General features: G+C 32.9%; 44 protein-coding genes, 1 tRNA gene and 1 other RNA gene. 45 read left to right on the top strand and 1 reads right to left on the bottom strand.

The annotated features are described in order from the left end of the window. Window positions 1-177 precede the first annotated feature (177 nt). From yedF to holA, 6 genes are all read left to right on the top strand, one after another. The gene (yedF, locus tag DFR78_RS08385) at window positions 178-750 is read left to right on the top strand and encodes a sulfurtransferase-like selenium metabolism protein YedF (protein WP_114458387.1); all 573 of its coding nucleotides are present in this window, start codon (window positions 178-180) and stop codon (window positions 748-750) included. Window positions 751-815: 65 nt separating this feature from the next. Then, the gene (selD, locus tag DFR78_RS08380; protein WP_114458392.1) at window positions 816-1,853 is read left to right on the top strand and encodes a selenide, water dikinase SelD; all 1,038 of its coding nucleotides are present in this window, start codon (window positions 816-818) and stop codon (window positions 1,851-1,853) included. Further along, window positions 1,847-2,116, top strand: coding sequence for a DUF3343 domain-containing protein (locus DFR78_RS08375; protein WP_158531739.1), 270 nt, complete (start codon window positions 1,847-1,849; stop codon window positions 2,114-2,116). Before selD ends, DFR78_RS08375 begins: the two co-directional genes overlap by 7 nt. Before the next feature lie 306 nt (window positions 2,117-2,422). Beyond that, window positions 2,423-3,028: a helix-hairpin-helix domain-containing protein gene (locus DFR78_RS08370; protein WP_114458385.1), complete on the top strand. Its 606-nt coding sequence runs from the start codon at window positions 2,423-2,425 to the stop codon at window positions 3,026-3,028. After that, window positions 3,025-5,334 (top strand): DNA internalization-related competence protein ComEC/Rec2, encoded by a 2,310-nt coding sequence (locus DFR78_RS08365; RefSeq protein ID WP_114458384.1) that lies wholly within the window; start codon window positions 3,025-3,027, stop codon window positions 5,332-5,334. The genes DFR78_RS08370 and DFR78_RS08365 overlap by 4 nt, the downstream gene beginning before the upstream one ends. Before the next feature lie 153 nt (window positions 5,335-5,487). Next, the gene (holA, locus tag DFR78_RS08360) at window positions 5,488-6,495 is read left to right on the top strand and encodes a DNA polymerase III subunit delta (protein ID WP_114458383.1); all 1,008 of its coding nucleotides are present in this window, start codon (window positions 5,488-5,490) and stop codon (window positions 6,493-6,495) included. Window positions 6,496-6,564: 69 nt separating this feature from the next. On the opposite strand, the gene rpsT is transcribed toward holA, so the two are convergent. Further along, window positions 6,565-6,825 (bottom strand): 30S ribosomal protein S20, encoded by a 261-nt coding sequence (gene rpsT, locus DFR78_RS08355; protein WP_114458382.1) that lies wholly within the window; start codon window positions 6,823-6,825, stop codon window positions 6,565-6,567. A 254-nt stretch (window positions 6,826-7,079) separates the two neighbouring features. On the opposite strand from rpsT, the gene lepA reads away from it, so the two are divergent. The 39 genes from lepA (at window position 7,080) to DFR78_RS08160 (ending at window position 45,927) form a co-directional block, all read left to right on the top strand. Next, a complete protein-coding gene (gene lepA, locus DFR78_RS08350; protein ID WP_114458381.1) occupies window positions 7,080-8,867 on the top strand; it encodes a translation elongation factor 4 in 1,788 nt (595 codons plus the stop codon). After that, window positions 8,857-10,041, top strand: coding sequence for a radical SAM family heme chaperone HemW (gene hemW, locus DFR78_RS08345; protein ID WP_114458391.1), 1,185 nt, complete (start codon window positions 8,857-8,859; stop codon window positions 10,039-10,041). The genes lepA and hemW overlap by 11 nt, the downstream gene beginning before the upstream one ends. Window positions 10,042-10,140: 99 nt before the next feature. Next, entirely contained in the window at window positions 10,141-11,187 is a 1,047-nt protein-coding gene (gene hrcA, locus DFR78_RS08340; RefSeq protein WP_114458380.1) for a heat-inducible transcriptional repressor HrcA, read from the top strand. Window positions 11,188-11,192: 5 nt separating this feature from the next. Further along, window positions 11,193-11,822 (top strand): nucleotide exchange factor GrpE, encoded by a 630-nt coding sequence (grpE, locus tag DFR78_RS08335; RefSeq protein WP_114458379.1) that lies wholly within the window; start codon window positions 11,193-11,195, stop codon window positions 11,820-11,822. Window positions 11,823-11,861: 39 nt separating this feature from the next. Further along, the gene (gene dnaK / locus DFR78_RS08330; protein WP_114458378.1) at window positions 11,862-13,727 is read left to right on the top strand and encodes a molecular chaperone DnaK; all 1,866 of its coding nucleotides are present in this window, start codon (window positions 11,862-11,864) and stop codon (window positions 13,725-13,727) included. Between the two features lie 88 nt (window positions 13,728-13,815). Beyond that, window positions 13,816-14,955, top strand: coding sequence for a molecular chaperone DnaJ (dnaJ, locus tag DFR78_RS08325; protein WP_114458377.1), 1,140 nt, complete (start codon window positions 13,816-13,818; stop codon window positions 14,953-14,955). Between the two features lie 28 nt (window positions 14,956-14,983). Continuing rightward, entirely contained in the window at window positions 14,984-15,745 is a 762-nt protein-coding gene (locus DFR78_RS08320; protein ID WP_114458376.1) for a 16S rRNA (uracil(1498)-N(3))-methyltransferase, read from the top strand. Next, complete coding sequence (gene mtaB, locus DFR78_RS08315) at window positions 15,738-17,051, top strand: tRNA (N(6)-L-threonylcarbamoyladenosine(37)-C(2))-methylthiotransferase MtaB (protein ID WP_233487030.1); 1,314 nt, start codon at window positions 15,738-15,740, stop codon at window positions 17,049-17,051. Before DFR78_RS08320 ends, mtaB begins: the two co-directional genes overlap by 8 nt. Before the next feature lie 79 nt (window positions 17,052-17,130). After that, window positions 17,131-17,475: a histidine triad nucleotide-binding protein gene (locus DFR78_RS08310; protein ID WP_114458374.1), complete on the top strand. Its 345-nt coding sequence runs from the start codon at window positions 17,131-17,133 to the stop codon at window positions 17,473-17,475. A gap of 38 nt (window positions 17,476-17,513) precedes the next feature. Further along, window positions 17,514-17,963: a GatB/YqeY domain-containing protein gene (locus DFR78_RS08305; RefSeq protein WP_114458373.1), complete on the top strand. Its 450-nt coding sequence runs from the start codon at window positions 17,514-17,516 to the stop codon at window positions 17,961-17,963. 58 nt (window positions 17,964-18,021) lie between these two features. Further along, a complete protein-coding gene (locus DFR78_RS08300; protein ID WP_114458372.1) occupies window positions 18,022-19,320 on the top strand; it encodes a nodulation protein NfeD in 1,299 nt (432 codons plus the stop codon). A gap of 33 nt (window positions 19,321-19,353) precedes the next feature. After that, a complete protein-coding gene (gene floA / locus DFR78_RS08295; RefSeq protein WP_114458371.1) occupies window positions 19,354-20,346 on the top strand; it encodes a flotillin-like protein FloA in 993 nt (330 codons plus the stop codon). A 37-nt stretch (window positions 20,347-20,383) separates the two neighbouring features. Further along, the gene (locus tag DFR78_RS08290; protein WP_114458370.1) at window positions 20,384-20,848 is read left to right on the top strand and encodes a hypothetical protein; all 465 of its coding nucleotides are present in this window, start codon (window positions 20,384-20,386) and stop codon (window positions 20,846-20,848) included. Between the two features lie 205 nt (window positions 20,849-21,053). After that, the gene (locus tag DFR78_RS08285) at window positions 21,054-21,662 is read left to right on the top strand and encodes a CBS domain-containing protein (protein ID WP_114458369.1); all 609 of its coding nucleotides are present in this window, start codon (window positions 21,054-21,056) and stop codon (window positions 21,660-21,662) included. 14 nt (window positions 21,663-21,676) lie between these two features. Beyond that, window positions 21,677-22,675: a class II fructose-bisphosphatase gene (gene glpX / locus DFR78_RS08280; protein ID WP_114458368.1), complete on the top strand. Its 999-nt coding sequence runs from the start codon at window positions 21,677-21,679 to the stop codon at window positions 22,673-22,675. Between the two features lie 425 nt (window positions 22,676-23,100). Then, window positions 23,101-24,015, top strand: a complete 915-nt coding sequence (locus tag DFR78_RS08275) for a PhoH family protein (RefSeq protein WP_114458390.1) — start codon at window positions 23,101-23,103, stop codon at window positions 24,013-24,015. A gap of 2 nt (window positions 24,016-24,017) precedes the next feature. Further along, window positions 24,018-26,261: an HD family phosphohydrolase gene (locus DFR78_RS08270; protein WP_114458367.1), complete on the top strand. Its 2,244-nt coding sequence runs from the start codon at window positions 24,018-24,020 to the stop codon at window positions 26,259-26,261. Beyond that, window positions 26,254-26,685, top strand: coding sequence for an rRNA maturation RNase YbeY (gene ybeY, locus DFR78_RS08265; protein ID WP_199505587.1), 432 nt, complete (start codon window positions 26,254-26,256; stop codon window positions 26,683-26,685). The genes DFR78_RS08270 and ybeY overlap by 8 nt, the downstream gene beginning before the upstream one ends. A gap of 9 nt (window positions 26,686-26,694) precedes the next feature. Next, window positions 26,695-27,393 carry a diacylglycerol kinase gene (locus tag DFR78_RS08260; RefSeq protein ID WP_114458366.1) on the top strand — a complete coding sequence of 233 codons (699 nt, stop codon included), beginning with the start codon at window positions 26,695-26,697 and terminating at the stop codon, window positions 27,391-27,393. Between the two features lie 40 nt (window positions 27,394-27,433). Beyond that, on the top strand, window positions 27,434-28,696 hold the full coding sequence (locus tag DFR78_RS08255; protein ID WP_114458365.1) for a hemolysin family protein: 1,263 nt from the start codon (window positions 27,434-27,436) through the stop codon (window positions 28,694-28,696). A gap of 2 nt (window positions 28,697-28,698) precedes the next feature. After that, window positions 28,699-29,322 carry a DUF502 domain-containing protein gene (locus DFR78_RS08250; RefSeq protein WP_114458388.1) on the top strand — a complete coding sequence of 208 codons (624 nt, stop codon included), beginning with the start codon at window positions 28,699-28,701 and terminating at the stop codon, window positions 29,320-29,322. After that, window positions 29,312-30,313: a DUF881 domain-containing protein gene (locus tag DFR78_RS08245; protein ID WP_114458364.1), complete on the top strand. Its 1,002-nt coding sequence runs from the start codon at window positions 29,312-29,314 to the stop codon at window positions 30,311-30,313. The genes DFR78_RS08250 and DFR78_RS08245 overlap by 11 nt, the downstream gene beginning before the upstream one ends. Window positions 30,314-30,317: 4 nt before the next feature. Beyond that, the gene (locus DFR78_RS08240; RefSeq protein ID WP_114458363.1) at window positions 30,318-31,436 is read left to right on the top strand and encodes a DUF3048 domain-containing protein; all 1,119 of its coding nucleotides are present in this window, start codon (window positions 30,318-30,320) and stop codon (window positions 31,434-31,436) included. A 25-nt stretch (window positions 31,437-31,461) separates the two neighbouring features. Then, window positions 31,462-31,878 (top strand): cytidine deaminase, encoded by a 417-nt coding sequence (locus DFR78_RS08235; RefSeq protein WP_114458362.1) that lies wholly within the window; start codon window positions 31,462-31,464, stop codon window positions 31,876-31,878. Beyond that, window positions 31,868-32,752 carry a GTPase Era gene (era, locus tag DFR78_RS08230; RefSeq protein ID WP_114458361.1) on the top strand — a complete coding sequence of 295 codons (885 nt, stop codon included), beginning with the start codon at window positions 31,868-31,870 and terminating at the stop codon, window positions 32,750-32,752. The genes DFR78_RS08235 and era overlap by 11 nt, the downstream gene beginning before the upstream one ends. 6 nt (window positions 32,753-32,758) lie before the next feature. After that, window positions 32,759-34,093 carry a magnesium transporter gene (gene mgtE / locus DFR78_RS08225; protein WP_255416536.1) on the top strand — a complete coding sequence of 445 codons (1,335 nt, stop codon included), beginning with the start codon at window positions 32,759-32,761 and terminating at the stop codon, window positions 34,091-34,093. Between the two features lie 67 nt (window positions 34,094-34,160). After that, window positions 34,161-34,865, top strand: a complete 705-nt coding sequence (gene deoC, locus DFR78_RS08220; protein WP_114458359.1) for a deoxyribose-phosphate aldolase — start codon at window positions 34,161-34,163, stop codon at window positions 34,863-34,865. 3 nt (window positions 34,866-34,868) lie between these two features. Beyond that, window positions 34,869-35,645: a DNA repair protein RecO gene (recO, locus tag DFR78_RS08215; protein ID WP_114458358.1), complete on the top strand. Its 777-nt coding sequence runs from the start codon at window positions 34,869-34,871 to the stop codon at window positions 35,643-35,645. Window positions 35,646-35,757: 112 nt separating this feature from the next. Then, complete coding sequence (locus tag DFR78_RS08210) at window positions 35,758-36,591, top strand: glycine--tRNA ligase subunit alpha (protein ID WP_114458357.1); 834 nt, start codon at window positions 35,758-35,760, stop codon at window positions 36,589-36,591. A 21-nt stretch (window positions 36,592-36,612) separates the two neighbouring features. After that, window positions 36,613-38,679 (top strand): glycine--tRNA ligase subunit beta, encoded by a 2,067-nt coding sequence (glyS, locus tag DFR78_RS08205; RefSeq protein ID WP_114458356.1) that lies wholly within the window; start codon window positions 36,613-36,615, stop codon window positions 38,677-38,679. Window positions 38,680-38,707: 28 nt separating this feature from the next. Beyond that, entirely contained in the window at window positions 38,708-39,511 is an 804-nt protein-coding gene (locus DFR78_RS08200) for a pyruvate, water dikinase regulatory protein (protein ID WP_114458355.1), read from the top strand. A 12-nt stretch (window positions 39,512-39,523) separates the two neighbouring features. Further along, entirely contained in the window at window positions 39,524-40,558 is a 1,035-nt protein-coding gene (locus DFR78_RS08195) for a deoxyguanosinetriphosphate triphosphohydrolase (protein ID WP_114458354.1), read from the top strand. A gap of 149 nt (window positions 40,559-40,707) precedes the next feature. After that, window positions 40,708-42,495: a DNA primase gene (gene dnaG / locus DFR78_RS08190; protein WP_233487027.1), complete on the top strand. Its 1,788-nt coding sequence runs from the start codon at window positions 40,708-40,710 to the stop codon at window positions 42,493-42,495. A gap of 1 nt (window position 42,496) precedes the next feature. Continuing rightward, complete coding sequence (gene rpoD, locus DFR78_RS08185) at window positions 42,497-43,582, top strand: RNA polymerase sigma factor RpoD (protein WP_114458352.1); 1,086 nt, start codon at window positions 42,497-42,499, stop codon at window positions 43,580-43,582. Between the two features lie 149 nt (window positions 43,583-43,731). Then, window positions 43,732-43,808, top strand: a tRNA-Ile gene (locus DFR78_RS08180). 164 nt (window positions 43,809-43,972) lie between these two features. Beyond that, complete coding sequence (locus DFR78_RS08175) at window positions 43,973-45,091, top strand: Nif3-like dinuclear metal center hexameric protein (protein WP_114458351.1); 1,119 nt, start codon at window positions 43,973-43,975, stop codon at window positions 45,089-45,091. Window positions 45,092-45,156: 65 nt separating this feature from the next. Next, window positions 45,157-45,493: RNase P RNA component class A (gene rnpB / locus DFR78_RS08170), an RNA gene on the top strand. A gap of 28 nt (window positions 45,494-45,521) precedes the next feature. After that, the gene (locus tag DFR78_RS08165) at window positions 45,522-45,731 is read left to right on the top strand and encodes a hypothetical protein (RefSeq protein WP_114458350.1); all 210 of its coding nucleotides are present in this window, start codon (window positions 45,522-45,524) and stop codon (window positions 45,729-45,731) included. Then, window positions 45,724-45,927 carry a hypothetical protein gene (locus DFR78_RS08160; RefSeq protein WP_114458349.1) on the top strand — a complete coding sequence of 68 codons (204 nt, stop codon included), beginning with the start codon at window positions 45,724-45,726 and terminating at the stop codon, window positions 45,925-45,927. Before DFR78_RS08165 ends, DFR78_RS08160 begins: the two co-directional genes overlap by 8 nt. Window positions 45,928-46,057: the final 130 nt, after the last annotated feature.

Here is a 46,057-nt window from a genome sequence, read left to right as displayed (position 1 = left end):
CCTTCATTTCGTTAAGATTCATTGACTAAAAATTTCAATATTCCTGCATCTCCCCTTTTTGCAGCAGTATATAAAAAATGGGGAAAGTCCAGATAAATATGATATTGAGATAGTAATAAATATATGTTATAATTTTCATTAGTAAATATTATAAATTATTTGAAGGAGGTTTATAATTTGAAAGAAATTGATGCACGAGGAATGGACTGTCCAAAACCGGTAGTTTTAACAAAAAAGGCTCTTGATGATAATACTAAAATAACTACTATTGTTGATAATGAAATTGCCGCAGAGAATGTTGCCAAACTTGCCAAAAAGATGAACTGCAGTTATTCGACTGTAAAAGAGGGAGAAGACTTTTTTAAAATTTTAATAACAGCGCCAGAAGGGACTGTTACTAATGAGTCTCAAAATGATAATGCCAAAGTTTATTTAATTGGATCTGAGAATATGGGTGAAGGAGAAAAAGAACTGGGTAAAATTCTAATGAAGGGTTTTTTAAGTACCCTGCTAGATATTACTCCTCGGCCTAAAAAATTGCTATTTATAAATTCTGGAGTTAAATTAACTACTATTTATCCTGAAACTATTTCAGTGTTAAAGGAATTAGAAGAAAAGGGAACTGATATTTTAGTTTGTGGTACATGTTTAAATTATTATAATTTAACAGATAAAATTAAAGTTGGAAAAATAAGCAATATGTACGAAATTGCAGACAGCATTAATAATGGTAAAGCATTAATTTTGTAAGAATATAAAATCAAAGCAGTTTAAAACATATTTAATAGGTAAATTTAATGAAAGTTGGTGAATTTGTGGATAAAATTAAACTAACAGATTACAGTAAAACATCTGGCTGAGCAGCAAAAATGGGTCCTGATGCCCTGGCACAGGTTCTGTGTCAAGTGGATTTTCCAGCTGATAGAGAAAAATTAATTGTAGGTTTAGATAATGCAGATGATGCTGCTGTTTATAGCATTTCTGATGAATTGGCATTAATTCAATCTGTAGATTTTTTTACACCAGTTGTAGATGATCCTTATCTTTTTGGACAAATAGCGGCTGCAAATGCGCTAAGTGATATTTATGCCATGGGGGGAGAACCAATTTTAGCAATGAATATTGTTGGATTTCCATCCTGTCTAGAAAACGATATACTGGCACAAATTTTAAAAGGTGGAGCTGATAAAGTTCGAGAAGCTGGTGCCAGTTTGTGTGGTGGTCATACTGTAGTTGATGATGAACCTAAATACGGACTCTCTGTTTCCGGTACAGTTCATCCTAGTAATTTATTGACTAACTCAAAAGCTCAGAGTGGAGATCTTCTTGTTTTGACCAAAAAAATTGGTGTTGGAGTTATGATTTCAGCAATAAAAGCAGGGTTCATAAGTGGTGATCTGTCAAATCATGCTGTAAAGTCAATGACTGAATTGAATAATAAAGCTGTTAAATATTTTCCACAGTACAATATAAATGCCTGTACAGATATTACTGGGTTTGGTCTTATAGGGCATCTTCTTGAACTTTCAGAAGGTAGTAAAAGAACAATTGAAATTGAACCAGATTCTATTCCTGTTCTGGATAGAGCAGATGAATTTGCTGAAATGGGGTTATTACCAGCAGGTGCTTATACCAATAGAGATACATATAAAAAATTTGTAATGGAAAAAGGTGATAGAAAAGATATTATTTATGATCTCCTGTTTGATCCTCAAACTTCCGGGGGGCTTTTGATTTCCATTAGTGAAGAAGATGCTTCAAATTTTTTGATTGACCTCTATACTGAGGATATTGATGCTGCAGTAATTGGTAAAGTGGTTGATGGAGACAAAGGAGTTGTATTAAAGTGGTAGAAAAAAACAAATATTACCTTCTGGTATTTCAGTCTACACATCACTCCATAAAAGCAGAAAAGATTTTTTCTTCCGAAAATATTTCTTATAGAATTGTTCCTGTTCCACCTGAAATAACAGCGGATTGTGGTTCAGCAGTTAGATTTAATGAAAATTTAAAAGATGTTTTACAGCTGATGAAAAAAAATAATGTTGTAATTGAAGAAGTTTATGAGGTTACTGCCGAAAATGAAAATAAAAGATATAATAAAATATATATTTAAAGAGTTTTAGATATACAGGCATTTTGATTGGTACTGCAGAGGGAATAGCTTCAGGAAAAACTATTCTGGCTGAAATTATCAAAAACTATTTTTAGGATGATGTTATATATTAAAACATAATTATTATTTTTCACGGAGAATTAAATAAATAGCAAATGATTTAATAATAAAAAACAAAAGGTCATTTACTATCAAAATAATTAAATTTTATACCGGTTGAAAGCCGGTATTTTTTCAGCACTAAATTTACAAAATTTTACAGGAATTTTAAAATTTACCTCGAAGTATATAAGTGGAGGTGCTGATATGAAGAAAAAAATAAAATTTGTAGGAACATTTATTATGATATTATTTCTGGCTGTCTCATATTATTTTGATGGTGCCGGAAGTAATATCAGAGAAATTCAGGAAAAGGAAAATACTGATCTTATGTTAGAAAGCAGTAGTAAGGTTTTACGAGAAAAAGAAAATGAGAAAATAATAATTTATATTACTGGGGAAATAAAAAATCCCGGTGTTTATCAGGTAGCTTCAGATGATAGGCTTATTAACTTAGTTGAACTGGCAGGAGGATTTACTAAAAAGGCTGATAAAGAAAAAATTAATCTTGCATCACCATTGATTGATGGAGAAAAGATTGAAATTCCCAAAAAAAGAGCAGCAGACGAAATCAAGTTTATTGAACAGCCCGGGGAAAATGGCAGCAGTCTCCCTGATGACAAAATAAATGTTAATAGAGCGAATCGGAAAGAATTAGAAAAAATAACAGGTATTGGACCAGGGAAAGCAAAAAATATTATAGATTACAGAGATAACAATGGTTTTTTTACTTCTTTTGATCAGCTGCTTAATGTAAGTGGAATAGGAGAAAAAACTCTTGAAAAAATAAAGGGTGAAATTTCTTTAAGATGAAAAGGAGGCCCTGTTTTTATATTAGTGCTGCTCTGCTTGCTGGAATTTTACTCGCCAGAATATATTTAGAATTTTTTAATAGAGCAAAAATTTTATTTTTATTAATTTCATTAGTTTATTTAATATATTCCACGGTAGCTGATAAAAAACAATTAGGCAGAAAATATTTTAATATTATGCTTATATTTTTATTAATAGGTTTTACTTTTTTTATTTATGAAAATTATAAATACACCAGCAGCTTTTCAATTACAAATTATGCAGATAATAAAAGCCATTCTATTTTGGCATCTTTAAAAATACCTATTTCTAATCTGGAAGGAAAATACTATTATTTTAAACCGAAACTTATCGATGGTAGAAAAGTAAAATATGGCTTACTTAAAGTGCCAAAGAAAAAACTGATTAAATTTAAAGATAATGATTTAATTAAATTTAAGGCAGTGTTATCTCTGCTGGAAGAGCAAAAAAATCCAGGTGGTTTTTCTTACCGTAAATATATGAAGAAAAAGGGAGTTTTTGCGGAGACATGGCAGTTGAAAAACGTTAAGTTTATTGAAAATGGATTTTCTCTATTAAAACCTCTAATAAGGTTGAAGAAAAAATTAATAAATATTCTAAAAAAATTGTTTTCTAAAGATAAGCATTCATTTTTGCTGGCTGTTCTTTTAGGAGAAAAAGAACATTTGAGTTTTGAACAAAAAGAACTTTTACAGTCAACTGGTGCAGGACATCTACTTGCAATTTCAGGACTTCATATTGGTATTATTATATTGTTTTTATCCAAAATATGTTTTAAAATATTTTTCAGTAGAAGACTTTCATTATATTTTATAACTTTTTTTACAATTAATTATCTTGTTATAACAGGGGGAAGTGTTTCAGTAATCCGAGCTTCTGTACTGGCACTTTTATATTTGTGGTCAGACGAGTTTAATAGAGAAGGAGATTTTCTCAACCTGCTAGGAGTAACAATGATAATAAATTTACTTGTAAGTCCTGCTTCTCTTTTTACAGTTAGTTTACAGCTTTCTTATGTGCTGGTTACATCACTTGTTATTTTAAGTGAATTTTTGCGTGCTTTTAATACAGCAGCAGTTTTTAAGGCCTCTGCTGCTGCACAATTAGCTTCTTTTCCACTTACTGCATATTATTTTAATAAATATTGTTATATTGCTTTTTTGACTAATATATGGCTGATACCTTTTGTTGGTCTGCTGCTCCCACTGTCGTTCTTTTTAATGATAGTTTCCTTTTTTTCTTTAACAGCAGCGAATTTTTTAGTTCCACCTGTAAATTTGGGTATAGATTTTTTATTTTTTTTACTAAAAATAATGGATTTACTGCAGAAAAAAATATTAATAATTGCTACACCTAATTTGTTTATAGTATTGATATACTATGTAGTGCTGTTTTGTCTTCCATATATATATAAAAAAAGAATAATTCCTTTAAAAAGAAAGCAATTTGGCAGGGCAAAGATAATACTTCCACTTATATTTATAATGATATTAATTTCTTTTTTTGTTAATCCAGACTTTAATAAAAATTTAGAAGTAGTCTTTTTATCAGTGGGGCAGGGTGATGGTATATTTATAAAATTCCCTGATGGCAGAAACATGCTGGTTGATACAGGTCCACCTGGAGCTGATGGAAGAAATGCAAATTATAATATTATTCCTTTTTTGAATTATCGGGGTATAGATAAAATAGATTATCTTTTAATAACACATTTTGATTCTGATCATGCTGGTGGTGCAGAATTTATAATAGCTAGAAAAGAAGTTGAAGCTATTTTAATTCCCTCATCTCTAGAGAAAAACAAATATTATAATTCGATTAGCCAAAATCACAGCAAAATTTTTAAACTCAGTGAAGTAAATTCTTTTCAGATAGGTGAAGTGTATATAGATTTTCTCAATCCTTCTCAACAAAATTTTACCGATGATAAAAATGATAATTCCCTGGCTTTTCTTATGCAGTATGGAGATACAAAAATGTTTTTAACCGGAGATTTATCCGTTAAAGGAGAAAAAAGAATACTCAATGAAAATAAGCTGGGAAAAATTAATATTTTAAAAGCAGGACATCATGGGAGCAGTACTTCTACTTCTGCTGAACTGCTTGATTATACAGAACCTGATCTGGTAGTTATTTCGGTGGGGAAAAATAATTACGGACATCCTTCTAAAGAAGTTATACAAAAACTCAGAAAAAGGCAGATACCATATTTAAGAACTGATAAAAATGGTGCTGTTATGTTAAAAAGCAGCAAAAAACAAATATATGTTGATACTTTTAATTAAAAACTGATAAGAAAAGGAGATAAAGAAATATTAAAATTTTTAGTATTAGAATTTTAAATAACTGGCTGATAAAAAGCTACAAATATTGATTTTGATGTGATAGAATAATAAATAGAATGAATAAAAGAATAAAATATTCAGGAGTTGGTTTTTTTGCAGATTTCCGATTATTTTAATGATAATGAGAAATTAAAAAAGATATATTATGTAGAAAGTGAAGACGATTTTTTGCGGGAAGAGTTTAAAAATAAATTTATTAAAAAATTTATACCTGAAGAAATTAGGGGTTTTAATCTTTCACTGGTTAAAAGTGGAGATAGGTATATTGAAAGATTGAAAACTGTTTTAAACACACCACCGGTTGGATATGAGAAGAGATTTATATTAAGTGAAGTTGATTCTGGATCTGATTTTAATAAAAAAGAAATTGAAAAAATAGGGCAGATAATTGCTTCAATACCGGAAAGCAGCGTTTTCCTGTTTTTTAATTCTGACTCGATAGACAAAAGAAAAAAATTATACAGGGTTATTAAAAAGGAAGGTGTCTTCTTTGAACTGCAGACTCCCAAATACAGGGAACTTGATCACTGGATTAACGAACAATTTAGAGCACATAATAAATCAATAGACAGCCAGGCAGTAAAAACACTGGAAGATATGTTTAACAACCAGCTGGATATTTTAAAAAGTGAGATAGAAAAAATAATTACTAGATTTCCGGAAAAAAACAAAATAAAATTTGGTGATATTAGAGAAGTTATAAGCAGAGATCGTTTAATTGAAGACAGAGAAATTTTCGATTTTCTGGATTTAATAGGTGAGAAAAAAACAGCCCGAGCACTGCTGAGTTTAAAGGATATGATTAATAGAGGAGCCTACCCACTTTATTTACTTACTATGCTGGCCAATCATATACGTCTGCTTATGGAAGTTAAGTTTTACAGCAGATATACAACAAATCACAAAAAAATAGCAGAAAAATTGAATAAACATCCCTATCCTGTAAAAAAAGCTCTGCAGAGAAGTAAAAATTTTACACAGCATGAATTAGAAAATATTCTGGAAGAAATTCTTCAGGCAAATTATAATTTTGTAACAGGTTATTATCCGGATCAAAATATGGCCGTGGAGATGATTATTATGAAGGCAATTATTCTATAACAAAAAACTCATCCAGGTGGATGAGTTTAAGAGTTTTATTAAAAATATAATTATATTTTTAATTTAAAATTACATATTATTATACATTTTAGTGAGGCGAGATTTTTTTCTGGCTGCATTATTTTTATGAATGATATTTCTTGTGGCAGCCTTATCGATGACCTTTGTAGTCTCTCTCAACTGTTCTGCTGCAGCTTCTTTGTCTCCATTTTCCACTGCTTTTTCAAAAGCTTTGATAGAATCTTTAAGCTTATTTTTCCACTCACGATTTAGCGCTGTTTTCTTTTCTGTTATTTTAACTCTCTTTTTAGCAGACTTAATAATAGGCATCTAAATTCACCTCCTCTTAACTTAGTTTCAAATATTTATTCAACATTTAATTTGCAACATTTCAATTTTACCATGTGCCGTTATAAAATGCAAGCCAATCTACAAAGGAGTTTTCCCATTTTTTTTGCAACTATAAAAATAATTTTGGGAAACTCCTTACTATAAACCATTTTATAACTTTTTTTCAACTTGAATAAAGATAATGCCGGTGTTATAATATGGGCAGAATTCGGGCATTTTAAGGAGGTAATTTTTTGCAGACAGATAAGATAAGGAATTTCTGTATAATCGCACATATTGATCATGGGAAATCTACTCTGGCTGATCGTATGTTAGAATATACTAATACTATTACAGATAGAAAAATGAAAGAACAGGTTCTGGATAAAATGGATTTAGAGCGGGAAAGAGGGATTACTATTAAAGCTCAGGCTGTTAAAATTGATTATAAAGGTTATGAGCTTAATTTAATCGATACGCCTGGTCATGTCGATTTTGTATATGAAGTATCCCGCAGCCTGGCAGCATGTGAGGGTGCAATTCTTGTGATTGATGCAGCTCAAGGAGTTGAAGCTCAGACTATGGCCAATATTTATCTGGCTCTTGAACATGATTTAGAAATTATTCCTGTTATAAATAAAATTGATCTTCCAAGTGCTGAACCTGATCGCGTTAAGGAGCAGCTGGTTGATATAGGTATAGATCCTGATGAAGCTATTCTTGCCAGTGCAAAAGAAGGTACAAATATTGATTTGATTCTGGATGCAGTTATAGATAGAATTCCCTCTCCATATGCGGGAAATGAAAAACCACTAAAAGCACTTGTTTTTGATTCCTTTTATGATTCATATCAGGGTGTAATTGCTTATGTAAGAATTATGGAGGGTACTGTTAAAAAAGGTGACAAAATAATGCTGATGTCAAATAAAAAAACTTATGAAGTCAATGAAGTAGGCTATTTTGCACCTGATATGACAAAACAGAATGGCTTAACATCTGGAGAAGTAGGTTACATTATTTCTGGAATTAAAGATGTAAAAAACTGTCGTGTTGGTGATACAATTACTCATGCGAACAATCCAGCTTCAGAACCGCTGCCCGGCTATAAAAAAGTTAAACCGATGGTTTTTAGTGGCCTTTATCCATCTGATAATGCTGACTATGAAATATTAAAGGAAGCATTAGAAAAGCTTCAGTTAAATGATGCTTCCTTTACTTTTGAACCGGAAACATCAGAGGCACTTGGCTTTGGATTTAGATGTGGTTTTTTGGGACTTCTGCATATGGAAGTTATACAGGAGCGTCTGGAAAGAGAATATGATCTTGATCTTGTTATAACTGCTCCCAGTGTTGAATATAAAATAATAAAAAATAATGGTGAAGAACTGGAAATAGAAAACCCGGCTCTTTTTCCTGATGCCAATGAAATAGATACAATTATGGAACCATTTGTCGATGCAGAAATACATCTGCCAGAAGAATATGTGGGCCAGGCAATGGAGCTCTGTCAGGATAATAGGGGACAGTTTAAAGATATGCGCTATATTGATCAGGATAGGGTTGCACTGAAGTATGAAATGCCTTTGAGTGAGATTATTACTGATTTTTTTAATCTGCTGAAATCTAAAACCAGGGGTTATGCAACATTAGATTATGAGTTAAAAGGTTATAAAGAATCTAATCTGGTAAAACTGGACATACTGGTTAACAATGAAATTGTTGATGCACTTTCTACCATAGTTCATGACGAAAATTCCTATCATATAGGAAATCATCTCACCAGAAAACTCAAAGAAGTGATTCCGAAACATATGTTTAAAATTCCCATACAGGCAGCTGTAGGAGGTAAAATCATTGCACGGGTTAATATACCTGCTTTGAGGAAAAATGTTCTCCAAAAATGTTATGGAGGAGATATCACAAGGAAAAGGAAACTGCTGGAAAAACAGAAAGAAGGAAAAAAACGTATGAAGCAGGTTGGAAGTGTAGAAATACCTCAGGAGGCATTTATGACAGTACTGGAGCAAAATGATGCAGATTAGTAATAAATTATCTTATGAAAGTGAAATTGAACTGTCTTACGAAAAGCCATTTGGTATATATATTCATATTCCTTTTTGTGCCAATAAATGCAGATACTGTGATTTCTATTCATGCAGATATAAAAAAAGCCTTGTGGAAAAATATTTTGAAGCACTTTTTATAGAATTAGAAAATATGCTTTCTTCTGTACAGAAGAAACTTATTAGATCTGTATATTTTGGTGGTGGTACTCCCTCTCTGATAAGTTCAGAATATATTTTTAAGATTTTAAAAAAGATAAAGAAGAACTTCAATTATCCCCCAAATATGGAGATTACTCTTGAAGCAAATCCGGATAGTTTGAGCCAAAAACGTCTGGTTAATTATCGTCAAGTGGGTATTAATCGTCTAAGTCTGGGGGTACAGTCTTTTGATGATAATATTTTAAAATTTTTGGGTAGAAAAAGCAGTTCAAAAAAAAATAAAATAAAGATAGAACTTGTAAAAAAATATTTTAATAATTACAGTCTTGATATTATTTTTGCGGTACCTGGACAGACGATGGATGACTTCTGCTGTGATTTAAATACAGCAATATCCTTTTCTCCTCCCCATTTGTCATTATATAATCTTCAAATTGAAGAAGGTACAGAAATTTATAATGATCTTGTGAAGGGAAAAATTAAAAAGTTTGATCAGGAACTTGATGCCTCTATGTATAAAAAGGCAGTTTCACTGCTGAAAGATTGTGGTTATAAGCACTATGAAATATCGAATTTTGCAAAAAATGGTTACAGAGCCATTCATAATTATCTTTATTGGGATTTTACCCCTTATTTGGCTTTGGGACCGTCAGCAAGTGGTTTTGATGGAAAAACAAGATATACCAATACTGCAGATCTAAACGATTATATAGATATGATTTTTAAATCAGGCTTTCCGGAGAGAGAGTATACAGTTCTTTCTCTAAAAGATCTGGCTGCAGAGTACAGTTTTTTAAACTTAAGAAAAAAAAGTGGTTTGAGCAGATTATTATTTAAAAAACAATTTTATATAAATTTTGATGATCTTTATAAAGAAGAAATAAAAAAATTAATGAAACTAGAGCTGATTTATGAACAAAATGGAAGGATTTTTCTTTCAGAAAGAGGAAAACTGCTGGGTAATGAAGTTTTTGCACATTTTTTACCTTGATTGACTTTTAAAAGATTTGACAAAAAAAATACAATATGTTATTTTAATAATAGTTATTAGCACTCTAATTTAATGAGTGCTAAAAATGGGGTGAAAATAATGGTTGAAGAAATAGATGCCAGAAAAAAGAAAATACTGCAGGCTGTTATTCAGGAGCATATTATTTCAGCATCTCCAATCGGGTCTCGTACTTTAGCTAAAAAATATAATCTAGATGTAAGTCCTGCAACAATAAGGAATGAGATGGCCGATCTTGAAGAACTTGGTTATTTAGAACAGCCCCACACATCTGCAGGAAGAATTCCTTCAGATAAAGGATATCGTTTTTATGTTGATACAATTGTCAAAAAAAATATAAATCCGGCCCCTTCATCGATACAAAAAATAGAACATATATACGATGATATGAAGAGTGTGCAGGATATTATTTCTGGAATGGGAAAAATGCTTTCCAATATGACACATTATACTTCACTAGTTAGTGAACCAAAAATTCAGGAAAGTAGGTTGAGAAAAGTACAGATTATGGAACTGGAAGATAATTCACTCCTGATTATTCTTGTTACAGATACAGGAATGGTTAACAATAAAATTGTTAAAGTTCAGGAAAAATTATCAAACAAAAAACTGGCTTATATAAACAAATTTTTAAGTGATAAGTTAGAAAACAAATTCTTATCTTCTTTAACAGCTGAATATCTAACCAGAGTAGAAAAAGAACTGCTTTCCCGGATTGATATTTCAGCAGAAATAATTAAGCAGATATATTCTGAAATCGAAGATGTTTTTGAACCAGAAGATGTCAAAGTGTATCTCGGTGGAACATCATATATACTTGAACAGCCAGAATTTAATGATATAGAAAGATTAAAAAAAGTGCTAAAACTGCTGGAGCAGGAAGATATATTGAGCAGTCTTATCAGTGATTTTTCTGATTCTGATCTTGAAATAAGGATTGGTCAGGAAAATGGTATAGAGGATATGCAGAACTGCAGCCTGGTTGTGGCAACATATTATCTTGCCAATAGAGCAGTTGGTAAAATTGGTGTTATAGGGCCAACAAGGATGGAATATTCAAAGGTTATCTTATCTGTTGATATTATATCTGATTTATTAGGAAAATTAATTTCAAAAGCAAGTAGGTGATAATAATGGAAAAAGCCGAAGAAAAAAATATAAATAGGGAAAATGAGGCTGATCAAAATAATAATATACAGCCTGAAGACGAATTGGAAGTAGAAAAAAATGTTTCTGAAGAGGAAAATCAATTTGATGAAACAGAAACAGATGGAGAAATTGAAGTTTCAAAACAGGAACTTATTGATGAAATCAATAAGAAAGATACTAAAATTGATGCATTAAATAAGGAAGTTGATGATCTGCTTAACAGACTGCAGCGTCTGCAGGCAGATTTTATTAACTATAGAAAAAGATCTGAAAAAGAAAAAAGAGAAATGACTCTAAAAGGTAAAATAGAGCTCTGCGAAAATCTATTACCTGTAATTGATAACTTCGAAAGAGCACTTAATTCTGCTGACCAGGAAGGCGATTTTTTCAACGGTGTCGAGATGATTTACCGCCAAATTATAACTGTATTAAATAAAGAAGGCATTGAAGAAATTTCTGCACTTGGCGAAGAATTTAATCCTGAATTTCACGAAGCAATTATGAAGGTTGAAGCTGATGATCAGGAAGAAGGTACAGTAGTTGAAGTACTGCAGAAAGGTTATATTGTTGAAGGTAGAGTAATTAGGCCGGCAATGGTTAAGGTTGCCTGTTAACTAAAATTACAGAAAGTTATATATAAGGAGGAATTTAAAATGGGTAAAGTAATTGGTATTGATTTAGGAACAACTAATTCATGTATGGCAGTTATGGAAGGTGGAGAACCAACTGTTATACCAAATAAAGAAGGTGGAAGAACTACACCATCTGTAGTTGCATATTCCAAAAAAGGTGAAAGAATAGTTGGTGAACATGCAAAGCGTCAGGCGATTACCAATCCTGACCAGACCGTAAGTTCTATTAAGAGACATATGGGTTCTGATTATACAGTTACGCTGAATAATGAAAAATACACTCCTCAGCAGATATCTGCTATGATTTTGCAGAAGCTGAAAAGAGATGCAGAAGAGTATCTTGGAGAAACAATTGATGAGGCAGTAATTACTGTTCCTGCCTATTTTACAGACAGCCAGAGGCAGGCAACTAAAGATGCTGGTAAAATAGCAGGGTTAAAAGTAGAAAGAATTATCAATGAGCCAACAGCTGCTGCTCTTGCATATGGATTAACCGATGATAAAGAGCAGACAATTCTGGTTTATGATCTCGGTGGTGGAACTTTTGATGTATCTATTCTTGATATAGGGGATGGAGTTTTTGAAGTTATTGCAACCAATGGTAATAATCACCTTGGTGGAGATGATTTTGATCAGAGAATTATTGATCATATAGCTGAAGAATTTAAAAAGCAGAGCGGGATAGATTTGAGAAAAGATAAAATGGCTCTGCAGAGATTAAAAGATGCTGCCGAAAAAGCTAAAATAGAGCTTTCCAGTGTTAAGCAGACAAATATTAATCTGCCGTTTATTACTCAGACCGAAGATGGTCCACAGCATCTTGATTTAGATCTTACAAGAGCAACTTTTGAAAGTTTAATTAGTGATTTAATTGATAAAACTATGGAACCGGCAAAAAAAGCTCTCAAAGATGCAGATATGGATACTTCTGACATAGATGAAGTTATACTTGTTGGTGGTTCTACTAGAGTACCTGCTGTACAGGAAGCTGTAAAAAATCTGATCGGTAAAGATCCTCACAAAGGTATTAATCCTGATGAAGTTGTTGCAGTTGGTGCAGCTATACAGGGAGGTATTTTAGCTGGAGAAGTTGATGATATTGTACTACTTGATGTAACACCACTATCTCTTGGTATAGAAACTCTTGGTGGAGTATTTACCAAACTGATAGAAAGAAATACTACCATTCCAACATCAAAGAGTAAAATTTTCTCGACTGCAACAGATAATCAGACAAGTGTTGATATCCATGTTCTGCAGGGAGAAAGAAAGATGGCCAAAGATAATAAAACACTGGGCCGCTTCCAGCTGACAGATATTCCACCTGCACCACGTGGAGTACCACAAATTGAAGTCACATTTGATATAGATAAAAATGGTATTGTTCATGTTTCAGCTAAAGATAAAGGCACAGGAAATGAACAGAAAATTACTATTAAGTCTACCAGTGGTCTGTCCGAAGAAGAGATTGAAGAAATGGTAAAGGATGCAGAAGCACACGAAGAAGAAGACAGAAAGCGTGTAGAAAAGATTGAGACTAGAAATGAAGCAGATGCCCTTGTACATCAAACTGAAAAGACACTGAAAGAAGCTGGAGATAAAGTTAGTGATGATATTAAAGATAAAGTAGAGGCTTCCAAAAATGAACTGGAAGAAACACTTAAATCTGAAGATGAAGATATAGATGAAATCAAGGAAAAGATGGAAGCACTTAAAGAAGTGCTGAGCGAATTAAGTACTGAACTGTATTCTCAGGCTCAACAGGCACAGCAGGGTGCTGCACAGGGCCAACCGGGGGCTGGACAGACACAGCAAGGAGCTTCTGGACAGAGTGATGATGATAATACCGTTGATGTAGATTATGAAGAAGTTGACGAAGATAAATAAGATAAGATAGAGTGAGTTATAGACAAGGGAGAGATTTACTCTCCCTTGGTCTGTTCTCTCTTTTCTTTATAGATGAGGTGGTGTATTTATGGCAAAAAAGGATTATTATGAGATTCTTGGTGTCAGCAGAGATGCTGACCAGAAAGAAATTAAAAAAGCATATCGAAAACTTGCAAAAAAATACCATCCAGATATGAATCAGGATGGTAAGGATACAACAGAAAAATTCAAAGAAATATCTGAGGCATATGATATATTAAGTGATCCGGATAAAAGAGCCAGATATGATCAGTATGGACATTCTGGTATTAATGAAAATGACTTTAATTTTGATGATTTTGCCAGAAGTGGATTTGGTGGTCTTGATGATATATTTGACATGTTTTTCGGTGGAGGTTTTGGCGGTATGGGAAACCGCCAGCAAAGAGGAAGAGGACCACGCCCGGGAGCGGATCTTCAGTACAGGCTGAATATAACTTTTGAAGAAGCTGCCTTTGGTGGTAAAAAAGAAATTAGAATTCCTAGAGATGAAGAATGTGATCACTGTAATGGTAGTGGAGCAGAACCGGGCTCTGAGGTAAAAACATGTCCGGAATGTCGCGGCCAGGGTCAGGTGAGATCCACTCAAAACACTCCTTTTGGTCAGTTCACTCAGGCAAAAGTATGTCCGCGCTGTGGTGGTGAAGGTAAGATAATTTCAGAACCCTGCTCAAAATGTGGTGGATCTGGAAAGGTAAGAAAACAGAGAAAATTAACAGTTAATATCCCGGCAGGTGTAGATACAGGAACAAGACTGAGAATGTCCGGAGAAGGACAGGCAGGAGAAAAAGGTGCACCGGCTGGAGATCTATATATATTAATTGAGGTTGAAAATCATAAGATATTTGATCGAAAAGGTGATGATGTTTACTGTGAAGTACCCATCAGCTTTGTTCAGGCTACTCTGGGAGATAAAATAAAAGTCCCTACACTTGACGGCAAAGTACAATTTGATATACCGGAAGGAACTCAACCTGGCACAACATTTAGATTAAAAAATAAAGGTATTGCTCACCTCAACCGTCATGGGCGGGGAGATCAATATATAAAAGTTAAGGTAATTATACCTAAAAATTTAAGTAAAGAGCAGAAAAAACTTTTAGAAGAGTTTGCAGAAATCAGTGGTGAAGAAATTAATCCGGAACATAAAGGGTTTTTAAAAAAAATAAAAGAAGCCCTTAGTGTTTAATGTAAAAATTATACTGGAGAGGATTAAGATGCACAGATTTTTCATCAAAAGGCATTACAATACTGGGGAAACTATTACAATTTCTGGAAAAGATTATAATCACATTAAAAATTCCCTGCGCCTAAAAATAGGTGACAGGGTTGTTCTTTCTAATGGTAGGGGAAATGATATGCTGGCAGAAATTGTTGATTATCCAGAAAATGAAGTTTTGCTGGAGATTATAAAAAGCGAAAAATCAAAAACAGAGTCAGAATTGAAAGTATTTATAGCTCAGGGTCTTCCAAAAAAGAGTAAAATGGATTTAATAGTAGAAAAAGCAACAGAAATAGGGTTTTATGGATTAATACCATTAGAAAGCAGCCGCAGTATTGTAAAATATAATGCTAAAAAGAAAGCTAAAAAAATTGAAAGATGGCAGAGAGTTGCTGAAGCTGCTGCCAAACAGTCTGGCCGAGCTGTTATTCCTGATATTTTAGAATTTAGAAATCTCAAATCTTTAAAAGAATTAAAAGAACGGTTTGATCATATTATTACTTTTTGGGAGGCAGAAAAAACGCGAACTTTAAAAAATTATTTTTCTCATAATATTGTTAAAAGCAGTGATAATATACTTATAATAATTGGTCCTGAGGGAGGATTTTCTGTTCAGGAAATTGAATTTTTAGAAAATGAACTAAAAGCAGATATTCTGACACTCGGTCCGAGAATTATGAGAACAGAAACAGCCGGTATTGTAGCATTAAGCTGTATATTATATGAAAAAGGTGAATTTGGTGATAATAATGAATAAAAAAGCAGCATTTTATACTTTAGGCTGCAGAGTAAATCAGTATGAGACAGAAGCAATGATAGATCTTTTTACAGACAGTGGTTTTGAAATCGTTGATTATTCTAAATCTGCAGATGTTTATATAATAAATAGCTGTACAGTTACAAATGAAGCTGCCAGAAAGACAAGGCAGATTGCAAGAAGAGCTAAAAGAGCCAATCCTAACAGTTTGGTAGGAATTGTTGGCTGTTATACTCAGGCTTTTCCTGATGAAGTTGAATCTATTGATGAAATAGATTTTATTATGGGAAGTTCCGGCAAATTGCAAATAGTTAATAAAGTCTCTGAACTTCTTGCTGGAGATGAATTTGACGCAGAAATAAAGGATTATAAAGAGCTTAATGATTATGAGGGTCTTGAGGTAAAGAGGCTGACAAATACCACCAGAGCCAATGTAAAAATAGAGGATGGTTGTAACCAGTTCTGCACTTACTGTATTATACCCTATGCCAGAGGACCTGTGCGCAGCCGAAGTGAGAAATCTGTAATTGAAGAGGTTAAAAATCTCTGCAGTCAGGGAGTAAAAGAAATCATTTTAACTGGTACTCATCTGGGGGCATATGGTTCTGATAAAAAAAACAAAGATGCTCTGGCTGAATTGATAGAAAAAATTTTGGATATTTCTGATATAAAAAGAATTAGATTAAGCTCTATTGAAGAAACTGAAATTAGTGATAAATTGATAGCTCTGATTGCTGAAGAGAAAAGAGTCTGTTCCCATCTGCATCTTCCGCTACAGAGTGGAAGTGATAAAATTCTAAAAGCAATGAACAGGCCTTATTTAAGAGAAGATTTTATTGAAACTGTAGAAAAAATTAGAAAGTTAGTTCCTGATATTGCCATTACAACGGATATTATTGTAGGTTTTCCAGGTGAAAATAATGAGAGTTTTTCTAAAACGGTTGAAATAGTGAAAGAAGTGGAATTCAGTAAAATTCATGTTTTCCCATTTTCTATTAGAGAAGGAACAAAAGCTGCAGAAATGAAAAATAAATTACCAGGTGATATTATTAGTGCTTACAGTAAAAAACTTCGTGATGTCAATGAAGAGTTGATGCTGAAATATCAGAGGAAATTTATAAATAAAGTAAAAGAGGTTTTGGTTGAGGAAGAAAGAGATCATAGAACAGGTATGCTTACAGGTTTTACTGATAACTATCTTAAGGTTCTTTTTGCTGGCCCTGATGCTGCCCAAAATAGCCTTCTTAAAGTAAGACTTACTGATTCGGCTGATCCACATCATGTTAAAGGAGAATTGGTGGATTAGCAGGAGTTTTTCTTTTTTAATAGAATATATTTATAAAGAACCTATTTATTTAATTTGAACATTTTTTGGAGGTGAGAAGATGAAGGACTGCTTGTTCTGCAAAATTTCTGCAGGAGAAACTGATACAGATTTAATATATGAAGATGAAAAAGTTGTAGCTTTTTCTGATATCAATCCACAGGCACCGGTACATATTTTAATTGTACCAAAAAAACACATCTCAACTATTAATGATATTTCTGAAGGTGATAGTGAACTGCTGGGACATGTTTATCAGACTGCAGCTGATTTAGCCGAAAAGAATAATATTGCAGAATCCGGTTATAGAATTGTCAGCAACTGTGGAGATGATGGTGGTCAGACAGTTTATCATATTCATTTCCATCTTTTGGGTGGAAGAGTAATGCAGTGGCCGCCGGGCTAAAAATATCTTTTTATTTTAAAAGATTGGGAGTGAAAATTATGAGTGGTTTAAAAGAACGTCTTTTGGAAGACATGAAAAAAGCAATGAAAAACAAAGATAAAGAAAAACTTTCAGTGATTAGAATGACACGATCTGAGATAAAAAATAAAGAAATAGAATTATCTAAAGATTTGGATGACCAGGAAGTTACTGCTGTTATAGCAAAACAGGTAAAACAGATTAAAGATTCTTTGGATGATTTTGCTAAATCAGGGAAAAAGGATGTAATGGATAAACTTTATAGAGAAATAGACATACTGCAGGAATATTTACCTGAACAGCTTTCTGAAGCAGAAGTAGATGAGCTGATTGATGAAGCGATTGAAGAATTAGGTGCTGAATCAATGGCTGATATGGGCCAGGTAATGGGAAATATTATGCCTAGAGTAAAAGGACGGGCAGATGGTGGAATGGTGAGCGAAAAAGTAAAAGAAAGATTAAATAATTAATAATTTATCTAGCCCAGGGGTAAAACCCTGGCTAAATTATTTTCCCGGAGGTGGGGAAATGTCGAAAAAAATTATTTTATACCTGATTATTATACTTGTTTTGGTATCTTTACTGCCTGTTTTTAATTGTAAAACCAGGGCAGAAAATATATATTTTATCAATCTTGAAGGAACTATTGACAGCAGTCAGTATTCTTTTCTAAAAAGAGGTATTAAAGAAGCTGAAAATTCTGGTGCTGATCTGCTTATTATGGAAATAAATACTTTAGGTGGATATGTTAATTCTGCACTTAATATAAGAGATTTAATTCTTAATTCATCAGTAAAAATTGATACTTTTGTAAATGGAAGAGCATGGTCTGCTGGAGCACTAATTGCACTTTCGGGGGAGAATTTATATATGGCTCCTGGTTCGAGTATTGGAGCAGCAGAGACCCGACCAAAAGAGGAAAAATATATTTCTGCTTTAAGAAAAGAATTTGCTGCTACAGCTGAAAAAAGGAATAAAGATTCATTAATTGCCGAGGCAATGGTTGATGAAGATATAGTAATCGAGGGTATAATTGAGAAAGGTAAACTTCTTACACTGACTGCTGAAGAAGCAGTAAAATTAAAAATTGCTGATCAAATAGTTAATTCCAGAGACGATTTGTTTTTTGAAAAAAATATTGAAATTTCTGAAATTAATTTTATTACAAAAAGTAACATTGAATTAGTTTCATCTGTTTTAACCAATCCAATTGTAAGTACTTTATTATTAGTTGTAGGATTTTCCGGTCTTATTTTTGAAATACTTACTCCAGGCTTTGGTATTGGTGGAACAGTGGGTATTACAGCATTTTTATTATTTTTTGCCGGACATTTATTTGTAGGCAGTGCGGGCTGGGGTTTAATGCTTCTCTTTTTACTGGGAATCATTCTTATTATTCTAGAGGTTTTTGTTATACCTGGGTTTGGAGTGGCGGGAATTAGTGGAATTGCAGCAGTAATGACCAGCCTTTTTTTCTTTTTTCCTGATAAAAGTACGGCTGTAAATGTGCTGGCTGCTGTTGTAATTATGACAGTATTAAGCGCAGTTATTTTAATTAAACTGCTTGGTGTTAGTAAGTTCTGGAAAAGAATATCTCTATCAGCTGATGCCGAAAAATATTTTTCACACAGCAGCAGGAAAGATCTGGTAGGGAAAAGGGGTATTGCTGTAACTCCTCTCCGACCCTCAGGTATTATAGAAATAGATTCTGAACGGCTGGATGTTGTTAGTGAAGGTGGTTTTGTTGATAAAGAGGTAAAGGTTGAAATAATTTCTGTAATTGGCAGTAGAATTGTGGTAAAAGAAAGTAAAGAAAGTGAAGAGTGATAGAATTTTAATACAAAGAGGGAGGAAAAAAGTATGACAGTATTTTCTGTTTTTAGTTTGGTTTTAGTTGTATTATTTATTTTTGTTTTCTTTTATTTTATTCCCATAGGGCTCTGGATTTCTGCAACAGCAGCAGGAGTTAAAGTTAGTTTTTTTAATTTAATTGGTATGAGATTGAGGCGAGTTGTACCGTCATTAATAGTTAGTCCTATGATAAAATCTCATAAGGCTGGTCTTGCATTGAGCAGTGATAAACTGGAAGCTCATTATCTTGCCGGCGGTAATGTTGATCGAGTAGTTGATGCATTAATTGCTGCTCAGAGGGCAGAAATAGATCTTATTTTTGAAAGAGCTGCTGCAATAGATCTTGCTGGTAGAGATGTTTTAGAAGCTGTCAAAATGAGTGTTAATCCTAAAGTTATCCAGACTCCAATAGTGACAGCTGTTGCAATGGATGGGATTCAGGTTATGGCAACTGCACGGGTAACTGTCAGGGCTAATATTGAAAGACTAGTTGGAGGTGCAGGGGAAGAAACTGTGCTGGCCCGGGTAGGAGAAGGCATTGTAACTACTGTTGGTTCTGCCGAGTCTCATAAAAAAGTTCTGGAAAATCCAGATTCCATTTCCAAAACTGTCCTTGGTAAAGGTCTTGATTCTGGAACTGCTTTTGAAATACTCTCTATAGATATTGCTGATGTAGATGTAGGTAAGAATATTGGTGCACAGCTGCAGACTGATCAGGCAGAAGCGGATAAAGAAATTGCACAGGCAAAAGCCGAAGAAAGAAGAGCAATGGCTGTTGCAGAAGAACAGGAAATGAAGGCTCGTGTTCAGGAAATGAGGGCAAAAGTAGTAGAAGCAGAAGCACAGGTTCCTCTGGCCATGTCTGAAGCACTAAAAAATGGAAATTTAGGAGTTATGGATTATATGAAAATAAAAAATGTAGAATCTGACACTAAAATGAGAACAAGTATCTCGGATTCTTCAGAAGTAAAGAAAAATAATAATTCAGGAAATGAATTTTAAAGAAGGTATAATTTTGAAGAAAAAAGGAGGTTGAGGGATGGAAACTTTGATATTTATACTACCAGTTTTACTGATATTTTTATTTATAATTGTTAATTTTTTTAGTATATTTAAAAAAATCATTAGCTTTATCTTGAAATCTGCGGAAGAAAACAGAGCTCAAAATAGAGGTGTAATGGATTCACAGCAGCCAGTTAATTCTGATATTAATGTCACAACTACTGTTGATAATGATAAAACTGTTTATGAATATACCCAGGGAAATATAAATGATTTTTCAGAAAATCAGGTTGATTCTGATGTGTCATTCGGGTCAGCAGATGATAAACCTATCAGTATGGAATCCTACTCTGATTTTGGATCTGATATCAATTTTGACTCAGGAAGTGAAAATGATATTTTTAGACAATTCGCCACTTATACAGAAGCAGAAAAAGTAGTTTTATATAATGAGATAATGAATCCACCAAAAGCTTATGAAAATAAGAAAAAATTTTTCTAATTTAATTCTTATAAATTTAAAACTGTAATCCATTAAACAGATTACAGAACACTAATTATCCTAAAAATTTTATTTATAAGGGAAATTCTTTTCTGCAGTTCTAAAAATAATTTTGGGAACCTCTATTTTAATACTATATATTGCATAATCAGTCCAATATGTTATACTATATATATAAATAGTACTATTTATTGGAGGTATGGAGATGCAGCTTACAGATAGACAAAATAATATAATAGCGATTGTAAAAAATAACGAACCTATTTCGAGCCAGAATATTGCAAAAGAGCTGGGACTGTCCAGAACAGCAATAAGGTCAGACCTGTCTCTTTTGACGATGCTGGAACTGCTTGATGCAAAACCAAAAGTTGGATACTATTTAAAAAAAGGGAAAAAACTAACTAATATTGATGATCTTTTAGAAAAACCAGTTTCAGAATTTATGTCATCTCCAGTGAGTGTAGAAGAAAATCAGAGTATTTATGATACAACAATAAAGCTCTTTATGGAAGATGTTGGGACAGTTTTTGTTACAGATACAGAAGAAGAGCTTACCGGAATTATTTCCAGAAAAGATCTGCTAAAAATGAGTATTGGACACGGTAATTTAAAGAAAACTCCAGTTAGCCTTGCCATGACAAGAATGCCCAATATTATTTCAGTTAAAAAAAACGAAAAATTCATAGATGTTCTGGAAAAAATTGTTGATAATGAAATTGATTCACTGCCTGTTATTGATAATAAAAAGATTGTGGGCAGAGTTAGTAAAACTATTTTACTCCAGACAATTATGAATATAGCTAAAAAATTCTAATGGAGGTATTAAAAATGCAGAGAGAACTAACACTGGAATTTGTAAGGGTAACTGAAGCTGCAGCTTTAGCTGCCGCACCATGGATGGGAAAAGGGCAGGAAAAAATGGCAGATAAAGCAGCAGTTGATGCAATGCGAGCTGTTTTTGACACCATTTCTATTAGTGGAACAGTTGTCATTGGAGAAGGAGAGAAAGATGAAGCACCAAGGCTTTATATTGGAGAAAAGATTGGTGCAAAGAATTCTTTTAATGAGGTTGATATAGCTGTTGATCCTTTAGAGGGTACTACACTTGTTGCAAGAGGACTGCCAAATGCTTTAGCAGTAGTAGCTGTTGCAGAAAAAGGTTCATTTTTAAAAGCTCCGGATACATATATGGAAAAAATTGCAGTAGGACCAGAAGCTAAAGACAAAATTAATCTGGATGCACCTGTTGAAGATAATCTTAGAGCAGTTGCAGATTCCTTAAATAAAAGTGTTAAAGACCTCACGGTAATTATTCTGGATCGACCGCGCCATGATGAGTTAATTTCTGAAATAAGAAAAGTTGGTTCAAGAATTAAATTGATTAGTGATGGAGATGTTGCAGCCGGGATTGCTACTGCCCGTAAGGGAAGTGGAGTAGACGTAATGATAGGTATTGGGGGAGCGACTGAGGGAGTGTTAACGGCAGCAGCTTTAAAATGTCTTGGTGGAGAAATACAGGCAAGATTAAAATGCAGAAATAAAGATGATGAAGAAAAAGCAGCAAAATTTGGTATAAAAGATCTAGATAGGCTGTATTGTACTGATGATCTTGCTAAAGGTGATGATATAATGCTTGCCATTACAGGTGTTACAGATGGAGAGCTTTTAAAGGGTGTTAGATATTCCTGGAATAATGCTGAAACTCACTCACTTGTAACAAGAAGTAAAACAGGTACAGTCAGATTTATTAGAACAGAACATATTATCACAAATAAGCCTCCTTATTTTCCAAAAAATATTTTTAATTTAGATTATGCAAGAGAATAGATTAGTTTAATAAAATAAATTTTAGAAGCTGCAGTCTAATACAGGCTGCAGCTTCTTTCTATATAGTCCTCCTAACAGAATTGGAGAAAAAATTTGAAAGTGATATACTCTAATTACAAGAAGGAAAACAAAATGGTTAAATAGAATTTCCCCAAAATTATTTTTAGAGATGCAAAATGGGAAAAGGTTTAATGGCTAAAACTTGTCTGAACACATAAGTATGATATAATAGTATAACGGTTAATTAATAAATTTCTCACATTAATTTGAATATTTGGATAGAGTTTTATTTAGATATTTTCGATTAAGAATAGAGAGGAAGGATTATCTTATTTACTATAGAATTATATAATGTAAGAAAGAGGAGGAATTTTAAATTGCCAGAAGAGAGTAAAAGTATTATTATTAATGATTATAAAATAGCAATGAATTTTTTTGGACGTCATGATAGAAATTTAAAAATTCTGGAAGAGATGCTTTCAGTTGATCTTATTGGGCGGGGAAATGAAATTAGACTTATTGCTGATCATGAAGAAATCGAAGAAAAGGAAAAAATTATCAAAAGAATTATTTCAATAACATCTGAAGAAAGAGAACTTATACCACGAGAAGTAAAATATGCTGTAGATCTTTTAAAAAGAAATCCTAGTGTAAATCTTAATGATATATATAATGAGGTTATTCAAGAAAATTATAAAGGTAGAAAAATAAAGGCTAAAACTATTGGCCAGAAGCTGTATATTGAATCTATAAAAAACAGAGATATTGTTTTTTCAATTGGACCTGCCGGAACAGGTAAAACTTATCTTGCCATGGTAATGGCAGTAAAAAGTCTTCTCAATAAAACAGTAAGCAGAATTGTATTAACAAGGCCAGCGATTGAAGCAGGAGAAAATCTGGGCTTTCTGCCAGGAGATATGCAGGATAAAGTTGATCCATATCTTAGACCGCTTTATGATGCCCTTTATGATATACTGGGGCCGGAGAAGTCAAAACTTTATCAGGAAAAGGATATTATTGAAGTTGCACCTCTTGCATATATGCGCGGGCGTACACTGGATGATTCATTTGTTATTTTAGATGAAGCTCAAAATACAACTCTAGAGCAGATGAAGATGTTTTTAACCAGGATAGGATTTAATTCAAAAGCAGTAATAACCGGTGATATAACTCAAATTGATCTACCTAATAACAAAAAATCAGGACTTGCAACTGTACAAAAAATTTTAAGAGATATAAAAGGAATAGATTTTGTTTATCTGACAAGGCATGATGTTGTAAGGCATGACCTTGTTAAAGAAATCATTAAAGCTTATGAGAGATATGAAAGTGGGAAATAAATATGAAATTAATGAAAAAGTTAAGGGTGAAGCTGAGAAATTTCAGAAAAAAACACCTCAGTTTTTCCCAGAATACTCAGAAAATAATCTGGGCAGTTATTTTTTTCATTCTTTTAAGTCTAACTTTGACTTTAGATTTAATCCCTAATAGAATTGATTTAAAATCCGGACAGGTCAGCAAAAATGATATAACAGCTCCAAGGACATTAACGTTTGTAGATGAAGAGAAAACTGAAGAATTAAAACAGATGGCGGCTAAAAGAGCACCAAAAGTTTATGAGGAAGATAACAATGTTAACTCAACCGTTAATAGAAAGCTTAATATGATTTTTACAGCTGTTAAGTCAGAGAAAAATAATTTTATACAAAATAAAATATTAAAAGAAAACAAAAATTTAACAGAAAGCAATGATGAAAATTCTGAATCAAATTCCAGCAAAGAGGGAAATAAAAATTTTGATTTTGAAAATTTGAATGAAGAAGAGAAAAATAGTTTGATCACAAATATAAAATCTAAAATCAATTTTAATATAGAAGATGTTACTATTGGAACATTATTGAATACGGATACAGAAGAGTTAAAACAGCTACAGGAATATTCTCAAAATCTTATAAAAGAACAGCTTTCACAGAGAATTTTGCCGTCTGATATTCCGGATGCAGCAAAAAATTTACGGCAGTCTGCAATGGAGCTGGATATTTCCAGAGAACAGAGACTGGCTGCTGCCAATATAGTTACTGCTGTTATTGAACCAAATATGTTTTTAAATTCAGAAGAAACAGAAAAAAGACGGCAGGAAGCTGTTAGTCAGGTTGAACCTGTAAAAAGAACTGTAAGACAGGGAGAAATAATTGTTAGAAAAGGTGATGTTGTACAGCCTGAAGATATTGTAGTACTGGAAAAATTAGGTCTGCAGAAATCCAGAATTAATTATTTTAATATATTTGGCACACTGGTAATTGTACTTATAATTATTCTGCTGCTGGGTTTTTACTTTCGCAAATATCAGCCAGATATATGGAACAGCAATACAAAACTATTATTAATTGAACTACTTATTTTTATAGTGGTTATGCTGGCAAAAATATTTGCGATTTTTCAGAATTCGTTTATGGATTATTTAGTGCCAACTGCAATGGCATCGATTTTATTGACAGTACTAATAGATTCTCAGACAGCTCTTATTTCAACAGTCTTTTTAAGTTTCCTTATTGCACCTGTCTTTAATATGAATATAAATATTGTTTTAACATCTTTTCTGGCAGGACTTGTCGGGATATTCAGTGTATCCAGAGTAAAAGAGCGGGGAGATGTGATTAGAGCTGGATTTAATGTAAGCCTGGTCTTAATTTTTTCTATAACAGGATTATCTTTTCTTGAAAGAACACAGGACTGGATGTATCTTCTCTGGGCTGCTACAGGTGGGATTTTAAATGGAATTTTGGTTGGAATACTTGCAAACGGATTTCTTCCGTATTTAGAAAACTTATTTGATATGACTTCTTCTGTTAAGCTGCTGGAACTTTCCAATCCAAGCCAGCCCATCTTAAAGAGACTGCTGGTTGAAGCACCCGGAAGTTATCACCACAGTATAATAGTTGGTAATCTTGCCGAAACTGCAGCTGAGAATATAGGGGCAGATGCACTACTTGCTAGAACAGGTGCATATTATCATGATATTGGAAAATTAAAAAGACCTTACTTTTTTTCTGATAATCAGTTTGGAGGAGAAAATCCACATGATAAAACATCTCCTAACTTAAGCTCTCTTATTATAAAGTCTCATGTTAAAGATGGAGTTGAGCTGGCAGAAGAATATGGATTACCCAGTAAAATAATAAATATTATTAAACAGCATCATGGTACAAATCTGATTTCTTATTTTTATCAGCAGGCCCTACAGGATGACAAACATAACAATGTTAAAAAAAGTGATTTTAGATATGATGGTCCAAAACCTCAGAGCCGTGAAGCTGCTATAATAATGCTGGCAGATATAGTTGAAGCTGCTGTTAGATCTAAAAATTTTAATAAAAATAACCATAATAGAATAGAAGGTTTTGTCAGGGGATTGATAAAGGATAAATTGATCGAAAATCAGCTTGATGAATGTGATCTTACTCTTAAGGATCTTGATATAATAGTGAGCAGTTTTGTTAAAGTACTGTCAGGCATTTATCATCAGCGTGTGGAATATCCAGAAAATATTATAAAAGAAATGAAAGGAAAAGATAAGGATGATTAATATTCAGCTGAGCAATAATCAGGACAAAATTAAGCTTCCTTCTGAAATAGAAAATTTGCTTCAGAAGGTTGTGAAATGTGCTGCAGAACTTGAAGGCTACAACGGGGGTGAAGTAAGTATTGCTCTTGTCGATAATGAGCAAATTAAAGAATTAAATATAAAATACAGAGATAAACATGAAGCAACAGATGTTTTGTCCTTTCCTATTGGTGATGAGATACTTGGGGATATAGTAATTTCTGCTGAAAGAGCTTTACAGCAGGCTAAAGATTATGGACATTCTTTTGCCAGAGAAATAGCATATTTGACAGTTCATGGAGTTCTGCATCTGTTTGGATATAATCATTATGGGGAAGAAGAAAAGAAAATGATGAGGCAAAAAGAAGAAAGAGTTCTTGCTCAGCTTGATTTGAGAAGGAATTAGGAGGGATTTATGCAACCGAGAAAATTTATAGACACTTTTAATCATGCAATTGCAGGATTAATACATTCTATTAAAACACAGAGAAATATGAAAATACATTTATTTGTGACAATGATGGTTCTCGGTTTTAGTTTGCTGTTTAATGTAAGTAGAGTGGAGCTTGCACTTGTAATTGTTGCTATATCTTTTGTTATTTTTGCCGAGCTTATAAATACAGCAGTAGAAGTAATTATTGATATGACTGCACCAGAATACAGTTATCAGGCAAGAATTGCAAAAAATATTAGTGCTGCTGCAGTTTTAGTTGCCGCTGGAAATGCAGCTTTTACCGGTTATTTAATTTTTTTTTATAAGTTAGAGAAACTTTCACTGGAGCTTATTTTTGTTTTGCGGCATCAGCCTATTCATCTTACATTTATAAATATTGTATTCTTATTCGTTTTTGTAATAGTTTTAAAATCAATGGTTAAAAGCGGGACACCACTTAAGGGAGGAATTATAAGTGGGCATACTGCAATAGCATTTTCTTCCGTAATTATAATTGCTTTTTTAACCCGCAATTTTTTGGCCGCTACTCTTGCTCTGCTGCTGGCAGTTTTGATTGCTCAGAGTCGTCTGGAATCAGGCACCCATTCATTGAAAGAAGTTATATTAGGCGCTTTAGTTGGTACTGCTGTAAGTATTTTAATTTTTGCTTTTTTTAGATGAGTTTTATTTGGATTACTGAAGATATTTTGGGGGAGATGCTATGGTACTGGAATTATTAATATTAGCAGCACTTTTATTTTTATCTGCATTTTTTTCTGGTTCGGAAACTGCTTTTATGGCGGTAAACAGAATAAAAATAAAAGAAAGAGTTCAGCGGGGTGATGATAGAGCTTCCAGAGTGGATAAGCTTTTAACAAATCAGACTAAACTTCTTACCACTATTTTAATTGGTAATAATCTTGTCAATATATCAGCTTCTTCTATTGCTACAGCTTTAGCTGTAAGATTATTTGGCAATAAAGGTGTTGGTATTGCAACAGGTGCTGTTACTTTATTAATACTTGTTTTTGGAGAAATAACACCGAAAGCACTTGGAAATAATAAATCGGTAAAATATACAGAAATAGCTGCTCCATTTTTGTTTTATATGGGTAAATTGTTTGCTCCCTTTATTTTTTTATTCACAAAAATAGTAAAGATATTTGTTGGAGATAAAGATCTCATTTCTTCTGCTTTTTTAAGTGAGGAAGAAATTAGGCGTTTTGTGGAGGTAAGCCACAGAGAAGGGATTATAAAAGAAACTGAACAGGAAATGATACAGAGTGTTTTTGAGTTTGACGACACTCTTGTAAAAGAGGTTATGATTCCTAGAACTGATATGGTTTGTATAGAAAAAAGTGCAGGTCTAAAAGAATTAATAAGTCTTGCTGTAGAAAAAGGCCATTCTCGTATTCCTGTTTTTGAAGAGTCGATTGATAATATTATTGGACTGATTTATATAAAAGATCTTTTAGAACTTCTGCTAGAAAGAGAAAAAGAAGTTTCTATTGAAGATTTTGTTAAGCCAATATATTTTATACCGGAAGGAAAGCCGATAAATCAGCTTTTATCAGAAATGAAAAAAAGAAAAGAACATATGGCAGTAGTAATAGATGAATATGGTGGAACAGCCGGATTAATAACTATTGAGGATCTTTTGGAAGAAATAGTAGGTGATATTCAGGATGAATTTGATTTGGAGCCAAAATATATTGAATTTTTAAATGAAAAAGAATTGATGCTTGATGGTAGAGTGGATATTGATGAGTTAAATGAACTTCTCCCTAATCCTCTTCCTGTTAGTGAAGATTATGAAACTATTAGTGGACTTATTTTATATTATCTTAACCGTCTGCCTGAAGCTGGAGATAAAATTGATTTAGATGGAATTGAAGTTATAGTGGAGGATGTTCTGGACAATAGAATAAGAAAAATAAGATTGAAGAGTGAAGATAAAATCAGACTAGAAGATCGTGAGTGGTAAAAATGATTAAAAAAATAAGAAATTTATTTATAACAGGGCTTTTAGTTCTTTTACCTCTTGTATTAACTGCTTATCTTTTTGGGAGTCTTTTTCTAATACTTGATAACTGGATTAGACCAATGTTTAAACACTGGCTGGGTGTTGATCTTCCTGGAATTGGTTTTGTTTTCATTTTGCTGCTTATATTTTTAACTGGTATTTTTGCTACCAATATAATTGGAAAAAAGATTATAGATATTGGGGAGTATATGCTTTTAAAAATTCCTTTGATAAGGAATATTTATTTGAGTATAAAGCAGATTTTGGATGGTGTTTTTGCCAGTCAAAATGTTAGTTTTAAAAAAGCTATTCTGTTTGAATATCCTCGCAGAGGTCTTTATCAGATAGGATTTATAACCAAGGAAACTTCTATTTATTTTGAAAATCTAACCGGAGAAAAAATGTATAATGTTTTTTTGCCCACTACCCCTAATCCAACTTCCGGTATGTTCATAATGGTTCCTGTTAAAGAAGCATATGAACTTGAAGATATTACAATAGAAGAAGCACTTAAATTAATTATTTCTGGCGGTATTCTGTCACCCAGCAAAAACAGCTCGGGAGGTATAGATAGTTTTGAAACTTAAAGATAATAAATATTTTGAATTATTGATTACAGCTCTTTTGATATTCTTAATTATTAATGCTGTACTTTTATTGAGAATGCTGGGGTTTATTTATTTGCCCGGTGAAATAAGTCAGCTTGATAAAGCTAAAGAAGGTGCCAGGGCTGTGGTAAGATACAGCAGTGAGCTTGCAGAAAGCTATGGAATTGGAGACAGAAAAAATATTGTTAATCTGCTTGCAGAATTTGAATATGAAATAGAAAAGGCTAAAAGTGATGATATTGTTGCAAGTATAATGATGGATTATGGCAGACAGATACAGGATGAGATTTTTAGAGAAGTTCAGCAGATGAGAATAAATGAGGTATTAAATATAATAAACAGTCAAAAACTGCCCCAGACAGGTGTTATTTCTATCACTCATGTAGATGGAAAAACTAAAATTATTGATCCAGATGTTGTTCTTGAGGAAAAAACAAGAGAAAAATTAAAAAATATAGATCTGTTTCAGACATTAGAATTAAAAATAGAAAATCAAAAAGCAGAAATAACTGCTGGAGATATTTTTAATCTTGTCGAATATTTAAAAACAGAAAATGTCAGTCTTAAAAGACAGTATAGTATTTTGTCATCTCAGGCAGGTTACAGCAGTATATCGGGCCAGGGTATAGTTATATATATAAATGATGATGATTCCTCAGCAGACCAGAATTCTCTAATACATGATTCTGATATAAGGAATATAATAAATGAACTCTGGATAGCTGGTGCAAGGGGTATTGAAGTTGGTGGTCAGAGAATTAATGTAAAATCTTCTGTGAGATGTGTAGGACCAACAATTTTGGTAAATAGTAAACCTGTGGCAGTTAAACCGGTTACGGTTAAAGCAGTAGGTAATCCGGATGTTCTTCGGAGCAGCCTAGAGATAATCAAGAAAAATTTAAATGCTTTTGGTATTGAAATTTTGATAAATGAAGAAGAAAATATAACTTTAAACAGCAGTCAGAGGTGAAATAATGAAGTTTAAAATTGCAGTTTTGTTGCTTGTTGTCATATTATCTATAGCCGTATTAAGCGGCTGCAGTTTTACAGATAGGTCAGAACAGCCTGCTGGAGAAACTGTAGAAAAAAATAGAGCTGGAGGAGAAATAGCTGACAGTCAGATGAGTGAAGAAGAAAGAGAAGAAAAAAAAGAAGAAATAAAAGAACAGTATGCTGATGATGAAATTCAGCAGCCGATAGAAGAAGGTGAAAATTTTGCAGGACAGTCTCCTTTTACTGGGGAAATGTTAAAAGAAATTAAGTATAAACATGCCATTTCAGTTTCTATTGAAAATTCTCCTGCAGCAAGACCACAGAGTGGTTTGGAAAGTGCAGAAATTGTGTATGAATTTATGCTGGAAGGTGGTATTACCCGGTTTTTAGCCATTTTTTGGCCTGAAATTCCAGAAAAAGTAGGACCTATTAGAAGTGCCAGACCGTTTTTAATTGATGTTGCAAATAGCTATGATTCTCTGTTTTTACATGCTGATGCTAGCCCGGACGGTTTTAAACAATTATCAGATTCCGGCATACTTCATCTTGATCAAATATATCAGAACCAGTATTTTTGGAGAAGCAGTAAAAGACTGGCTCCACATAATCTGTATTCTGGCAAAATTCCGCTTCAGGACTTTACTGACAAGTTGGACCGAATAGAATATCCGAACAGATTTAAATTTTTAACTGCTTCTATTGTGTCAAATCCTCAAACAGCAGAAGAAATTACAATTGATTACTGGGGAGATTATAGTGTAAATTACCGCTATGATGAAGAAGCTAATATATATTACAGATTTTTATATGATTTTAAAACACCCCACCGGGTAGAAAATGGACGCCAGTTGAGTGCCAAAAATATAATTGTTCAGTTTACAGATACTGAAGTAAAGGATGATGAAGGTAGGCTGGAAATGGATTTAAACAAAGGTGGGAAAGCACTGCTTTTTAGAGATGGAATAGTTGTTTCAGGGAACTGGCAGAAAAATGATGATTCCTGGATTATCTATTATGATAAAAATGGCAGTGAATTGGAAATAAATCCAGGTCAGACCTGGATTCAGGTAGTACCAGATGGTACAGAAATTAAATATTAAGCTTATCTGAAAGGGATGATTATAGATGGAAAAAAAAGTTAAGGATGAACTTTTTAAAGCTGCACTTAAAGTACAGCAGAATGCATATGTTCCCTATTCTAATTTTCCTCTGGGGGCTGCTGTGCTGACAGAAGAGGGAGAAATATATACTGGAGTGAATATAGAAAATGCATCATTTGGTCTTAGCAATTGTGCTGAGAGATCTGCTATTTTTAATGCAGTTTCTCATGGGAAGAAAAATATTAAAGCACTTCTTTTAGTAAGCAGCACTGAAAAACCAGTCACACCCTGTGGGGCATGCCGACAGGTTATTAAAGAATTTTCAGATAATATTGAAGTTGTTATGATGACTGATAGGGGTAAAGAGCTTATTATGACAAGTAGTGAGCTGCTTCCTGGTGCTTTTACCGAAGAAAATATGGAGAAAAATGATGAATTATAAATCAGGATTTGTTACAGTAATTGGCCGTTCTAATGTTGGGAAGTCTACTTTAGTAAATAAATTAGTAGGGGAAAAAATAAATATAACTTCACCAAGACCTCAGACAACCAGGAACAGTATTAAGGCAATTTATTCAGAAGATAATGGCCAGATTATATTTATAGATACTCCAGGTATCTACCAACCCAGCAATAAGCTGGATAATTATATGATAAATCAAGCTTATAAAAGTCTTGAAGGAATCGATGTAGTAATATTTATTGTTGATGGCAGTACCTACTTTGGTAGAGGGGATCAGCAGATATTTAATCAAATCAAAAATTATTCTAAACCAGTAATTTGTGTTATGAATAAAATTGATAAGATGAGTAAAAACGATATATTAAAAAAACAGAAAGAATACAGTCAGAAAACCTCACTGGAAGTTATTCCAATTTCTGCTGCAGAAGAGAAAAATCTAGATTCTTTACTGGCTGAAGTTTTTCTGCATCTTCCTGAAGGTCCACAGTATTATCCAGATGATATGATTACAGATCAGATAGAAAGATTTATTTTTGCCGAAATAGTTCGAGAAAAAATTTTTTATTTATGTAGAGAAGAGGTTCCTTATGGAGTTGCAGTTCTGGTAGAAGAGGTAAAAGAAAGAGATAATGAAGATTATTATATTAGAGCCAATATTTATGTAGAAAAGAAGTCACATAAAGGTATTATTATTGGCAAAAATGGTTCTATGCTGAAAAAAATAGGTAAAAATGCAAGAAAAGAAATAGAGGATCTTCTGCAGACAAAGGTTTATCTGGATTTATGGGTAAAAGTTCTTAAAGACTGGCGAGAAAAAGAAAACCTCCTTAAAAGAATGGGATATAAGGGGTGATTTACTATTGAAGCAAAAAATTTAATTAGAGAGTATCTTCCTGAAGGGTACGATACTTTTGATGATTATTATAGTGATAATTATCCTGCAGACGCTGCAGAATTTTTGTCTGAACTGCCGGAAAATGTTCTGATAGAATTAGTAGAAGATTTTAATTATGAAATTTTAAGTCAGATAATTATATTTTTTGAAGAAGAACTGCAGAAAAAAATTGCTGAAAAAATGTCAGTACTAAAAACAGCTCAGGTGCTGTCAGCAATGTATAGTGATGATGCTGCTGATTTTTTAAGCATTCTGTCGGTAGGAAAAGTAAAAAAAGTATTAAAGCTTATGAAAGAAAATGATGCTCTTAAATTAAAAGAACTTCTGCATTATGATGATGAAAGTGCAGGAGGACGTATGACTACAGAGTTTATTGCTTTTTATGCTGATAATACTGCCCAATCTGTTTTGAATAAAATTCGGAAAATAATTACAGAACCAGAAATGATTTATTATATATATGTAATTTCCAGAAAAAAAGAGCTGGTAGGTGTACTTTCGGTTAGACAACTTTTAACTGCTCAGCCCGATACAAAACTGAAGGATATTATGAATAAAAGAGCTATTAAAGTTAATATTGCAGCTGATCAGGAGGAGGCTGCACGTATTATTTCCAAATATGATTTGTTGGCAGTTCCGGTTGTAAATGATCATAATCAGCTGCTGGGAATTATAACAGTTGATGATATTATTGATATTTTAGAAGAAGAAACAACAGAAGATCTTTTTAAAATATCTGGAGCTACAAATGCATATGATATAAGAGGTAATTTTATGGAAGCGGTAAAAAAGAGAATTCCCTGGCTGTTTATACTGTTGATTGGTGATCTTTTATCAGGGACTGTAATTCACCGTTTTGAAGCTTCGCTTGAGTCTATTGTTGCACTTGCTATTTTTATTCCTGTTTTGATGGATATGGGAGGTAATGTGGGAACTCAGTCTCTGACTGTTGTTGTGAGGGGACTGGCAACAGAAGAACTTGATTTTTCACATTTTATTAAACATCTTTTTAGTGAGCTTAAAGCAGGTTTAGTAATGGGAGTGATTATATCATTTTCTCTGTTTATAATCACATTTTTATGGCATCAGAATTTCGCGCTTTCTTCTGTAGTTGCATTTTCAATGCTGATAACAATGATTACAGCTGTAACTGCAGGAACATCTATACCTTTTTTTGTTGATTATTTTGGTGCAGATCCTGCTGTAGCAGCTGGACCTTTTATTACAACTTTGATAGATATATCTGGATTATTTATTTATTTCACAATAGCATCACTTTTAATGGAAAAATTGCTTTAAATGCAGGATAATATTATATTTTGCAGAATAATAATATTAACTTGAGAAAATAAGGAGTGAATTTTTAATGGCGATCAAACCACGTGATATGGCAAAGATGATTGACCATACCAATTTAAACCCTACTGCAACAGTAGATGATATTAAAAAATTATGTGAGGAAGCAAGTGAATACGAATTTGCATCTGTTTGTGTTCATCCAATATATGTTCCTTTATCTGCTAAGCTTCTGGAAGAAAGCTCTGTTAAAATATGTACTGTAATTGGTTTTCCACTTGGAGCCAATACTACTGAAACAAAGGCTTTTGAAACCAGGAATGCAATCAGATTGGGAGCACAGGAGATAGATATGGTTATGAATCTAGGAGCTTTTAAGTCGGAGGCATATGAGCTGTTTCAGACAGATATAAAAGCAGTTGTTGATGCAACTAAAAAAGCAGGTGTAAGTTCTGATATAATTGTTAAAGTTATTTTAGAAACCTGCTATTTAAATGAAGAAGAAATAGTAAAGGCATGTGAGATAGCAAAATCAGCTGGAGCTGATTTTGTTAAAACTTCAACCGGTTTTGGCAGTTATGGAGCGAGAGTAGAAGATATCAGTTTAATGAGAAAAACTGTGGGAAGAGATGTAGGTGTTAAAGCAGCCGGTGGAATAAAAAATTTTGAACAGGCACTTAAAATGCTGGATGCTGGAGCAAATAGAATTGGAGCCAGTTCTGGAGTTGCAATAGTAACCGGTGATGAAGATAAAGGTAAGGATGGAGATGATTAAACTTTGGCTTCTTTTGAAACAGAAGGTGTTGTTTTAAAACAGTTTGATTTAGGAGAATCTGATCGCCTTATAACTCTGTATACAAAAGAAAGGGGTAAAATAAGGGCTGTTGCCAGAGGAGCCCGTAAAGGGATTAAAAGTCGTTCAGGACTTGTACTACCTTTCAGCTATCATAATTTTACTTTATATAAGGGTAAATCTATGGCGCGTATTAATCATATAGAATCAAAAGAGATGAATTCCAGGCTCAGAGAAGATCTGGATTATATGGCATATGCCAGTGTGGTATCAGAATATATAGAGAGGGTAGGGCTAGAAGATGAAAAAGATCTGGCCCTTTTTTCACTGCTGGTTCTGATATTAAAGGAAATGAATGATTCTGATAAGGAAAATCTTCTGTTTTATTATATTTTTTTTAAAACAAAGCTTTTAATCCTGCTGGGAATAAAACCAGAATTAAAAAAATGCACCTATTGTAATGAACAGATTGATTATGATAAAATTTATTTTAATATTGAATACGGTGGAGTTATATGCAGAAACTGTAAAGAGAAGTATAAGACAGATTATATAAAATTCAGCCGGGAAGAATTTGTGATTTTTGCTAAATTTATAAATTCGACGTTTGCCGATATTGCAGACAAAGATATTGAAATTGATAACAGGATATTAAAAAAAGTTTCTTTACTAACAGAAGATTTTATTGCCTATCATCTTGATTTAAAACCTAAATCTCTTTCATTTCTGTATAACTTACAGAGTATGAATAGATATTTTTAAATATCATTATATCAGGGAATAAATCTAAATTTAATGGAAACAAATATATATATTTTTAAATTGTGATATATTTCAAAATTACTAACTATATTATATGAAGGAAGTGTTTAAATTGAATTTTCAAGAAATAATTTTTGCTTTAGATAAATTCTGGAGTGAGCAAAAATGTGTAATAGAACAGCCATATGATATTGAAGTAGGGGCCGGTACAATGAGTCCTTCAACATTTCTGCGGGCTCTGGGTCCTGATGAATGGAATACAGCATATGTTCAGCCCAGCAGAAGACCGACTGATGGCAGATATGGTGACAATCCATACAGGCTGCAGAGATATTTCCAGTATCAGGTAATTATGAAACCTTCACCTGATAATATTCAGGATATTTATTTAGACAGCCTCCGTGCAATGGGGATTGATCCTAAAAAACACGATATTAGGTTTGTAGAAGATAACTGGGAAGCTCCAACTCTGGGAGCCTGGGGTCTGGGATGGGAAGTATGGCTTGATGGTATGGAAATAACTCAATTCACTTATTTTCAGCAGGTCGGAGGTTTTCAGGCAAAACCTGTAACAGTTGAAATCACCTATGGGCTGGAAAGAATAGCCATGTATCTGCAGGAAGTAGAAAATGTATTTGACCTAACCTGGGTAGAAGGTGTAAGCTATGGTGATATCTATCATCAGAATGAAGTAGAACAATCTAAATATAATTTTGAAATTGCAGATGTGGACAGTCTGTTTAAAATGTTTGATTTATATGAAAGTGAAGCAGAAAATGCAGTCAATTCCGGATTGACTCTGCCTGCATATGATTATACTTTAAAATGCTCACATACATTTAATCTTTTGGATGCCAGAGGAGCAATTAGTGTAACTGAAAGAACACGTTTTATTAAGCGGGTTAGGGATCTGGCCCATAAATGTGCAGAAAGCTATCTAGAATAAGTTAATTGAGGAGTTGATATAATGTCAAAAACACTACTTTTTGAAATAGGAACAGAAGAAATGCCTGCAGAAACAATGCAGAAATTTCGTAAAGATTATCTGGGAACTGCGTTAAAAATTTTTGATAAAAATCGTATTAAATTTAAAAACATGGAAGTTTATTCTACCCCCAGAAGATTAGTTCTCTTTGTGGAAGATCTGCTGGAAAAGCAGCCGGATAAAAAGGAAACTGTTCGGGGACCTGCAGCTAATATTGCTTTTGATGATAAAGGTTTTCCTACTAAGGCTGGAGAGGGATTTGCAAGAGGACAGGGTGTATCTGTAGAAGATCTCAAAGAAAAAGATGGCTATTTATATGCGGAAAAAACTGAAAAAGGGAAAGAAACTGCTGATATTTTACCATCATTATTGACAGAAATTGTTAATAAAGTTCCGCTTCCCAAAGCTATGCGCTGGGCAAATTATGATATTGAATTTATTCGTCCTATAAAATGGCTGCTTGTTCTTTTTGGTACTCAGAATATTGATCTAAAAATTGCAGATGTTAAAAGTGGAAACTTCAGTATGGGGCATAGATTTTTATCTGATGGAAGGGTAAAAATTATAGATGTTAATAATTACTTTAGTAAACTGAAAGATGCTTATATTATTGTAAACCACAGAAAGAGAAAAGAATTGATTTTAAATCAGATAGATGAACTAAATATTTCTGGTAGAACAGTTATAAAAGATAAACTTTTGGAAGAAGTTGTTGATCTTGTTGAATTTCCAACAGCTTTTAAGGGCGAATTCAGTAAAAGTTTTTTAAAACTTCCTCAGGAAGTTTTGATTACAGTTATGGAGAAACACCAGAGATATTTTCCTGTTAAGGATAATAATGGTAAACTTCTTAATCAATTTGTAGGTGTAAGAGATGGTGGTAAAGATTATTTAAAAGAAGTAATTTCCGGTAATGAGATGGTTTTGAGGGGGAGACTTGCTGATGCTGAGTTCTTTTTTGCTGAAGATAAAAAATATGGGTTTAAGAATAGATTGGATGACTTAAAAAATATTGTTTTTCAGCAGGAACTGGGAAGTGTTTATGATAAGGTATTAAAACTGGAAGTTATGGCTGAAAAAATTGCAGATGAGCTTAACTGGAATAGACAAGACAAAAAATTATTAAAAAGAGCGGCGAGATTAAGTAAAAATGATCTAGCAACAGAAATGGTTAATGAATTTGCCAATCTGCAGGGTCTTATGGGTAAAGAGTATGCACTTCTCGAAGGAGAAGACAAGAAAACGGCTGAAGCCATTTTGGAACAATATATGCCGCGCTTTGCCGGAGATGAACTTCCACAGAGCAGAATAGGAATAGTATTATCAATTGCTGAAAAACTGTTTAATCTATCCGGACACTTTTTGATTGATAATATTCCTTCTGGTTCTCAGGATCCGTTTGCACTGAGGCGTCAGGCAACAGGACTTGTCCGCATAATTCTTGAACATGATCTGCCTCTTGATCTGGAAAAAATGATCCAGATTGGGATTAGAACAGTTGAGATAAGAGAAGATAATAGAAATAAAGCTTTTAGAGAATTAAAATCATTTATAAAACAGAGGTTGGAAAACTATCTTACAGAACAGAATATCAGATATGATGTTATCAATGCTGTAATAAATGTTCGTGACAATAATTTTGTTGATTTATTTAAAAGAGCAGAAGCACTAATGGAATTTAGAAATGAAAACCCAGAACTTTTTACAGAACTGATAAGAGGTCTGGTAAGGGCCAAAAATATTTCTTCTAAATTAGAAAAAGAACTTAATATCAATAAAAATTTGTTAAAAGAAAAAGAAGAACTCAAACTTTATAATTCATATAGAGAGAAAGAAAAAGAAATTAAAAATTATTTTAACAGCAGTAACTACTTAAAAGGTTTTCATAAAATAGTTGAATTAAAGGAGGAAATAGATGAATTTTTAGATAATGTAATGGTAATGGTTGAAGATGATAAAATTAAAAACAACAGGCTCTCACTGCTGAAAAAAATTACTGATTTAATGCAACCTGTAATGGATATTGATGAGATAGCTCTTGATGATTAATTAACGAAAATGGATATGGGGTGAGAAAATGAATAATAAAAAAACCAGTGTTTATATCATCTCTGATTCTCTTGGTGATACAGCTAAGGCAATTATTAATTCAGCCGCTGTACAGTTTAAAGATGTTGAAATTGATAAAACCACATTTCCCCATGTTAGAACACAAAAACAATTAGAAAAAATTACAGAAAAAGCGGCAGATAATTCTGCAATTATAGTATTTACTTTGGCAAAAGATAAGATGAGGTCAAAATTAATTGAACTTGCAGATAAATACGAGCTGGATTATATTGATTTATTGGGACCTATACTGGATAAATTGTCGTCAAAATCAAATAGAAAACCTGATGAAATACCAGGAATAAAGTATAATATAGATCAGGATTATTTTAAAAGAATAGAAGCAATGGAATTTACTCTTAAATTTGATGACTTAAATGATCAGCAGGGAATAGATGAAGCGGATATTGTTCTTGTCGGAATTTCCCGTACATCTAAAACTCCTCTTTCAATTTATCTATCATATTTAGGGTATAAAACAGCAAATGTACCTCTTGTTCCTGAAGTGACTGTTCAGCAAAGTATACTGGAAAATAAAGATAGGAAAGTTATTGGCTTAACTATTGACCCACTGCTGTTAAATGATATACGTATAGAAAGGCTGAAAAAGATGGGATTGGGTAATGATGCATCTTATGCTGCAGGTGAGAGAATTAATGAAGAAATAGCTTATGCTGATTCTTTAATGGAAAAAATAGGTTGTCCAATAATTGATGTAACTGATAAAACAATAGAAGAAACTGCTTCTGAAGTGCTTGCATATGTAACTTAAAAGGAGGAGTTTATGTTTAGCAGAATAGAACAGGAAAAAAGGGAAAAAGAAATACTTTCTCCTTTTGCAGCTTTGAGTATGGAAAGCCGAGGTCGGGAAAATGTGGAGAAAGAATGTGATATAAGAACTGCATTTCAGCGTGATAGAGACAGAATTATACATTCTAAAGCATTTAGAAGATTGAAACATAAAACACAGGTTTTTATAGCTCCAGAAGGAGATCATTACAGAACAAGACTCACTCATACTCTGGAAGTTTCTCAGATTGCAAGAACTGTTGCCAGGGCACTTAGATTAAATGAAGATTTAACAGAGGCTATAGCATTAGGCCATGACCTTGGACATACTCCTTTTGGTCATGCAGGAGAAGAAGCTTTATCCGAAGTGTCAGGTAGAGATTTTTTGCACAACAGACACAGCTTAAGAGTTGTTGATAAACTTGAACAGAGAAGCAGCGGCAAAAATGGGTTAAATTTAAGCTGGGAGGTGAGGGATGGTATTGTTAATCATACTGGAACAGAACTTCCCTCTACACTGGAAGGCCAGATAGTGCGTATTTCTGATAGAATAGCCTATATAAATCATGATATAGATGATGCCCTGAGAGCTAAAATAATTAAAGTGGAAGAACTGCCAGTTGAAGCAGTTTATCTGCTTGGAGAAAGTCACTCTAAAAGAATAGACACAATGGTCAGAGATTTAATTAATGAAAGTCAGGATAAAAACATAATCAGCAGATCTGAATCTGTAAAAAAGGCAACAGAAAAGCTCCGTGATTTTCTTTTTGCTAATGTTTATATTGGTTCTGTTGGTAAGAGTGAAGAAGGAAAAGCAATAAGACTCATAAAAAATCTATATGAGTATTTTATTAACAATAATCTGTCAGTTCCAGATGAATTTTTAAAAAAAGAAGATGATTATGAACAGGCTGTAATTGATTATATTGCAGGTATGAGTGACCGTTACGCAATCAATTTAGGTAGAGCACTTTTTATTCCAACACCATGGCTTAATAAAAAAAATTATATTTCACTGCAGGATTTTTAAAATAGTTAGTGAATAAATGTAAGTACTGATAAAAACTGAACTTATAAATTATACTTTATTTGTATTTTTAAAATATTTTTAATGAAGGATTAATTGCTTTTTTAGAGAACTATAAGTTTAGAGTAAGATTAAATTAGTTAATACTTAGGGTGAATAAATTGGCCAGATATTCAGATAATTTTATAGAAGAATTGAAATTTAGTGTCGATATTATAGATGTTGTTTCTGATTATTTGGAGCTTAAGAGAGCTGGAAATAGATTTAAAGGGCTCTGTCCTTTTCATAATGAAAAAACGCCATCTTTTTTTGTAAATCCAGATAATAATTTTTATCACTGTTTTGGCTGTGGAGCTGGTGGAGATGTAATAAATTTTGTTATGGAAATTGAAAATATAACTTTTACAGAGGCTGTTAAAGTTTTAGCAGAAAAAGCTGGAATAAAGCTGCCGAATTTGACTGATAGAGAGAAAAAACTTTATCAGGAAAGAGAACAGTTATTTGAAATAAATAAGACTGCAGCCAGGTTTTATAATTATTTATTGCTGGAAACAGAATTAGGAGCTGATTCTTTAAAATATCTTAAAGATAGAGGTTTTACTGAAGATGATATCGAATATTTTCAGCTTGGTTATGCTCCTGATGAATGGAAGGCAGTACTGTCGTTTTTAAGTAAAAGAGAATACAGTCTTGATATGATTCATAAGGCAGGACTTATATCAAAAGGGAAAAACAATTCTTTTTATGATAGATTTAGGAATAGAATAATTTTTCCTATATTTAATATCAGAGGTGAAGTAATAGCTTTTGGAGGCCGAGTTCTACCGGATTCTGAGCAGGGTGCTAAATATTTGAATTCGCCGGAGACAGCAATATTCAGCAAGAAAAAAAATCTTTATGGTTTAAATAGAGCAAAAAAATATATTAGACAAGAACAGAGATGTATTATTATGGAAGGTTATACCGATGTAATTCAGGCACATAAAAAAGGAATTAAAAATGCTGTCGCATCACTTGGAACTGCTTTTACAGATGAGCAGGCAAAATTAATTAAAAGATATGCCGATCAGGCTCTGATTGCCTATGATTCTGATACAGCTGGAAATAAAGCAACTTTGCGGGGACTTGAAATTCTTAATAATCATGGTATTGATGTAAAAGTCATAACTCTTCCCGAAGGATCTGACCCTGATGATATACTGCGTGAAAATAATCTAGAATTATTTAATGAATATATGGATAAAGCAGAGAGTTTAGTGGATTTTAAAATTGATATGATTATTAAAGGCAGAAATTTGAATGATCCAGGTGTTAAAATAAAAACACTAAAAGAGGCGGCTGAACTTATTAGTGGGATAGATAATGAAATGGAAAAAGAAATTTATGTTGAGAGAACTTCACAAAAAATGAATTTTGATAAAAATGTTTTAAATAAAGAAATTAAAATGAGGTCAAAAAAGAAAAAAAGAAAAAATTTCAGCAGAAAAGAGAAAAAGATAGATAAAAGAAGAAAAGTCAAAAAGTCTGATATTGTGAGGATACAGGAACAGCTGCTGTCATATTTTATTACACATAAACATCTCCGCAGCAGTCTGTCTCAAATAATTTCTGCTGATGATTTTTATGGTAAAGGGAAAAAGCTGGCAAAAATTATTTGGAATGGACCATTTATAAGTGACTCAGTGAGCAGTGATAAAATCAAATCTGAACTTGGTGAAGATCTTAAATCTTACTGGTCTGAGATTATTGTTAAACAAAAAAGTGGTTTAAATAAAGATAAGCTTTTTAATCTAGCAAAATTTGTTGTAGAAAAAAATCTTGAAGTTAGTAAAAATGAAATTTGCAGCAGACTTAATAATGGACAAAATGATTTGCAAACTTTAAATCAGATGTTAAAAAAATTTCACAGTTTAAATTCTAATAGTGAAAGGGGGGATTAATTTGGCTGATAAAAATGTAAGTCCTGCCAAAATTGATGAAGTTAAAGAACTGCTCAGCCGTGGTAAAAAAGTGGGCGAATTAACTTATGAAGAAATTATGGATGCTTTAGAAGATATAGATCTTGATTCTGAAGATATAGAAAAGATATATGATATTTTTAATGAAATGAATATTAGTATTGTTAGTGAAAGAAATGAGCAGGAAGAGGAAGAAGATGAAGATGACAGTGGTCTTGATTTAAGTGTTCCACAGGGAGTTGGTATCGATGATCCTGTACGAATGTATCTAAAAGAAATAGGAAAAGTTGATCTTCTTACTGCTGAAGAAGAAGTTGAAATAGCCAAAAGAATGGAACAGGGTGATGAATCTGCTAAAAGAGAGCTGGTTGAAGCTAACTTACGTCTAGTTGTCAGTATTGCTAAAAAGTATGTTGGTCGTGGGATGCTATTTTTGGATCTTATTCAGGAAGGTAATATGGGGCTGATGAAAGCGGTAGAAAAATTTGACTATACGAAAGGTTATAAATTCAGCACTTATGCCACTTGGTGGATTAGACAGGCTATTACTCGGTCTATTGCAGACCAGGCCAGAACTATTCGTGTACCAGTACACATGGTTGAGACTATTAATAAATTAATCAGAGTCTCCAGACAGCTTCTGCAGGAAAAAGGACGTGAACCCAAACCAGAAGAAATTGGTGAGGAAATGGGTATATCTGCAGAAAAAGTGAGAGAAATTATGAAAATAGCTCAGGAACCTGTATCACTTGAAACTCCTATTGGAGAAGAAGAAGACAGTCATCTGGGAGATTTTATAGAAGATGAAGATTCTCCTGCTCCTGCATCTGCTGCTTCATATATTTTATTAAAAGAACAGCTGGATGGAGTTTTAGATACACTAACAGACAGAGAAAAAAGAGTGCTAGAACTGCGATTTGGTATTGAAGATGGTCGTCCAAGAACTTTAGAGGAAGTAGGGAAAGAATTTGGTGTTACTAGAGAACGAATTAGACAGATTGAGGCTAAAGCTTTAAGAAAACTGCGTCATCCAAGCAGAAGCAAAAAATTAAAGGATTATTTAGATTAGTTCTTTAAATATGCGAAAACAGGAGCAAACAGGAGTAAATTTTGTTTTATCTTCTTAAAAAGCATAAAAAAAAAGTTTTAAACTCTTGACGTCAGTTATTATATATCATATAATTACTTCTGTCGTTACAAAGTTATATTAATTTTGAAGGGCCCATAGCTCAGCTGGTCAGAGCAACCGGCTCATAACCGGTTGGTCCCAGGTTCGAATCCTGGTGGGCCCACCAGATTATCAACCTTGTTCTCCTGAGAACAGGGTTTTTTAATGTTTAGCGTATAATTGTCAATAGTTTTTTAGAAAAAATGCACAGAGATAACCATTTCATCTTACTGTAATAAAGAAGTCCGAAGGACATTTTGTTCTATTTATTTCACAGGGAGGAGTATAAATATGACTAAAGCTCAGGAAATTATATCACTTATGGGAGAAATAGCCCCAGTAAGGCTTGCCGAAAAATGGGACAATGTTGGTCTTCAGATTGGTGATCTTAATAATGAAGTGGAAAAAATTTTGCTGACCCTGGATTTAAATAATGAAGTTATAGATGAAGCGGTAAAAAAAAGCTGTAATATGATAATTACACATCATCCTGTAATATTTAATGGTATCAATTCAGTAAGTTCAGAATCTGCTGTAGGACAGATGATTATAAGATTAATAAAGAACGATATAATAGTTTTTTCTGCCCATACAAATCTTGATATTGCAGAAGAAGGGCTTAATGATTATATCTGTAATAAACTTGGTATTAAGGATTTTCAGCCGCTTGATGTAACACAATCTGAAAATTATTATAAATTTGTGGTTTTTGTACCAGAAAATTACATAGAAGAAATTAAATCTGCTGTATATGAAAATGGTGGAGGGGAAATTGGCAAGTACAGCCACAGTGGTTTTTATTTACAGGGAAAAGGCAGTTTTAAGCCTTTGGAGGGTTCCAGTCCTTACATAGGTAGTACTGGAAAGATTTCGGAAGTAGATGAAATTAGACTGGAAACAGTAGTAGCTGAAGATAAAATTGATCAGGTTTTAAAATCTGTTTTAAAGGTTCATCCTTATGAAGAAGTAGCATATGATATTTATAAAATTGATAGGAAAAGTAAGATTAGTGGGATTGGACGTATAGGTTATCTAAAAGAAAAAATATTGTTAAATGATTATTTAAATATTGTAAAAGAAGAATTAAATCTTCCTTATCTTAAATTTGTAGGGAATAAAAACAAAGAGATCAAAAAAGTAGCTGTATGTAATGGTAGTGGTGCAGATCTTACCCAAAAAGCCATTTATAAAGGGGCAGATCTATATTTAACTGGTGATGTTAAATATCATGAAGCACAGTATGCTGAAGAAATGGGTCTGGCATTAATTGATATTGGTCATTATGAAAGTGAAATTTGGGTAAAAAAATTATTATATCAAAAATTAACTTGTTATGCTGATAAGGAAAATAAAAAAGATGTTGAATTTGTGATTTCCAATATTAATACAAATCCCTGGAATTACAGGTAATTTTAAGTTGAGTGATTTGCTTGACATATCATTAATTCAATGGTATACTTTTAAATATGTAAAAATAAGTTAACCAGGTGATCGCGGCCTTTTTGGCTGAGGAAAGTCCGAGCTCCACAGGACAGGATGCTGGGTAATTCCCAGTGGAGGTAACTCCCAGGAAAGTGCCACAGAAATATACCGCCTTATTTTAATAAGGTAAGGGTGAAAAGGTAAGGTAAGAGCTTACCAGGTTTCAGGTGACTGGAATGCTAGGTAAACCCCATCTGGAGTAAGTCCAAATAGGGAGAATGAGGAGTGGTCCGCTCTTCTCCGGGTAAGGACGCTCAAACTAATAGGTAACTATTAGTTAAGATAGATGATCGCCTAATACAGAACTCGGCTTACAGGTTAACTTATTATACATTTTAAATATTAAAGGGGTGTTAAGATGAAAAATGCAATGCTGGAAGCAATAGCGTATATCGATTCTGCAGTTGAAAAATCAGCTCAATTTAACAATTTTGCTCCTGAAATGAGTGATAGAGTATTGGATAATAGAATAATTACTTTGGAAGGTTATATAAAATATATTGATAAAGAAGGACTGAATTTAATGAAAGAATTTATTCAGGAATTAGAGGAGGAAACTAATGACTGATCAAATATATTATAAAATACAATATCCGTTAAAAAAAGCAATAACTTTAATGAAAAAAATTGATAGAGAAGATAATGTTGATATCAGTGTTTCGGAATCAGAAAAAGAAAAAATAAAAGATTTTGTGTTTAGATGGAATAATGGGGGGAAAAAACAGCTTCATCAATTGATCAATAATCTTAGAGATAATTTATAGAATTAATGCCATGACTTATTTTGTCATGGTTTTTATTTTGTGTGCTCCGTAAATTATTCTGATAATAGGTGAAAGTCCTATCTATGTTGTGGCATGTATCATGTAGAAGTCAACAGTGACAGGGTGTTCA

Origin of the sequence: Halanaerobium sp. MA284_MarDTE_T2, assembly GCF_003337245.1 — a bacterium.
Classification (GTDB): Bacteria; Bacillota; Halanaerobiia; order Halanaerobiales; family Halanaerobiaceae; genus QPJE01.
Note: the sequence above shows the minus strand (reverse complement) of the source record. Positions and strands in the feature narration are given on the sequence as shown.

Coding starts and splice junctions, on each gene's coding strand:
- DFR78_RS08255 (WP_114458365.1), top strand. CDS start 27,434: ATGGTACTGGAATTATTAATATTAGCAGCACTTTTATTTTTATCTGCA.
- DFR78_RS08305 (WP_114458373.1), top strand. CDS start 17,514: ATGAGTGGTTTAAAAGAACGTCTTTTGGAAGACATGAAAAAAGCAATG.
- rpsT (WP_114458382.1), bottom strand. CDS start 6,825: ATGCCTATTATTAAGTCTGCTAAAAAGAGAGTTAAAATAACAGAAAAG.
- DFR78_RS08365 (WP_114458384.1), top strand. CDS start 3,025: ATGAAAAGGAGGCCCTGTTTTTATATTAGTGCTGCTCTGCTTGCTGGA.
- DFR78_RS08320 (WP_114458376.1), top strand. CDS start 14,984: ATGCACAGATTTTTCATCAAAAGGCATTACAATACTGGGGAAACTATT.
- dnaK (WP_114458378.1), top strand. CDS start 11,862: ATGGGTAAAGTAATTGGTATTGATTTAGGAACAACTAATTCATGTATG.
- DFR78_RS08370 (WP_114458385.1), top strand. CDS start 2,423: ATGAAGAAAAAAATAAAATTTGTAGGAACATTTATTATGATATTATTT.
- DFR78_RS08270 (WP_114458367.1), top strand. CDS start 24,018: ATGAAATTAATGAAAAAGTTAAGGGTGAAGCTGAGAAATTTCAGAAAA.
- hemW (WP_114458391.1), top strand. CDS start 8,857: ATGCAGATTAGTAATAAATTATCTTATGAAAGTGAAATTGAACTGTCT.
- ybeY (WP_199505587.1), top strand. CDS start 26,254: ATGATTAATATTCAGCTGAGCAATAATCAGGACAAAATTAAGCTTCCT.
- era (WP_114458361.1), top strand. CDS start 31,868: ATGAATTATAAATCAGGATTTGTTACAGTAATTGGCCGTTCTAATGTT.
- DFR78_RS08195 (WP_114458354.1), top strand. CDS start 39,524: ATGTTTAGCAGAATAGAACAGGAAAAAAGGGAAAAAGAAATACTTTCT.
- DFR78_RS08275 (WP_114458390.1), top strand. CDS start 23,101: ATGAATTTTTTTGGACGTCATGATAGAAATTTAAAAATTCTGGAAGAG.
- DFR78_RS08250 (WP_114458388.1), top strand. CDS start 28,699: ATGATTAAAAAAATAAGAAATTTATTTATAACAGGGCTTTTAGTTCTT.
- DFR78_RS08260 (WP_114458366.1), top strand. CDS start 26,695: ATGCAACCGAGAAAATTTATAGACACTTTTAATCATGCAATTGCAGGA.
- DFR78_RS08285 (WP_114458369.1), top strand. CDS start 21,054: ATGCAGCTTACAGATAGACAAAATAATATAATAGCGATTGTAAAAAAT.
- glyS (WP_114458356.1), top strand. CDS start 36,613: ATGTCAAAAACACTACTTTTTGAAATAGGAACAGAAGAAATGCCTGCA.
- deoC (WP_114458359.1), top strand. CDS start 34,161: ATGGCGATCAAACCACGTGATATGGCAAAGATGATTGACCATACCAAT.
- DFR78_RS08240 (WP_114458363.1), top strand. CDS start 30,318: ATGAAGTTTAAAATTGCAGTTTTGTTGCTTGTTGTCATATTATCTATA.
- grpE (WP_114458379.1), top strand. CDS start 11,193: ATGGAAAAAGCCGAAGAAAAAAATATAAATAGGGAAAATGAGGCTGAT.
- DFR78_RS08160 (WP_114458349.1), top strand. CDS start 45,724: ATGACTGATCAAATATATTATAAAATACAATATCCGTTAAAAAAAGCA.
- floA (WP_114458371.1), top strand. CDS start 19,354: ATGACAGTATTTTCTGTTTTTAGTTTGGTTTTAGTTGTATTATTTATT.
- DFR78_RS08310 (WP_114458374.1), top strand. CDS start 17,131: ATGAAGGACTGCTTGTTCTGCAAAATTTCTGCAGGAGAAACTGATACA.
- DFR78_RS08300 (WP_114458372.1), top strand. CDS start 18,022: ATGTCGAAAAAAATTATTTTATACCTGATTATTATACTTGTTTTGGTA.
- DFR78_RS08235 (WP_114458362.1), top strand. CDS start 31,462: ATGGAAAAAAAAGTTAAGGATGAACTTTTTAAAGCTGCACTTAAAGTA.
- dnaJ (WP_114458377.1), top strand. CDS start 13,816: ATGGCAAAAAAGGATTATTATGAGATTCTTGGTGTCAGCAGAGATGCT.
- hrcA (WP_114458380.1), top strand. CDS start 10,141: ATGGTTGAAGAAATAGATGCCAGAAAAAAGAAAATACTGCAGGCTGTT.
- DFR78_RS08175 (WP_114458351.1), top strand. CDS start 43,973: ATGACTAAAGCTCAGGAAATTATATCACTTATGGGAGAAATAGCCCCA.
- DFR78_RS08200 (WP_114458355.1), top strand. CDS start 38,708: ATGAATAATAAAAAAACCAGTGTTTATATCATCTCTGATTCTCTTGGT.
- mtaB (WP_233487030.1), top strand. CDS start 15,738: ATGAATAAAAAAGCAGCATTTTATACTTTAGGCTGCAGAGTAAATCAG.
- DFR78_RS08165 (WP_114458350.1), top strand. CDS start 45,522: ATGAAAAATGCAATGCTGGAAGCAATAGCGTATATCGATTCTGCAGTT.
- DFR78_RS08290 (WP_114458370.1), top strand. CDS start 20,384: ATGGAAACTTTGATATTTATACTACCAGTTTTACTGATATTTTTATTT.
- glpX (WP_114458368.1), top strand. CDS start 21,677: ATGCAGAGAGAACTAACACTGGAATTTGTAAGGGTAACTGAAGCTGCA.